The following is a 56,643-nucleotide window of genomic DNA, read 5'->3' as shown; positions in this document are numbered from 1 at the left end:
GCCTGGAACAGTTCGCGGTCCCGCACTTGGTCGAAGCTGATCACGCTGGCCGACCGCTGCAGCGCCGTCGCCGTCTTCCCGACCCCCTTGGCGCCGTAGATGTGGGTGGCCGCCAACCTTGGCTGGAATTCGTCCAGCTCGTCGTCGATCACCCGCCGTTGATAATCCCGCACCCCGCGATTTTACCGTTTCGCAAGGCCCAACATGACCATTTCGCAGGCTCCTACTTGACTGTTACGTAAAGGCGCGGCGGGGGCGAAAACCGGCCAAACGGCATCGGGCAGGCCGCTCTTAGGTCTTGGACCAGGTACGATGCCGTGCCGCCAAGCCCGTTTCAGCGCCCAGACCCGCTACCCGAAGTTACGGACTATCCACTGCCCCTCGTAGCCATGGGTTGGCACCCCCGAGGCGGCGAGGCGCTCGAGCAGGCCCTTGTCGCGGACGTTGATCCGCAGGCGGGCGTGGCACTGGCACGCCTGGACGAGCGCTCGCGACACCCCGGCGGCGCTGGTTGTGACATTGCAGACCAGCATCCCCAGGTCGCGCAGCCGCCACGCCAACGTGGCGAAGATGTGGTCGCCGGAGGCGATGACCACGCTGTCGAATCTCTCGGCCACGTGCTGCGGGTCGACCGAGTCGATGATGGCGTTATCGGCGCCGTCGGGGCCCCGGCCAACCCGCAACCGCACGCGGTTGACCGGCAGCGACCCCATGAAGTTCTTGGCCCCGAAGTCCGACAGGCCGAGGAGCACATTGTCCTCCGGGGTGACCGCCAACGCGCTGGTCAGCGCCTCCCACACAGCCCAGGACACGACCGCCGGGGCGTCCGGGCCGCCGCACAGATTCTCGTGATCGTCCAGCACCAGCATCCGGCCGCGCAGCAGGCGCGGCACCGTCACCGGACTGGCCGGGGCCGGCAGGACGGCGGGCAACATGGGGTCTCCTGAACGTTTCGGCTCGAGGATGCTGGGTAATCTGCGACCAGTCTCCCAAATCGCAGTCACGGCCGCATCCGACAGGCGGGTCACCGACCAGACCAAGCCAAGACCCTGGGCCTGCGGGACTCCTTTCCTGCCGTTGGCGTGGACCAATTATCATTGAAGGCGGGCGGGGTAACGGCCATTAACGTGCGATGGCCGAAGAAAACCAGGCTAGTCTTACATGATTCTCTCCCTTGCCCCGAGGAGTTGACGTGTCACGGTTGACTGAGCTATCGATGCGGAACCGCGCCGTTGTGGCGCTCGTTTCGCTTGCGATCCTGCTCGGCGGCATCCTCTCCATCAGGAGCCTCAAGCAGGAGATGATCCCGTCCGTGGAGTTGCCCATGGCGCTGATCACGGCGACCAAGGAGGCGACCTCGGCCGACTTGGTGGAACAACAGCTGGCGGACCCGATCGAAGGCGCCATCGAATCGGTGCCGGGCGTCGAATCCGTGGTCACAACATCGGTCAACTCGGCGCTCTACGCCACGGTCGAATTCAGTTACGGCACTAACATCGACGCGGTCACCGAAAAGCTGTCAACCGCCATGACGCGGGTCAACCGGCTGCTCCCCGACGGGGTGGACGTGACCGTGATGACCGGCTCCATGGAGGACCTGCCGGTGGTCAACCTGGCGGTCAAAGCGGGCGACCGCGCCACCCTTGAGCACATGGTGGAAGAGGTTTTGGAGCCTCGGCTGTCGCGCCTCGAAAACGTTCGCACCGTCACCGTGGTGGGAATGGCCCAAGACGAGGTTGTGATCACACCCCGAACTGACGACCTGATCGGCAAGGGGGTCCCCCTCGACAAGGTCAAGTCAATCCTGGTCGACAACGGTTTGGCCGCCTCGGCCGGCGAAGTGGTCCAGGGACCCCTCTCGATGACCGTGCAGACCGGCCAGTCCATCGCCAGCGTCGAGGAGTTGAGGCAACTGCCGTTGGCGAAGCTGCCGGATGGCGAAACCCTCACCTTGGCGGACGTGGCGGACGTGGAACTCGCCACCGCGCAAATGGACTCGCTGTCGCGGCTGAACGGCCAGACCGCCGTCTCTGTGCTGGTGACGAAGACGCCTCAGGGAAACACCGTGGATGTTTCGCGGGCGGTCCACGAAACCCTGGCGGAGCTTTCCGGGGTGTTCGAGGAAGAGGGCATTGAGACCGAGGCCGTCTTCGACCAGGCGCCGTTCATCGAGGATTCGATCAACGGCTTGGTCGACGAGGGCATCTTGGGTTTGGTTTTCGCGGTGGTCGTGATCCTCCTGTTCCTGCGGTCGGTCAGGGCGACTTTGGTGTCCGCCGTCTCGATCCCGTTGTCGCTGCTGATGGCGTTCATCGGGCTGCGTTGGACGGGCGAAACTCTGAACGTGTTGACGCTGGCCGCCATCACTCTGGCGATCGGCCGGGTGGTGGATGACTCGATCGTCGTGATCGAAAACATCAAACGGCACCTGGGCTACGGCGAGGAGAAGCGAAAAGCGATTGTCGGCGCGGTCAGGGAGGTCGCCGGCGCGGTCGCCAGTTCGACTTTCTGCACGGCGGCCGTGTTCGCGCCGATGGTCTTCATCGGGGGGATGGTGGGCGAGCTTTTCCGGCCGTTCGGCCCCACGGTGGCGATCGCCTTGGGCGCGTCGCTGCTGGTGGCGTTGACCATAGTGCCGGTGCTGGCCTACTGGTTCGTCAAGGCGCCCGTCTCGATCGACGCCGAGGACCAGGCCGTCCAGCGGCGGGAGGCCGAGGAGCGCGAGCGAAAGGGCTTCTGGCAGCGCCTCTACATTCCGTCCTTGCGAACTGTCTTGCGTCATCCGGTGATCACGCTTGGAGCGGCCGTCGCGGTGCTTGGCGGCACGGTGGCGTTGGTCCCCACATTGGAGACCAACTTCTTGGGCGACATCGGCGGCAACACGATCACCGTCAACCAGACGTTCCACGCCGGCACCTCGCTGGCCACGGAGGACGCGCAGGCCCGCCTGACCGAGGACGCGCTCGCCCAGGTCGACGGGGTGGGGTCCGTCATGGTCCGGGTGGGCGGCGGCGCGGTGCGCGCCATCAGTTTCACCGCCCAGCCGCAGGCCGTTTATTACGTCACCGTGGAGCCCGATGCCGTCACCTCGGCCGTGGTGGAGCGCGTCCGCCGGGCGCTTGCGGACTCCTCCGGGGATTCGGTTGGGCAGACCTCGGTCAGTTCCAGCGAGTCGTCAATGTTGATCTCCACCACCGTCGACCTGATTGTCCGGGCGACCAGCACCGAGACCCTGCTGGAGGCGGCGGATCAGGTCGAGCGGGCCGCGAAAGACACGCCCGGCGCGATCGACGTGGTCAACAATCTGGCCGACAAGCGGCCACGGGTGCGGGTGGCGGTGGACCGGGCCAAGGCGCTGGATCACGGTTTGACGGAAACCCAGGCGCAGGCCCTGATGCACGGGCTAATGGTGCCGACCCAGATCGGAAACCTGGAGACCGAGGGGCAGGACGAGGTGCCGGTGCTGGTGTCGCTGGGCGAGGCGGCCGCAGACGTGGACGAGTTGCGCCGGCTGCCGCTGTTCACCGGCCCCGAAGGCGATGTGACTGTGGAGGACATCGCGGCGGTCGAGGTGGGCGACCGGCCTGTGTCGCTCAGCCGGATGGACGGGGAAAGGTCGGCGACCATCTCCGTCACCCCTCAAAGCGACGACCTGGGTTTGCTGACGGGCGGCCTGGCTTCCGCTCTTGATGGTTTGGACCTTCCCGAGGGCGCCACGGTGGAAGTCGGCGGCGTGGCGGCGGAGATGAACCAAGCCTTCGCCGACCTGGCGGCCGTGCTGATGGTCGCGATCTTGATCGTGTTCATCATCATGGTGGCGACCTTCGGGTCCCTGGTTCAGCCTTTCATCTTGTTGATCGCGATCCCGTTCGCCGCGACGGGCGCGCTGTTGGCGCTGGTGTTGACCGGCACGCCGTTGGGCGTGCCGGCGTTCATCGGATTGCTGTTGCTGGTCGGGATAGTGGTTTCGAACGCGATTGTGTTGATCGACCTCATCAATCAATACCGCCGGGCGGGACGGCCTTTGGACGAATCGATCGAGGAGGGGACGCGCAAGCGGTGCCGACCGGTGCTTATGACCGCCGCCGCGACGGTGTTCGCGCTGATTCCGATGGCGTTGGGGGTCACGGGCGGCGGCGGCTCGTTCATCTCGAAGCCGTTGGCGCTGGTCGTCATAGGCGGCCTGGTCACTTCGACGGCTTTGACCCTGTTGGTGGTGCCGGTCCTCTACCGGTTTGAGGCGCGCGCGCATGACCGGCGCGAGGCGCGCCGCGCGGCGCGCCTGGAGGCGCGCCGCCAAGACCGCCTGCGCGCCCGCGAGGCCGCGCTGGCCCACCAAGCCCCACCGCCCGCGGCCGAGGCCGACCCGGAAACGGGGACGGAAACGGGGACGGTACCTATTTCCCTGGAGGGGCCTTTCCCGCCGGAAACGGGGACGGTACCTATTTACTTGGAAGGGCCTTTCCCGCCGGGCGCGGTTGACGCCGCCGCGGAAACTGGTACCGTCCCCGTTTTCGCCGAGGAGCCGCCCGCGCATTTCGCCGTTGATTCGGCGGCCGAAAACGGTACCGTCCCCGTTTCCGCGGAGGAGTTCGACGACGCGGACTGGCCGGCTGATGCTGACGTGGCGGCGGAGCCGGAGCTGCCAACTTTCTCGACCGCGCCGGTGTTGGCCACAACGCCGACCACTTCCTTCACCCCCGAAACGGTTCTCGCGCACAGTGACGCCGGCCCGGTCACCTGCCACGCCGCGCCTCCCGACCAACCCAAGGATGAATGGGACGAGATCTACGAGCGGCTCGGCCTGACGCGCCTGGTCATCCGGCCGCACCTCTGATCCCGGCCGGATGGCCCATCCGCCGCAATCGGCGCGCGAACGCGGACCCCCAGAGCTGAGCCGTCAGCGCCCGCTTTGGCGGGCGCGGCGGCGGGCTGCTAACAATGAGGCCCCAGCCAGGAGGGCAATCGCGGCCAGACCCGTCATCCAGCCCAGTTCGCTGGCCCCCGTGCGAGGCAGACCCCCGCCCTGCTTTGGCGGTTGACCGTCACCTGTTCCCGGCTGGTTCCCGGACGGGTTCGCTCCTTGGCCCGGCGGCGAGCCCGAATCGGTTGGAGGCGTGCTGGCCGAACCCGTGGGCGGACCGGATGAGGAACTCGGCGCGGGCCCTGTCGGGGGCGGGGAGGCAGGCGCAGAAGTCGGCGGCTGGGTCGTCGGGGGCTGGGTCGTCGGTGGCCCCGTCGTTGGGGGCTGCGTTGTCGGCGGCCCCGTCGTTGGGGGCTGGGTCGTTGGGGGCTGCGTTGTCGGCGGCTGGGTCGTCGGCGGCTGAGTGGCTGGCGGCGGGCCACCCGGAACCGTGTCGGACGCGCAGACGTCGGCGGTGGCGGCATCGTTCGCCGCGCCGACGCAGGCCTCGTTGACCAAATCTTTGGTGACGTCCAGCGCCGCTGTCACCTCAACGGTGACGGTCACCCGGTACCGCCCCGCGGGCAGAGACGGATTGGTCAGGCGCAGGTCGTTGCCGCTGGTCAAGTCCGTCCAACCGGAGCCCTCAGCGCTAACCGAGACTATGCGCAGACCTGGCGGCACGGCATCGGAGACAACGACGGACTGGGCGGCCGCGGCGCCGTCGCTGGTGACGTCCAAGTGGTAGTCGAACCGAGAACCGGCGCCGGGAACCGACTTGGGGGTCAGCGAATCGCTCTTGGCTATGCCGACCTGCGCCACAGCGCGGTTGTTGAACGTGCAAGTGGCGCTGCCGCCCATGCCGACCGCCAGTTCGGGCGGCGCGGTGAAATGCTGGGTCCGTTCGGTCCCGTCCAGTTCGTCCCAAACGCAGTCGACCGAATCCAGGACGTAGTTCGCGGGGCCGCCAGAGTCTTCGCTCAGCTTGTAGGTCTGGGCCGGCCGCAAGTGAACCGTGCCCCCCGCCGGCTGGGCCGCCAAGGCGGTCAGACCCGCAGGCACCTCCCCCACCGGGGTGACCGTGAAAGTCCAGTCGCCAGGTTGCGCCGAACCACCCCGAACCCGTTTCTCAATGGTCAAGTTGCCGGTGTAGTTGACCGCTATGCAGTGCACATGGCCGCCCCACGGCACGGCCACAGCGCCGCGCAGACCTTCCGAGAGCCAACCGGACGGGTCCTCGAAAATCTCCCCGTCGATCTCCAGGTTGCAGATCCAACTCCCCGTGGCTTGGTCCGGGAACGGCTCGGCCGGGTCCTGCACCGACCATTGGACGTAACGCGGGTCGCCGCCCGACTCGGCGAGAGCGTAGGTCCACCCCGGCGTCACGGGACCGGTCGGCGCGGTCGTGGTGTCGGTTTCGTCATAGTTTCCGCGTGGTCCCGCCAGCGGCGGCCCGCCGGTCTCGGCCGGGTCCGCCAAGGGGATCGCCCGCAGCGTCCATTCGGCGGAGGGCGGCGGCGCGGGCGCGCGCGAATCAACCGTCTTGTAAAGGGAAAGCCGCGTCAGGCAGGCCACCGTGTTGGTGACCTGGAATTCGTTCAGCCCCGCCTCCAAGTCGTATTCGTAGTCGGCCAGGGCCACCGGCGTGATCCCAGTGTCGATCCCGCCCGAACCGTCCGGCTGCCCTGTCACCATGCTGGCGACCACGTTGCAGCCGCTCGGCGCGCGCGCCGCCGGGTCTTCCGTCAGCGACAGCCGCGCCCCTTTAGTCATGCCGGCGTATTCGGCGCCCCAAGTCAGCCCCGTGTAGTTGGCCACGCCAGGGTCTGCCGCCAGCGTCGCGTTAAGCCCCGCCTGGAACTGCCCCGGCTGGCTTCCCTCGTCGAACACCTGGTCCGGGACGCCCGCCAACGGCTGGCGGTCCGCGTCGACTTGGCGCAGCACCCACTTCTTGGACACCCTGATGGACGCCGGCGGGGTCGCCTGATGCTGGTTGTAGACGGTGCAGGAGATCACGTCTTCCGCGTCCGCCGCGACCGAGAAAGAGGCTTCGCCCTCGTCCCGCACCGCCAGCGGCTCAGGGGTCCCGCCGCCCAGTTTCACGCATTCGGCGTTGTGGTCGATGCCGTCCGCCCCTTTGACGGGATAGAAGTCGTAGTCGTCGCCGACGTTTTCGGCCACTATGAGGCGCCCTGGGCCGTCAAGTTGATCCAACGTGAACTCCGTCGAGTCCGCGCCGGTGCCCAGAGCCGTGGTCAACCCGGTCTTGGCCGGCGTCAGGCCGGCGCCAGTCACGGAGAACTCCCAACCCGCCGCCGGCTGCGAACCGGTCACATCGCCGTCCGAGTTGAGCTGGGGCACAATCTGCTTCACCACGCTCAAAGACCCGGCGCAGCCGGCCTGCGCCACGGATGCGATGACCTGGGCGGCTTGGTCCCAACCCGTTTGGAAATAGTCGTTGCGGAGGGGATCCTGGTCCCCGGTGATGGAGCCGGAGATCGCCGCGAAGTTGTCGCCGGGGATGCCGGTCGCCCCGTCGCCCACGCCAATGGCCACAATCCGCGCGCTCTTGACGGATTTGACTGCGTTCGCGGAAAACACAGCGTTCTCCATTTCGATGAACCGGGTCAGGATCCCGGTCCCAAGGCCGCCCGTCCCGTACCGGGTCGGGTTGCCGTCCGTCACGACCACCACCACGTCGAACTGGTCGGAGGTCTCCGCGACCTGCATAAGGCCGCGGTCCCAGTTGGTGGCCTCATGCGGAACCGGCACCGAAATCCCGTCAATCCAGTTCTTGACTTTCCCGGCGCCCTCCACCGTGGAGACCGGGGTCAACGGACGGTTGATGTTGTTCTCCCCCCGCGCCGGAGCCCGCGAGCCGAACGTGAACAACGCCACCTGGGAAGGCGTCTCCGTGAGCGCGTCGACCAGCGCGGTCGCCGCCCCTTTCAAGGTGCCTTCGGCGTTCGAGTCCGCCACAGAACCGGACAAGTCCAGCACCAAAGCCACGTTCAATCCGCAACGGTCCGGGAAAGGCGGATTCTCCAATGAGTCCAACCAAAGGCCGCTGGAAACCCGCACGCCAGGGGCATTCACCATGAAATCCGCGGCCGAAGAGTAAGCCTGCCCGCCGCGCAGCCCCACACCCGTCTGGAATTCGTAAGGGGTGTCCTGAAAAGTCGCCCCGTCGGCGCTGGTCACGATCTCCGAATCGGCGTAATACCCGTCCGGTGCCTTGACCTGGCCAATCCAGAAACGGCGATCGCGATTGGCGCCGCCCACACCCGTGTCGGGAATGGTGAAGGAGCAGTCTCCATCCGCGTCCGCTGTGCAGGTGGCCCACGGCTCGTTCAATGCGGCTCCCGACCCGGCCGCCGAGTCGCCTTCGTAAAGCTGAAGCTGCGCGCCGGCGGGCGGCGGCTGAACCAGCTTGGTTTTCGGGTCCCGCACCCCGCCCATCTTGACCGTGACAACCGCCTCATCCGGACCCGGCGCCGGGACCTTGCCGACCGCCTGATCCGGGCTGGCGGGAGGCGCCACCACCGCAACCGCCGCGATCAACCCGCTCGCCGCCACGGCGATTCGCCGCCGTTTGGTCCCCCTCGTCCCATTGCCGCCAATTGCCATGTCATCCCCCGAATTCATCTGCTCGCGCTGTGGCTTGAATCAGCTACGGCCCAAAGACCACTAGCTGGTGTGGCAGGCTACCCGGCCGCCGGAAGAAACCCGACGGGACCACGCTGGGTGCCCAACCAGCGGACGGACGCGGGCGGACGGCATCGTGCGCCGGGGCTCTGGTCCGTGCCCGTCAGATCGGCTCGCGAACGATCCGTCCAAACCGAGCCACGTCCCGCTGGGGTCAAGACTTGAGGACGCCTGTGCGCTGCACCGCGCTCACGACAGCACTTGCGATGTCATCTCGCCTTCCGTCGGCTTGGTAGCGGCATATGGCTCGTCAGCCGTTGTTCGGGTTCGGGCGGCAATTTGTTTCATGTAGTCCCAGGCGTCGCTCGCGCGCCGAGGCTGGTAGTGGAGGTCGAGCACGCGCCGCTTCTTGTCCTGGAAGACGCGGGGTAAGTTCGACAGCTCCAATAGGAGCGCCCCGGCGGCGTTGCCCCCCCGATCGCAGCGACCAGGTTGCTGGGGAGGTTTTGGTCAAGGGCCACCCGGAAGGTCACGCCGCCAACCGCAACTCATATTCGAGGGCTTCCGCCACCTCTGTCACTGGCAAGTTGTACAGTCGCGCGATGCCGTCAGCCTGGTACCCGTCGCCGGCCAGGGCCGCCAATGTCAGAGTGCCGATCCGCGTCCCGGTCAGGTGCGGCTCGCCGGTCAGACGTGACGGGGATATTCGGATGTGTTCCGAAGGCGCCACCAGGCCAGGACTGCCGCCGATCGCGGCCATCAAGTTGACCTTATCCCCATAGTCCCGGGCCCCTTGCCCGTAAGCGTCGGTTCGGCTATCCTCCTCGCGGTCTACGAATATGCGGCCGTCCCGGTCCACCGAGATGCGGGAACCGAGACCGGCCCAGGGATCATCACCGGATCGCACCAACTCCTCCAGAACCCGGCGCACCTGCTCCATCGGGCTGGCGGGAATCGCTTCGGTCTCCTTGCGCATGCGTAGCCAGTGCACGGCTCGCAAGGCCAACAAATCTTGGTAGGACCACAGTTTTTCTCTTGTCGGGGAGACCGACGGCACAACCAACCCATTGCGCGCCCATTCATAGACGGTGCCCTTGGGAACGCCGGACAACGCGGCCGCACGCGAAGCCGCATAAGAACCACGCCCTGAAGCCTCGAAGTTCGCCCAGCCGTCCCGCATGCGGTCAATTACGGCAGGCACCACCCGCCGTTCAGGGGAGGCTGCTCTAGTGCGCTGGAGCCACCTATCGGACTCGAACCGATGACCGGGTCGATCGCGTCGCGGATCACCCCCCACCGCCACATCGCCGTCCGGTCGGCCCGCTCGGACCTCGAAATCGTCTCCGCCATGCTCTGATCCCCCTCCCCGGGGGCGTCGGGCCCGCGTCACGGGCCCGACGCCGAGCCTGCCCCCGCCAACCACGCCGGCGTAGGGGCCAGCTCGTGTGGCGCCCCGCCCGCCCACCACGAAGCCTGCAACAGCCGGCACCGGCACGCCGCCGCGCCCGCCCACACCCACGGCGGAGCCGGGCGCCGCCAACGCCCGCCCGCCGCGGCCGCCAACGCGGCCAACACCCCCACCAGATCCCCCAACGGAGACCTGATGCTTGCCACCCGTCGACACTCAGTGAATTGAACCGGTCGGTGTCACGTTATTGAGCCACCGCCGTTCACGGGAGTCGGGAGGCTGAGGAGGAGGTCATCGGCGCCGCAGGTGGCTCAAGTCGGTGACGCGCGTTCGGCTCAATAACGTGACGTGCCCCGGCTCAATAACGTGACCGTCGGTGCGCCGTGCAAGCGGCGCGCTGTATTCCCACCGTAGGTGGGAGGGATTCGGGGAAGTGTCCCTGGGTTTGATGGCTCACTGGAGGCCGAAAGGCCGGAAAGGAAAACAGCATGCCAGATAAACCTGCGGCCGGGCCCAGATGCCTGGGGCGGCGCGCCGGGGAGACCCGCGTGGCAGGGCGAAGGCCGCACTGCTTGAACCCCGGTCTCCAGCGATGAAGGCGCGTCGTCCGCCGGAAAGGCATCTGTGACCGGCGCCAGCGCCTGGGCGGCCCCGGTGGACGGGGGCCGCTCATTCCCCGGGCGCTGGGCAGCGCCCAGCGAGGGCGCGCAAGGAGACGGACGGGGCGCCTAAACCACGCTAGACACGTACAGCGCGCACGAACACGGGATCGCCTAAGGGACGCGGTGTCCTATGGCGACGGAGGGCCGGTAGTAGTCGCCGGAGCAACGCCCGGCCAGAGAGCCTGGGAAAGCCAGGCGCAGGGCGAAGCGGCCCAGATTGGAGGTAAACGAACATGCGGGTCGGGAGGTATGCGGAATACAAGACGCCGAAACGGTTCTGACTGTTCTACGTGAGCGGGGCAGGCGTGGCCTGCCGGTGGAACGGCTCTACAGGCAGTTGTTCAACCCGGGGCTGTACCTGGTCGCCTACGGGAGGGTGTACGCCAACCACGGCGCCATGGCTCCCGTGGTGGGCGGGGAGACGGCCGACGGGATGTCAATGGCCAAGATCAACCAGATCATCGGCGATATGCGCGCCGAGAGGTACCGGTTTCAACCGGTCCGCAGGGTGCGGATACCGAAGAAGTCGGGCGGGACGAGGCCGTTGGGCATACCGCCGTGGCGGGACAAGATCACCGGGGAGGTGGTGCGTCTGCTGCTGGAGGCGTACTACGAGCCGGGGTTCTCGGACCGGTCGCACGGGTTCAGGCCGGGCAGGGGGTGCCACACCGCGCTGCGCGAGATACAGCGCGTGTGGACCGGCGCCGCCTGGTTCGTCGAGACGGACATCAAGGACTGCTTCGGCAGCCTCGACCACGAGGTGCTCCTGGGCATCTTGGCGGAACGCGTCCACGACCAGCGGTTCCTCAGGCTGGTCAAAGGGATGCTGGAGGCCGGGTACCTGGAGGACTTCACCTGGGGGGCGACCCTTTCCGGGGCGCCCCAGGGGTCTGGCGTCTCGCCGGTCCTGTCGAACATCTACCTGGACAAGCTCGACAAGCACGTCGAGAACGAGCTGATACCGAGGCACACCCGAGGCGGGAGGCGCAGGCTGAACCCGGCCTACGCCCGAGCCAAAGAGGCGAGGCGGCGAGCCCGGCAGAGGGGGGGACAGGCGGAAAGCCGCGGACGCGTTGGCGTCGATGCGGCTGATGCCCTCCCATCAGCCGGACGACCCCGCCTACCGGAGGCTGCGGTACTGCCGCTATGCCGACGACAGCCTCTTCGGGTTCGCCGGCCCGAAGGCCGAAGCCGAGCAGATCAAGGCCGAACTGGAGCGTTTCCTGCGCGACGAGCTCAAACTGGAAATTTCCCCTGAGAAGACCCTGATCACGCACGCCGCCACCCGGGCGGCTAGGTTTCTCGGCTACGAGATCACCGTCCCGATAGGTGAAAAGATCACCACCGGCAGACGCGCGACGACCCGCCGGGTCCGGCTGCGCCTGCCAAGGGACAAGATCACCGCCAAAGCCCGCGAGTACATGTCGAAAGGCAAACCGGCCCACCGCGCCGAGCTGGTCAACGAAACCGATCACCAGATCGTCGCCGCCTACGGGGCCGAATACCGCGGGTTCGTCCAGTACTACCTGCTGGCGGGAGACGTGTTCCGGCCGCACCGGCTGCGCAACACAATGGAACTGTCCATGCTGCGCACCCTCGCCGCCAAACACCACTCCACCGTGAAGGCGATGAGGCGGAAACACAAAACCGTTATCGACACGCCCCACGGCAAACGCACCGCCTTCGAAGCCCGGATCGGGCGGCAGGGCAGGGAACCACTGGTCGCAAGGTTCGGGGGCATCCCCCTCAAACGGGACAAATCGGCCCACCTGGCCGACTACATCCCCCGCGAGGGACCATGGAAACGCCGCGAACTCGTCGCCCGGCTCCAAGCCGGGAGATGCGAGCTATGCGGCGCGAGAGGACGGGAGGTCGAGGCCCACCAGGTCCGAAGCCTCAAAGCCCTCAACGCCCCCGACCCGCCACCCTGGGCCCGGCAAATGGCACGCATGCGGCGCAAAACGCTCATCGTCTGCGCACCATGCCATGCCACCATCCACGCTGACCGGCCCGCCACGTCCAAACCACCAATTGGAAAGCCGGATGACAGGAAACCGTCACGTCCGGTTTGGGGGGAGGCCACGCGGAAACGGACCCAGCAACCGGCACCGCGCCGCGTGGCCGACCCTACACACCACCGGATGTCGCACCGGCGAGGTCCTCGCCATCCGCTGGGAAGACGTGGACTTGGAGGCCGGCACCGTCGCCATCACCGGCAAGATCATCCGTCACAAGGGCACTCGACTGGTCAGGGAGCAAACCAAAGGACGCAAACGCTCCCGCAAGCCGCTCGCCTCGTGGGCACTCGGAATGCTCACCGCGCGGCGCGTCAACGCCCTGCCCGGCGGCCAATGGGACCTGGTGTTCCCCACCCTGACCGAGCGCCCCCGCGAGGTCACTACAATGACCGGCAATTCCGCAACTTCTGCGAACGCCACCCGGAATGGGCTTGGGTGGTGCCCAAGACCTTTCGCAAGACAGCCGCCACACTGGTCGGCGAGGAATTCGGGCTGGATGTCGCCCGCGCCCAACTCGACCACTCGTCATCGGCCACCACCGCCAAGCACTACACCGCGCCGCCCGACCTCGGCCCCGACACCCGCTCCGTATTCGCGGAGTTCGAGATTCGAAGTTGAGAGCCGCGACTGCCGCAAAGGTCCTAGAATGCCCACCCCGCAGTCAACCGCGCCCTCGATTGCCTGGCGGCGTCACGGGCACACACGCTTCGCAACCCCGATGCCGACCCCGCCTCACATGGTCATAATCGCGGCCCGCGCCTTGCTACACGGAAGAACAAGCAGCGATGCGTCTCCAAGAGGGATCGCGGCCTCCGACGGAATCGGCGGCCCTCCTAGAGAATCAAGGAGAGCGAATCCAGCCGCTTGGGCGAGAGGGGGCGGCACGCTGTTCCCTACTTGGCGATGACCGTGCCAGTTTGTCGTGTGGAAACGGAACCAGTCGGGGTATCCGTGAAGCCGAGCCGCCTCCCGCACGGTAATGACACGATCCTCCACGGGATGAATTGGACGAGGAGACGTATGCGAGCCACGCTCAGGTCCTGTACCCGCTCGTAGCGTCCGGGCTGGGCCAGACAACGGAAGTCGGTACAGACGACTCTTGGGCTCCACCGTGCCCGGCGGAGTCGCGGCGAACCGCCCGACAGTGGCGTCGGTGTGCTTGGTCCGGCGGGAACCCGTCAAGCGCGATGGCTCCCACATGCGAGGCCTGGACCTGTCTCCCGGGATCTGATCGATTCCGGCAAGGCCCCTGGCGTAGGGACTAGCGGTCGCGAAGCGACGCTCGATGTCGTCAGGCAACAAGCTGACCTCATCAGAGGCAGACAACTCTGCATACCTAACCGGCGAGGGAAGACCATCAAGCGCATCTTCAACCGAGGTCCTCGAGACGACGGGAAGCGGGAGTGAAGGGGCATCACTTCCGAACGCACCGAGGACAACGACGCGCCGACGCGACTGGGGCACTCCGAAGTCGAGGCTATTGACTGGCGTGTCCGTTCCAGACATGGCGTATCCAGCGTGAGCGAGCCTCTCGAACACTTCCTGACGTGCATCGTCGAACCTCTCACTCAACAGGCCGGCAACGTTCTCCAAGCAGAACGTCCGGGGTTTGAGTTCCTCGACCAACCTGACGAACTGCAACAACAAGCGATTGCGGGGGTCTCCCTGTTCTTGCCTGCCTCCGATCGAGAAGCCTTGGCAAGGCGGCCCACCGATGATGGCGTCGACTTGTCCGTCCCACGCAGCGCCTGGACGAGTCTTCTCGAGCGCTGTCTTGATCGTCTTGCGCAAGTCATCGGCCGATAGCTCCAAGACATCTCGACACAACACCTGGCTTTGCGGGAAGTTGAACGCATGGGTGGCCGCATGCACCGGGTCGCACTCCACCGCTGTAACCACGTCAAACCCAGCCTGCTCAAACCCGAGGCTCAACCCGCCTGCGCCCGCGAAGAGGTCGACGGCCACCGGCCTGTTCGGGGGCACACGAACAGGGGAAGCTGGCACACATAGATCATCCCACCTCGCGTCCCCCGGCTTATGCAGGCCAGCCATCGTGTCTGCACCACGAGGTAGCACTGATCTGCGATCATGGACGCATGACGGCTCCCGACACCAGCAAGATGATCGATGCTGGCGCTGAGAAGCGCTTCTTCATAGAGATGCTGACCAAAGACATTGAGTTGCTACCTGCCATCGTTGACCTCGTAGACAACAGCGTCGACGGCGCTAGGAGTCTGCACCCTGATGGCGACCTGTCCGGTCAGTGGGTTCGAATCGCATTCGACGACGCCGGCGTCAAGATTTCGGACAACTCGGGTGGTATCTCCAGTGACATCGCCAGGCACTACGCATTCCGCTTCGGTCGATCCAAGGACTTCGCGGGCGTCAAGCGGTCGGTCGGGCAGTTCGGCGTCGGCATGAAGCGAGCCATATTCAAACTTGGGCGTGCCTTTCGCGTCGAATCTGTATACCGTGATCACGGCGGCACTGGCCATGACTCCAGCTTCGATCTGTGCGTCGATGTCGAAGAGTGGGCCGCCCGTGGTGACGACTGGACATTCGAGTTCAGCCGCGTCGATGATGGCATTCACCTGCCGGACAATGTGGAAGCGGGCACGACTATTTCGGTTACGAGCCTCCATCCGAGCGTTCAAGATGACTTGGACGACCCAACGGTCATGCGGGCACTACGCGCTGAACTGCGCGTTCGGCACCAGGAATCAATCCAGAGCGGCCTCCAGATCTACGTCAATGATGGTCAGCCCCTGGTGGCTTCGCGGCCGTCGCTGCAAGCCTCCGAAGTAGTGAAACCAGTCGTCAAGAGTTTCCAAGTCGACGCAAGAAACGGTGAGCTAGTCGATGTCAAGCTCTACGCTGGCACTGTGGCACCGCCACAACGGGGAAAGGACGCAGAAGCTGAAGACGACGGCCGTGCGGAGAGTTTTCAAGATCCTGGAGACGCAGGATGGTATCTTTTCTGCAACGACCGATTGCTCTTGGCCGCAGATCGGACCCAACTCACCGGATGGGGCAACCCTGGAGCCGCCTACCATCCCCAATACCGACTGTTCCGGGGCTTCGTGTACCTCTCAGCAGATGACGCCCGTCTCCTTCCTTGGAACACGACCAAGACCGCCGTCGACCGCGATTCGCATGTGTTCCGCCAGGTGCAGTCCGAAATGAAGACGGCTCTCGTTGCTGTGCAATCCGTGATCAACCAAGCGAAGGCTGTCCGGGCGCGTGTACAAGGCGGTGACCCGAAGCCCGCACTGCTCGATGCCCTGGATAGGGCACCAGACCAGCCGATCAGCGAGCTTTCGACTTCGCCGCGCATGGTCACGCCGCCTCCACCGCCCCCCAAGCCAAAGGATCCGCCAACATCGAGGATCCAACGTATCCAATATCAGGTGGATTCTGATCGGTACGCAGAGGTCGCAGCGGCACTCGGAGCGACCAGCGGCTCAGAAGTAGGGCGGCTCACCTTCGACTACTTCTACGATCAAGAAGTCGGCTGATGGCGCGGCTATACGAGTTCCGGCCCGCAAAGGCCGCTCAACGAACGATGATCGTCGACGCTTGCCGACGCCTGACAGCCATCGCGCCTCTAGAAGACTACCAATACGTGGGATTCGGCGGACTGGAGTTCGTCGACTTCGTGGAGTTTCACCGCGGACTCGGCGTCGCATTGATGACCAGCATCGAACGGGACACCAACATTCAACATCGCCTAGATTTCAACAGGCCATACAAGAGCATCCAGATTCTGATGGGCGAGGCGCGTGACCAGCTCCCGCAAGTTGACTGGGGGAGACTCGCAATCGTCTGGCTGGACTACACCGACATGCTGACAACCGACATACTCCGCGACGTCGATTACGTTGTGCGGTCATGCCTTCCTGGCAGCGTCGTCATCGTTACGGTGAATGGCGCAGCCACCGGTGTTCCATTGCGTGAACGCCTAGCCAACCTGCGCGACAATCTTGGCGATCTCGTCGAGGACGGGCTCAATAACGATGACATGAGAGCATGGGGACCAGCACAAGTTGAGCGACGTGTCCTTGAAGCGACGGCGCATGCCGCAGGAAGATCTGCACACGGTTCGCCTTTTCGTCAGCTGTTCAACTTTCATTACCAAGACGACGCAAAGATGCTCACATGGGGTGGTATTGTCACGAGTCCTTCCCTCGACCGTACCATCGAAACCTGCCGCTTCGACGACCTCGGCTTCACCCGCACAAGGGAAGGTGCATTCGAGGTCAGGGTGCCCGTCCTCACCGAGAAAGAGATCGCCTACCTGGAGTCCGGGCTGGTCGGCGCTAAGGATCTACCGAGCATCAAGGGAGTCAACCCGAAAGACGTCAGGGCGTTGGCTCAGGTATACCGCTGGCGTTCCGGAAGCCGCTGATGGTGCCCTCGAGTTCGTCCGGAGGTTAGCAGGTCAGGTCGGTCATGACGGCGTGACCTTGGCCACCTGGCCTCTCGCCCGTTTCTCGTTCGACCCGTTGGTTGGTCCTTCCAAGTCAAGTGCCGCACAGCCAAGCGAGTCTTGGCCCGAATGCCAGAGCGATGCGCGCTGGGTTCGAAATCCAAAGTGGAGGGTAAATGGAGGGTTGGAACTGATGTAGGGCTAATGAGCCACACCGGCAAGTCTCTGGCCAGTGCGTTTGAGCCACCTATCGGACTCGAACCGATGACCGTCCGCTTACAAGGCGGGAGCTCTACCAACTGAGCTAAGGTGGCGCGGGCCTTCCGGCCCTTGCTGGAGGAGCGGGAAAGCTCTCCCAAGGTTACTCGGCGTCTGGCTTCTTGCCGTCCTTGACGTTGGCGATGGCCTTGTCCAAGTCGCCGGGCACATAGCCCGACTCGCCCGCTTCGTTGGTGGCCTCCAGCAGCCAATTGTTCCAAACCTCCGGTTGGGAGCCGGCGAAGTGCATCAGCACCGTTGGGGTTCCCCCGGCCAGAGTCAAGCCTTGGTCTGACGACCAACGCCCCCACTCCTCCACAGGCGACGCGGTCAACCGGTCGATTGTGGCCTGGCTGACGCCCGCGCCCGCGGCCAAATCCGCGATCGCCTCGTCAGTCAGGTCGCCGCTGGTTTGCGATTCTTCCGGCTGATTCTCCCAGAGCGCCTCATGGAAGGCCCAGAACTTGTCCGGCTCCAGGGCCGCTACCGTGTCCACCGCCAACATGGCCCGCCAGGAGTAGTTGTCGTTCAGCGCCGACAGGTTGGAGTTGTTGACCGGATGGATGATCAGGCGGATTTCGCCCGCCTGGGCCTTGGCCGCGAGCGCCTGGCCGTGCGCCTGCTCCAACAGCCCGCACCACGGACACACGAAATCGCTGATCACCTCGACCGTCACGGCCTGGTCAGCCGCCGGGGCCGGGCCTCCCGGCACCAGGTCTTGCCCAATCAGGATGCCGCCGGACGCCTGGGCCCCCGGCGGTTGGGTCGCGTCCGCGTCGCCCGTCGCCTGCTGCGTCCCGCTGGCGCCGGTCGGCGGCTGCCCCGGCGGAGCGGAAGACGGCCGGGTCATGATCACGGCCACGGCCACGGCTACGGCCACCAGGACCAGCACCACCGCGCCGATCACCAGTGCCCGTTGCCGGGTCTGCCGCGCCCGCTGCCGCATCAGCTCTTCGATGGTCAGGCCTTTGGCCGGCCCAGCCGGCCGCTTTGCCGCGCCCTGGGGCTTCTTGTCGCTCATGATCGCGCCTTCAGGGTGTCAGTCCGGGCTGTCGCCAGCCAGGACCCGTGCGATCGCGTCATCCAGGTTGACCGCGTTGGCGTTCTTGACTTGGGTCAGCTTGCCGTCCGACTTGCCGATCCACATGGACGGCGTGCCTCCCACGCCGTCAGATACAGCCTGCTGCGTGGTGTACTCAAGCCAGGCCGCGAACTCCCTGTCCGCAAACTTGGCGGTGACGTCTTCGGGGACGCCAACCCCTTGGGCCACTTCGACCAGTTGCTCGTCGGTCAGACCCTCGGTGCCTTCGGACGGCTGGGTGCCGGTTTCGAACAGCTTGGCGTGGAACGCCAAGAAGCTCTCCGGCGCGTACTTGGCCACGGTCATGGCGGCGTTGGTGGCACGGGTCGAATACTCGGAGCCTTGCGATTGGTAGTCCAGGAACACCACGGGCTGGACCTCAAGCTTGATCTTGCCGGACGCCGCCAGTTCCTCCAGCTTTCCGCTCAGCCGTCTCTCCAAGGACCCGCAGGCCGGGCAAATGTAGTCGGAATAGATCCGCACCACGACGACCTCTTTACCTTCAGCCGGCTGGCCCCCAGGGACCAGATCCTGCCCTATCACGATCGATCCGGCCTCGATCGCCCCGGGCGGGCGCGCCCCGATTTCGTCAAAGCTCGATTTGCTGGCCTGCCGGAGCACAAGGACAACCGCGACTGCGACCACCATGACGACCACCACGCCCGCAATGATGGCGATCAGCTTGGTGCGCCTCTCCTTGGCGGCTTGGGCCGCTTTCAGCCGTTCGGCCTCTGCCCGCGCGCGAGCGGCGTCGCGGTTCCGCTGGGCCGCCTGGCCTTTGCCCGCCTTCTTGTTATCTGCCATCTTCTTCCTTCGGTTTCACCGCTCGGCCCCGGCGTCTGGTCCCGCCGTTTCGTCCGAGTCGCCTGCCGTTTGGTCCCCGCCCCCGCTGACGTCTTCGCCGCCCTCCTGGCCGTCGCCGCTGTCCCCGTCGTCTTCGCCGTCGTCCTCGTCTTCGTCGAGTTCGCCGATGTCGATGAGTTCCGCCGCCAACCCGCCGCCCGGATTCAGCCCGAACAAGTTGTCGAGCGAGGCGACCGACCGGGGCCAAATGGCCAAGAACGCCGTCATGGCCAGGAACCCGGCATCCCGCAGAATCTCCACGCCGTATTTCGCCTGCTCGCCGGCGGCGAGTTCGGTCCCGATCGCAAAGCACCCGCAGTTAATGTTCAGCCCCCGCGCCCACGCGGAAATGATCCCCGCGATGAACGCCACCAGCATCAGCCCGAAAACCACCGAGGCATACCGGCTCAGCAGGCCCGTCAGGAACAACACCGCCAAGGTCAGCTCGATGATCGGGAGCGCGACCCCGATGAATTGGTTGATTTGCGTCGGGAAAATCCTATACAACCCCACGGACAAGCCGCTGCCGCGCAGGTCGCGCAGCTTGGGAATGGCCGCCAGCAGCGTCACCGCCGCCAGGCCCAGCCGCACGGCCAGTGAAAGCCACGGTTGCAGCCGCGACCAACGGGCCGCCGGGGGCTCAAGGTCGACGCTCAACTCGGGGGGCGTTGTCACTCGGCCTACTGTACCGCCCGCGCCAGACAATCGCCTCGCCAGTCACACATTCGTCACCTTTGCGGGGCTCCCGGCGCCGCTCTTGCCGCCGATGCCGTCCCCCAGGCCCCGCTTATCCAGCCCGGCGGCGGCGCAAGCGCGTCCCCAGGTTTGAGCGATATCGCGTCACCAGTTTGAGCGATCGGGACAGACGTGGGCCCCGTGGGGAACGGTCAGGAGTTGGCCAGCAGTTGTTTCAACAGGGCGATGTGGCGCAGGATGGCCTGTTCGCCGCCCACTTGGTCTTCCAGTTCGGCCAGGATCTCCAGTTCGGCCAACTGGTCCGCGCGCTGGGCGGCGGCCCGGCCGACGGGACCGGGGCGGTCGGCCAATTGCAGCAGGGCGACCAACTCGGCCGCCAGAGCGTCCTGGCCCGCCGCCAGATTGGCGTATTCCACGGAGCGGCGGATTTGCACGGCCACTTTCACCGGATCCTCCGGCCGCCGGACCTGGCGGTTCGGCCCGCGCCCGGCGGCGTTTGGCGGACCCGCCCGAAGCGTCCCCTGGGCGGCGGTGGCTTGGGCAGCGTTGCCTTGGGCAGCGCCCCGCACCCTGGCGTCTCGATGCGCCGAAGCGCCCGAACCGTGTGCGCGTTGCGCGGACGCCCCGCCAGACGGGCCGCCCGCCGGGCAGGCGTTGGCGCCCGCCGGGAGGCCGCCGGCCCCCGCGAAGATCGCCGCCAAGTCGAGTTCGTCTGGTCCGGAGTCGGCCGGGTCCGGCGCGCCTGCGGGGAGTGCGGTCAAATAGTTGTCGGACCGGGCCTGTTCGGCGGTGTAACGGTAGACGGGTCGCCCGAAGTACTGGTAGACGGGCTGGGCCTGCGGCCCGGCCACCCCGACTATGCCGACCTGATAGGCGTCCGAAAAGCGCTGGAGCACGCTTGTCCACGTGGCCGGGTCGGCGGCCTGCCCGCCGTGGGCCAGGTTCACAACCACCAAGTCGATCGCGGACGGATCAAGCTGGTCAAAGGAGTCGCCCAATGAGCCGACGGTCAGGTCGGCCCCGGTCGCGCCGGCTAATCGCCGCACCGCCTCCAAAGTCTCCTGCGGCTGGCCTGCCAACGGGCGGTCGTCCAGGTACAGCAGGCCGCAAGGCCGACCGGGCCGCGTCTGCGACTGATAGTCCGCGAACTTCGCCATCAGCGCGACGGCCGTCACAGTGGTTCCCGTCCCGCTCGCCAGCTGGAGCAGAATCCTGCGCTGATCCCGGCTGATCGCGCCCAGCGCGCGGTTGACGGCCGCGGTCTGGTAGTAGCGAAGCTCGACGGGCTGGCCGGAGGCGGACAGGATCGCGGTGTCAAGAGGCTGCGCCACCATTTGGGCCCCCGCCCGGCGCAGATGGTGCAGCCGCAGGTAGGAACGCCACGCGCGGAGCGGCGACGCCAACTCCTCGACCTGGCGGGTCTGGCCCGAGGCGATGAAATGCTCCACGACGACTTTGCCGTTGGTGGCGTAGGCCAAGGGCGCGTCGAGCTTCGTGGCCTGCCGGATGGCGCGCGGCAGCCCCGTTGTGGGGCTGTGCTGGGACCCGACTGTCGCGATCACGGCGGTGGGCGTGCCAGGGCGGGCGTTCAGCACATAGGCGACTTGGTCCTCGCGCGAACCGTGGTGCTGGCGCCGCGACACGGACGGGGCCACGACGGCCGGCCTGAGCTGATATTCGCGCTGGACCTGATCCGGCTCCCAACCGGCCTGGTCAAGGAGCCGAAGGACGCGGAAATGGCGGGATCCGGCGCGGGCGCGCGGCCGGCCGGGCCAACGCCAGCGTGAAACCAGCGCGGCTGCGGAAGGCTCGGTTGAGGCTCGCTGACGCGAGGGCTGGGGCGACGCGTTTGATCCGGGCGGTTGGTTCGTATGATTCGCCGAAGCACCTGCCGGCGCTTCGGCCTTGCTCGACCGGTTGGAGGCCCCGGCTGGGCTGGTCTTGGTCGCAGCTGTCATGGTCCCAACTTAGGTTCGACGGCAAACTGTGACGCAGGCCACTAACAACGGGCCAGCATATGGACGGCAAGCGGAGTCCCGCCCAAACGCCAGGCGGGCGGGCGGCTGAGCCGCCGCGCGGCTAACGTTGCAGGTCGCCCCGGATGAACGCCTCGACCATTTCGCGGCCTTCGCGGTCCTCGTGCTGGACCGGGGGCGACTTGAAGAAGTAGGTCGACGGGCTGGTCACGGCACCGCCAATCCCCCGGTCTTTGGCTATCTTGGCCGCCCTGAGGGCGTCGATGATGATGCCGGCGGAGTTCGGCGAGTCCCACACTTCCAGCTTGTACTCAAGGTTCAACGGCACTTCGCCGAAGGCCCGCCCTTCAAGGCGCACAAACGCCCATTTCCTGTCGTCCAGCCAGGCCACGTAGTCAGACGGCCCAATGTGGATGTCGCGCTCCGGCAACTGATGGGAGACGTTGGAGGTGACCGCCTGCGTCTTGGAGATCTTCTTTGACTCCAGCCGCTCACGCTCAAGCATGTTCTTGAAGTCCATGTTGCCGCCAACGTTGAGTTGGTAGGTCCGGTCCATCACCACGCCGCGGTCCTCGAACAGCCGGGCCAGCACCCGGTGGGTGATCGTGGCGCCGACCTGCGATTTGATGTCGTCTCCCACGATCGGCACGCCCGCGGCCTCAAACTTGGCCGCCCAGACGGGATCCGAGGCGATGAACACCGGCAAGGCGTTGACAAAGGCGACCCCGGCGTCGATGGCGCACTGGGCGTAGTACTTGTCGGCCGCCTCGCTGCCCACGGGCAGGTAGCTGACCAGCACGTCAACCTGCTTGTCCCGCAATTCTTGGACCACGTCGACCGGTTCGGCGCCCGATTCGTCGATCGTCAGCCGGTAGTACTTGCCCAGGCCGTCAAAGGTCGGCCCGCGCTTGACCTCGACGCCCTTGAACGGCACGTCCGCGATCTTGATGGTGTTGTTCTGGCTCGCGCCGATCGCCTGGGACAGGTCCAGGCCGACTTTGGCCGCGTCCACGTCGAAAGCGGTGACGAACTCGACGTCGCGGATGTGGTACGGGCCGAACTGGACGTGCATCAGACCGGGCACGGTCGAATCCGGATCTGCGTCCCTGTAGAACTCGACGCCCTGGACCAGCGATGCGGCACAGTTTCCGACGCCGGCGATGGCGACCCGGATGGGGCTCATTAGTGCTCCTTCTTTGTTGGTTTGTCACTAGCGGTGGGGCCAATGCCGACAGTCACGGCGGCATCGGCGGATGAAAAAACGCGGGTCTGGGCGCGACGGGCGCCGCGCTCCTGGTCAATCAGGTCCTCGAGCCAGCGCACCTCGCGTTCGACCTGCTCAAGCGTGTGGCGCTGCAACTCGTTGGTGTACGAGTCGGCTGGCCTTCCCCGCTTGATGGCGGTGGTGATGCCGTCAAGGCGTTCCGCCATCCGCGCGCGGCGGCCCTCTAGAATTCGGAGCCTGGTGTCCACGTCGGTCTGGGCGAACAGAGCGAAGCGGACGTCGAAGTTCTCGTCCTCCCAGGAGGCGGGACCGGCTTCCCCCAGGAGCGACTCCAGTTGCGCCGCGCCCGCCTGGGTTAGCTGATAAACGATCCGCCCGCGCCGCGAGGCTCCGACAGCGGAGGCGTCCGAGTCCTCATCCGAGGAGTTGATCAGTCCTTTCGCGGCCAGCCCCTTGAGGCACGGATAGAGGCTCCCGTAGGAGAAGGGGCGCAGCAGCCCAAGCATCTCGTTGAGGCGCTTCCGCAGTTGGTAGCCGTGCATCGGCGCGGAATGCAGCAAGCCCAGGATGGCGAGTTCCAGAACTCGCGACCGGTTGCGCACGGACTACACCTCGATTCGGACGGACTTGGGGGCCAACAGAAGGGCGATACATCGATTCGATACATCTCAAGATTAGGTCGAATCAATGTCTTGGTCAAACCTATCGGAAAACCGGCGCGCCCCCACAGGCCCCGGGGCCCGTTCCATCATCCGGGCGCCAGCCCCGCCCGCCGCGCGGGGACGACCGCGCGGGTGGCCCGCCCGGCACCCACCGCCCGGCCCATTCCCGGCCCATTCCCGGCCCCTTCCCGGCCCCTTCCCGGCCGGCCCCCGCTCACTGGTGCGGGGCTGGGTGCGCGCGGACGGCATCGGCGGCCGGCGGGCCTTGGGTACGCTCTATGGCTATGGCGAAAAACCCGACGACTTACGTTGCCCGCCCTTTGGCCGGCTTGCCGCTCGAAGCCGAACTGGTGGCCATGCGGGAGATCCTGCCCGCCGCTGTGGCCACCGCCACGTTGGCCGAATCCCAGGGGGGCGGACCGGTCCACTTCGTCACCCTGGCGCCCGGCATGGCGCGCGGGTACAAGCGGGCGGACGGCGTCCCGGTGGTGGCGCTGCAGCCGTCGCATCCCTCCGACGACGTGGCCCAGGACCTTGGCAACGCGTTAGTCGCGGCGCTCGCGGCGGAGCCGAAGACGGCCGCCAAACCCGCGCCGTTGGGCGACCCGGGTCCGCGGCTGCCGGACCTGCTGGACCCGGCCGGACCGGTCAGCTTCGAGTTGAAAGACTCATTCGAGTACTGGACCGAACTCGACCCGGAGGACAAGACCCTGGCCGACACGGCCGTCCGGCTCGCGGAGGAGATCACTCCGACCGAGGCGGTCGGCGAAGTCGCGGGCGCCTACTGGGCGCAGCTCAACGGCCGCGAGTATTTGCGCTGGTCGCTGGGGCTCGAAGAGGAGCAACTGCTGGACGCCCTGGCGAGGCTCCAAGCCAAACGGGAGGCGGGCGTGATCGACGGCGCCAAGTACACCGGCGCTTTCAGGACAATGGGCGTGGTCATCCCCGTGTGGGAGTTGCCGCGCGGCGTCAAGGCCGCAGAGTTGGCCGAGCCGTTGGCCCAGTTCAAAGAACGCCTCGATCAGGCGGTCGCGGCCGACCAGCCCCTCGACGCGGCCGAGCGCCGGTCCCGCGCCGGACTGGTGGCGCGGTTCCTGACTCTGCGCTGACCTTTGCGCTGACCGCGAACGGCCAAGCGGCGGGACGGGCGTCACCGACGCCGCTACCAAACCTTTAAGCTCTCAGGGATAATATTTGGCGATGATGTTGCCCTCGGGAGTTCTAAAGTGGTCGGAGTGAGCGGACCGTTGTCCCCCCTTGAACCAGTCGCCGCAGCGCAGCGAGTCGCTGTCGTCATCCCCGCCAAGAACGAGTCCGGCCGCATCGCGGCGACGGTCACCAGCGCGAAGACCATTCCCAGAGTCGACTTGGTCCTGGTGGTGGACGACGGCTCGCAGGACCAGACCAGGCGCAAGGCCCAAGACGCCGGAGCCGTGGTGGTCAGGCATTCGCACAACCGGGGCAAGGCGGCCGCCATGGAGACGGGAGCGGCCATTGTCGCCATGCGGGACGTGGAGGGCGACCCGCCCCGGCTGCTCCTGTTCCTTGACGCGGACTTGGGCGACACGGCGGCGGGCGCGGCGCCCCTGATCCGGCCCGTGGCGGACGGCGAAGTCGACTTCACCGTCGCCGTGCTGCCCCCGCAGGTCGGGGCGGCGGGATTCGGCGCGGTGGTCCGACTGGCCCGCAAAGGCATTGCCAAGGCGACCGGCTTCACCGCCCGCGCCCCGCTCAGCGGCCAACGCTGCCTGACACGGGAGGCCTATGAGGAGGCGACCCCGTTGGCGCACGGCTGGGGCGTTGAGACGGCCATGACGATCGACCTGCTCCGCAAGGGTTTCAGCGTCGAAGAGGTGGAGTGCGACCTGCGGCACCGCCCCTCGGGGCGCACGGTCCGCGGCGCCGGCCACCGAGCCGCCCAATACCGGGACGTGATGCTGGCGCTGGCTGCCCGCGGGGTCAAGATCGCGTTCTGGTCGGCGGGGCATGGCCTCAAGCGGATGACCCGCCGGGGGCGTCCGCCCGTGCGTCCGCCCGGCCACGAGGAGGCTGCGGACTCGCGCTAGAAGGCACCGGTCATCGCCTACCGCTCTTCAAGTGCCGATATCTCGAACTTTTGTTCCGCAATAGCCGGGGCGGGTCTCCCAATCCGGCGCTCAGCAGCGGGCCGGCCACGGCCAGCCCGGTCACCGCAACCACCAGCCCCGAATCGTTGACCAGCGAGCCGAGCGCCCAGGCGGTGACCAACCCGGCCACGGTCGGCCGGAGCAGCGCCGCGCCAGTCCAGGTCTTGGTCCTGAGCGCGTCGAAAGCCCCGCGTCGCCCCAAGTAGACGCAAAGCAGGAGGCCGACAGCCAACCCGGCCGCCGGTCCTACCGACAGCCGCAGCCAGGTCAGCCCCTTGCGCGCCAGCACCTCGCCCAGGCCGCCGGTCGTCAAAGTCTCCACGAACCCGCCCAGGTGCGTCCACCGACCCGGCCCGCGCAGATAGTCCAGCCACGCCGCTGCGCCCGCCGCCGCGAGGCCCGCCGCAGCCGCGGCCGTCACCCATTTCCAGTTCACCCGCACGTCCGCCGCCAGCACCGCCATGACCACAAACGCGCCGACGATGCCGACCGCGCCGCCCAGGTCAGCCCCCCAGTTCGGGTTCGCGTCGAGGAGCAGCACAATCAATCCGACCGCTCCTATCGGCATGGCCGCGCCCAGCCGCTTCCCTTTGGCCCAAGCCGGGGCGGCCAGCAGCGCGCAGGCCAGGAGCGCGCCCGTCACCAAGACCGCGAAAAGCGTGTTCGAGTAGCCGTAAAGCCGGCCGGCCAGCAAAGTCGAATAACCGAGGGGGGCGTCCCTGGTGAAAATGCGCCCCACGAACGGATCAGCCATCACCACCCCGGCCGAGGCCAGCCCAATGATCGCCGGCGCAAACAGCGGCGAGGCACGCCCGGCGCCCGGCCAGTGCCGTTGCACGGCGGCTGTCACCACGGCCACTCCAAGCGCGATCAGGGCCGCGATTGCCGCCCACGCCAACAAGGGGAGGCCGGCCCGCCACCAGGGCGCCGCATTCGCCGCGAGCCCGGCCGCCGGAAAAGCCCCGGCCGCAAGGGCCGACGCCCGAATCAGGGCCTGTCCCCGCCGAGCCGCGCGCCGTCCCGGCCGCCGAGCCGCGTTGACCATGGGGCCGAACAGGCCGAAGGCCGCCACCACCATGGTCACCGTCCAGGCGGCCGGACCCCAGCGGCGCGCCATGACCGCGTGCCGGTCCAGGTCCGCCAAGCGCGCGCCGACCTGGGCCGCGTCCGGCAACGCGGGTCCGGCTCGCCAGGGGTCGACCGGGCCGATCGGCGCCGGCGCCAGCGACGCCTCCAGCACTTGCGTCAAGTCCGTGACCAGCGCGAGTCCCGCAGTCTTGGTGGCGTTCGATTCGACCAGGCGCGGCCCGGCGGAATCCGAGCCGGGTTGGCCCGGCCGCCAGTCGAGGGCCACCCCCAGGGCGGGATTGGCCCAGTCGGCCAGCGACGCGACCACGATCCGGGCCGATCCGGCCGCGCCTGCGGCGGCTTCGGCGGCCTCTACGGCCGCGCCGATCCGGGCGTCGAGTTGGTCGGGGCCCATCGTCTTGGCGCGCGAGCCCACATCCACCACCAGCAACCCGGCCCCGTCCGCCAGCGCTTGGCTGACTGCGGCCCGCAACCCGGAAACCGAGGCGGGCGCCGATTGGTAGGCGGCCTCGACCTGGCCGGCACCGTCCGCCAGCGCCAAAGCCGCGCCGGGGCCGATCGCGCTGGCGGAGATGTCCGCCTCCGCCAACCAGGCGGCCAGGCGGCCAATCTGGTCGACGGTGCCCGCCGCACGGGCGGCCTCGGTCAGGTCCTCCCAAGCGGGGATGGCCCCCCGGACCGGTTCGGCCAACTCCCGGCAGCCCGATCCGTCCACCCCTTTGAGGTCGGACAGAACGCCCGGCGCGACCTCCCCGATCCGACTGCCCGCCCCGACCGCGAGCCAGCCCTCGACCGGGCAGGCGCCGACGCGAACGGAACGGTTCAGGAGCCCCGCCGCTCCGGCCCCGTCCTCAAGCCGCCCCCAAATCGCGGGTGTCGCCGCAGGCGAAACGTCTTCCCAGCTCAGACCAGTCGTACCGATCAGAACCACAGGCCCGGCGCCGTCCGCGCCCTCCCACGGCTCGGCGGCGGCGGCCCCCGGTGCCAGCCCCCAGCTCAAAGCCCCGACCAAACCGAGCCCCAAAGCCAACGCGGGGCCGGAGACGCGGCCGCCCGGACGGCATCGCCCAAAAACGGGGACGGTACCTTTTTCCGCGCACTGTTCGGGAACGAGGGCTTGGCCGGCGCCGCCCGCGCTCGGGCGCGAAATGGGCGCCATCCCCACGGCGCGGCGGCGGACGAGTCTCACGCGACTCACCCTAACGACTATGCTGCCTGCGACGATCCAACATCCGGGAGCCCTCCATGACTGTGCCAGATTCCGCGCCGCGCTACGCCTACCTCGGGCCGGCGGGGACGTTCACCGAGGAGGCGCTGCACCGCGTGGCGAGCGCCGAATCCGCGCACCTGCTGCCGCAGATCGACGTGATCAGCGCGATTGACCGGGTGCGCGAAGGCGCGGCGGACTACGCGGTGGTGGCGATCGAAAACTCGGTGGAGGGCGGCGTCACGGCGGTGCTGGACGCCCTGGCGGAAGGCGAGCCGCTAGTCATCACCAAGGAAATCTTGGTGCCGGTGTCCTTCACGCTGGCCGCGCTTCCGGGGACTGGGATTGACCAGGTCAAACGCATCGCGGCGCACCCGCACGCCTGGGCGCAGTGCCGGCAGTGGGCGCACCGGCGGCTGCCGGGGGCGACCCATGTGGTGGCCACCTCCAACACTTCGGGGGCGGCTTTGCTGGCCAGGGTGGGGGCCGGGGAGGTGGCGCCGGACCTGTTGGACTTCGACGCCGCGTTGGTGCCGCCCGCCGCCGTTGAGCACTACAACTTGGCGGTGCTGGCCAGCGGCGTGGCGGACAATCCGAGCGCGGTGACCCGGTTCGTCCTGGTGCAGCGGCCGGGCCGGGTGCCGGAGCCCACCGGCGCGGACAAGACCACGTTGACGGTGGCTCTGCCGGACGAACGCGCCGGGGCCCTGCTGGAACTGTTGGAGCAGTTCTCCACTCGCGGCATCAACCTGACCCGGATCGAGTCCCGCCCGTCCGGCGACGCGCTGGGCCGCTACCTGTTCTCCATCGACGCCGAGGCCCACGTCGCCGAGCCCCGGATGGCGGAGGCCCTGGTCGGCTTGCACCGTTTCTCCCCCCGCGTCCGCTACCTGGGCTCCTACCCCAAAGCCGACTTTGTGCCCACCCGCCTGCGCCCCGGCACCGAAGCCGCCGATTACGCCAGCGCCCGAGACTGGGTCCACGCCGTCCAGTCCGGCAATTCAGTCTGACGGCCCTTACCCGGGCTCGGCGCCAGACCGTCCGTACCGCTGACTTGGGACGATGCCGTGTGGCGAGGCGGCGGCATCGGGCAGCGTTGCACGGGGCGCGGCCGTGGTCAGTTGGCGACTCGGACGCACAGGGCGAGGTGCTCCACCCAGGCGTGCAGGCCGGCGGCGCGTCCGACCAACTCTCCGTCGATCTGGATTAACTGGTCGGACTCGCAGGCCACGCGGAACGACTGCGCCTGGCGGTAGACCATGCGGCCGGACGCCCACGCGGGCGTGAAGCGGATGCCGACCGAGTGCAGCACCACTTGAAAGGCGAGGGCGGCCCAGCCGACCAGGCCGTGCCGGGTCTCCGCCATGGCGAGATCCAGTTTCCCGTCCGCGATGTCCGCGTCCGGGACCAGATTGAGGCGGGCGGGCAGCAGACCGCAGTTGCCAAACATGACCGAGCGGGCCAAGACCGGGCGGATGCCGTGGTCGCCGTGGAGGCGCACGCGGACCGGTTTGTCGGCCAGGTGGTTGAAGCCGGAGATGAAGTACGCGGACCAGCCAAGCCGCCGCTTGAGGCCCGAATCGGCGCCGGAGACCAAAGCGGCGTCGAAGCCGAGCCCGGAGATGACAAGGAAAACCTCGTGGTCAATCACCACCTCGCCGTCGGCTTTCCAAGCGGACAACCGGCCCACGTCGATTTGGCGCCGCAAACCTGTCAACGCCACCTCCAGCGCCTCACGACTGGAGATGAGCGGCAATTTGAGGTTGCGGGCCAGCAGATTCGCGGTGCCCAACGGCACAATTCCCATCGGCACGGCCGTGCCGGCGAGCCCTTGGGCCACCGCGCGCACGGTGCCGTCCCCCCCGGCCGCCACAACCGTGCGCACGCCCGGCTCCCTCGCCGCCGCCGCGGCCTGTGCCGTGCCCGGCGACTCGATGGTGGTTTCCAGCCAAAGGGGTTCGCCCAGGCCCAACTCCTCGCACATCGCGTAGGCCGCGGCTTTGAAGTCGGCGTAGCCGTTCTTTGACGGATTGGCGACAATGGCGACCCGCTCCAACTGACCGGAGTCGCGCCTTAGTTGCGTGGTCCTCGCCAGGGTCCGCTGGATCCGGCGCAGCCGGACGTAGGCGACCAGCGCGGCGATCCCGCCGGCCAGGCCGACCACCCCGCCCAGGACCGCCAGCCATTCGTACCACGACACCCCCCAATTGTGCCGTCCCTGGGCAACCCCGTCACCTTGGCCGCTGGCGGCCTCGAGGGCGCGGGCCGGCGAGCATCTGGGGACGGCCGGGCGACCGTCCGGCGACTGTCCGGGCCAGGCATGAACGGTAGGCTCAATAGAGTGATTGACCTCAAGGCCTTGCGCCAGGACCCTGATGTGGCGCGGGCATCGCAGCGGGCGAGGGGCGCCGATCCGGCGCTGGTGGACGCCATCCTCGAAGCCGACCAAGCCCACCGGGAGGCGCTGGTGCGGTTTGAGACCGCGCGCGCGGAGCAGAAAGCCCTCGGCAAACTGGTCGCCAAAGCGGCCGGGGCGGACAAGAAGGCCATGGTGGCCCAGGCGCAGGCCATGGCGTCTCAGGTCAAACAAGCGAGCGCGGAGTTGGAAGCCGCCGAGTCAAACCTCAGCCAGACAGCCCTCATGCTCCCGAACCTGGTCGAAGAAGGCGCGCCAGCGGGCGGCGAGGACAAGTTCGTGGTGATCCGCGAATCGGGCACCAGGCCGGACTTCGACAAGGCCGGTTTCACCCCCAAACCGCATGACGAACTGGGCGAGTCTCTCGGGATAATCGACACCGCCCGGGGCGCGAAAGTGGCCGGGTCCAGGTTCTATTACCTCAAAGGCGCTGGGGCGCGGCTGGAGCTCGCCCTTCTGGGACGGGCCTTGGACCTGGCGGTGGAGTTGGGCTTCACCCCGATGATCACCCCCACGCTGGTCCGCCCAGACGTCATGGAGGGCACCGGTTTCCTGGGCGAACACGCCGATGAGGTCTACTTCCTCCCGGCTGACGACTTGTACCTGACCGGCACCTCCGAGGTCGCGTTGGCGGGTTACCACAAGGACGAGATCCTGGATTTGAGCGCCGGGCCGCTCCGCTACGCGGGCTGGTCGGCTTGCTACCGCCGCGAGGCCGGCTCCTACGGGAAGGACACCAAGGGCATTTTCCGGGTCCACCAATTCCACAAGGTGGAGATGTTCGCGTACGTCCGGCCCGAGGACGCCTCAGCCGAGCACCAGCGTTTGCTCCAGTTCGAGGAGCGCATGTTGTCCGATGCCGCCATCCCCTACCGTGTGATCGACGTACCGGCAGGTGATTTGGGCACGTCCGCAGCCCGCAAGTTCGACTGCGAGGCCTGGATTCCCAGCCAGGGGCGGTACCGGGAGATGACCTCGACCTCCAACTGCACCACGTTCCAGGCGCGCCGCCTGAACATCCGCGAGCGGACCGAGGAGGGCTCCACCCGGCCGGTCGCCACGCTCAACGGCACCTTCGCCACCACGCGCTGGCTGGTCGCGATCCTGGAGAACCACCAGCAGGCGGACGGCTCGGTCGTGATCCCGGAGAAACTGCGGCCGGGCATGGGCGGCCTCTCGGTCATCGAACCGGGCGGGGGGACCGCTTGAGCTCAGCCACCCGGACCATGGCTCCCGAAATCCTGTTGGCCGTCGACATCGACGGCACTTTGCTGACCTGGGACGGCGAGCTGTTCGCGTCTACCGAGAGGGCCATCAAGCGCGCCCTGGCCGCGCCCGCAATCGAATTCGTCCTGGCTACAGGCCGCTCGGTTCATTCGACGGTCGGGATCGCCCGCCGAATCGGCGTTGAGAGCGGCTTGGCGGTCTGCTGCAATGGATCGGTCACCATCCGGTTCGATCCGCGCCTGCCGGGCGGCTGGGAGTTGGTCCATGTGGTGACGTTCGACCCGGCGCCGGCCATCGCCGCGATCAGGCGGCGCCTTCCCCACGCCCGCATGGCCGTTGAAGACCTGGGGCGTGGTTTCAAGGTCACGGCCCATTTCCCAGCCGGGGAGTTGGACGGCGAGGTCCGCGTGGTCAGCGACCAGGCGCTCTCCGACGGTCCGGTCACCCGCGTGATCTTGCGGGACACGGAGTTATCGCTCGAAGAACTTCACGCGGTGGTCGAAGAGACCAAGCTGCCGGATGTCACCTATGCGGTCGGCTGGACCGGGTGGGTCGACCTCAACCCGCCGGGGGTGTCCAAAGCCTCCGCGTTGGAGGCCATCAGGGCCGAACTGGGAATTGAGCCGCGCCGTACCGTGGCGATCGGCGACGGCGGCAACGACATCACCATGTTGCAGTGGGCGGGGCGCGGCGTGGCCATGGGAGGGTCGCGCTGGGATGTGGTGGCCGCCGCCGACGAAGAAACCGGCCGCATCGACCAAGATGGGCTGGCCAGCGTGATCGATTCGCTCCTTTAGAACAACGATTGGATGAATGACCCATGCGACTGGCGACTTTGAGGACGGGGGCAGCGGGCGAGCAGACCACCGCCGCGCGGATCGAAGACGATGAGGCGGTCTTGTTGGATCAGTTCGCGGACGTGGGCGCAGTCTTGGCGGCGGGGGCGCTGGACGCCGTGGCCACCGCGCCGGGTCAGCGCGTCAAATTGGGCCAAGCCCGGTTCGCCCCCGTTGTTCCCCAGCCGGGCAAGATCCTGTGCGTCGGCATGAACTACCGGGCCCATGTCCGCGAGATGGGCCGCGCCGCGCCGCCCCATCCAGCGCTTTTCGCCAAATGGAAGGAGGCGCTGATCGGAGCGGGCGAGCCGATCCTGCTCCCGCCCGAATCCAAACAGGTCGATTGGGAGGGAGAGTTGGCCGTCGTGGTGGGCAAGCGCCTGCGGCGGGCCGATCTGTTGGAGGCGGCGGACGGGATTGGCGGATACACGCTCATGTGCGACACCTCAATGCGGGACTGGCAATACCGAAGTTCCCAATGGACGCAGGGTAAGACCTGGGAAAAGTCCACGCCGTTGGGGCCGTGGTTGGCCACCCCGGACGAACTCGCCGCCAACGCGGAATTGACGACCAAAGTCGACGGTTTGGAAGTCCAGCGCGCCAGGATCGCGGACTTGGTGGTCGGTCCGGCGGGGTTGCTCGCGTACATTTCCACCTTCATCACGTTGGAGCCGGGCGACGTGGTCGGCACCGGCACACCGGCCGGCGTGGGCCACGCCAAGCAGCCGCCGGTTTACCTCAAACCGGGCCAGGAGATCGAAATAGCGGTCACTGGTTTAGGCGTATTGCGCTCTTCTGTCGCCAACGAGACCATTCCTGGTCCATGATTGTCAGATGGTCCAATTAGGGTCAGGTCAAGTGAACGCCAGCGCCCCCGCACTTGACCAGAGCTTGTCGGCGGCAGAGCTCACCGAACTCGCCGCCGACAGCCCCGACCTTCAGGTGCGCGTGGCGTGGCATCGCAACGTCGATTTGCCCCTGCTCGAATGGTTGCGGGACAACGGCGGGGCCCCGGCCGCGCGGGTCGCTCGCGTGCGTTTGGCCGCCCGCGCCATCAATTCGGCGCGGGACGCGGAAGAGTCTGCCGACTCCGCCGCGACGCTGACCGCGACCAGCGACGGCGAAAGCCGCCCGGCAAGCGGCATCAGCCCCGTTGAAGCGTCCGAGGCCGCCGGGGAGCCCCCCGTCAGCCTGACGCCGGTGCCCGGCCCCGTCGAACCAGTCTCAACCAGGCCCGGCGCCCCGGCACCCGCCCGCCGGCCGCCTTTGGGCACCGGCCCGGCAAGGCCCGGCGCCCCGGCGCCTGTCGCCAAACCGCCCGCCGATGCCGCAAAGGTCGCCCCGGCCGAACCCGTCACGTCGCCACCCGCCCGCAAGCCGCCCGCCGACGCCGCGCCCGCAAGGCTCCGCGTCCCAGCGCCCGCCCGCAAGCCGCCCGCCGATGCCGCAGGTGCCGCCCCGGAAGAACCCGCCGGTTCGCCGACCGCCGACGCCGCGCCCGCAAGGCTCCGCGTCCCGCCGCCTATCCGCAAGCCGCCCGCCGATGCGACCCTTGCCGTCACCGCCGCACCTGGCGTGCCCGCCGTCGGCGGGGATCGCGCCTCTGCCAAACCGGGCGGCCCAGGCTCATCAGCTGAGGCGCCGCTCGACCAGGAGCGTGCCGCCGCGAAAGCCGCGGACTCGGTGGCCACCCCGCCATCCGGCCTGCTGAGCCCAATCAGGTCGGTGCTCAGCGGTGAGCCGCTGCCCAGGCGCCGTAAGGCCGCCCGCCCGCGCGCATCCGATGCCCGGTCGCTGGCGGACCGCATCCCGCACGCCGTGGCGCCCGCCCGTTCCCAGCCGTCCACGGACGCCGATGAGGCCACCGCCGCACGGCAGACCACGCGGCCCGCGCCGTCGCGCCGGCCCGCGGCCCTGGGCACTCAGGCGGTAAGCGCCGCCGCGCAAGAGCAGGCCGCCCCCGCGCCGACTGCGGCGCCCGAAGCCTCGCCACAGGCCACGGATCCGCAGACTCGGTCGCCGCGCGCCGTGCAAGACGACCCAGGCGCCGCGACAGCGGCTGGTCCCGAATCTCGTTTGGCCGCGGCGCCCCGCCACGCCGCCAAGGAACCCTCCGAGCCTGCCCCGTTGCCTCGGATCATTCGTTCGGCCGAGCCCGCGGTCCGGATGGACATCGATCCCGTCCTGGGCGACGTGCGCACGCCGTGGCCTCCCCCCTCGCTGCTTGAGCCCGCAACTCCGGCCTCGCCGCCGGTCGAACCGGCACGGCGAGCGCCAGAACCCGAAACCCGCGCAAGGGCCATGCCCGCTTCGGCCGCGCCCGCGCGGACAGCGCCTGGCCGCGCGGCCCCGGCGCGCGTTGACGCCACAAGGGCCGCACCCGTGCAGCCAAAACCCGGCCCGAAGGCCCGCGAGGACGTTCCGGCCAAACGATCCGCGCCAGCGCGAGCCACGTCTGATCCTGATTCCTTGGACAAGACCGACCCCGTGGGGATCGCGCCAATCCGGGCGGAGCTCGTGGGGCAACCCGTGCCGGCGCTCCGGGCCCCCGGCGGTGCCCCGGAGCAGGTCGGCAAGCCCGCGCGGACAACCGTGTCCAGGCCCTCCCCGGCCGCCGTCGCCAAGCCCGCGCCCGCGAGGCCGCGCCAAGGCGTGGACGACCCGACGGGACCGGGCAGGGACCAGCTTGATCGGCCCGCCCCACCGCGTTTTGGCCCGGCGTTGACCACCCTGTTGATCTTGGCGGTGGCTCTGCTGGTGGCTTGCGTTGTGGTGGGCGCTTTGATGGTGGGAGGCGCCATTTCCACGGCGGTCGGCGTTGGCGGCGGGGCGGCGCCGACCTGGGCCGCGACCGGCGCGCTGTTGACCTGACTCTTCCGCAGCCGCCTTCAGACGGCGACGTGTCCCGCAGGCGTTGGCGGAGCCGACTCCGGCCGGTTGACCTGACTGGTCCACAGCTGCCTCCAGACGGCGAAACGCGTCCCGCTGGCGGGGCGGACGTCAGCGGATGCGCTCCAGCCCGGTCGTCAGAGCAGCCGTCCGGCGGCTGGGTTGATCAAGTGAGGGCCGTTGTTGCGGACCGACCCGACGGCGCGGCTCACCTCGCGGGGAATCAACTCGGGATCTGGGATGGATTCGATCAGCGCGTTGACCGCTGCGGGCGCGTTCAGGTCGGGGCTCAGCCACGCCTCCCACAGCTCCGGCGGCACCACCAGCGGCATCCGGTCGTGGATCCCGCCCAGCGAGTCGGTGGCCGCGCGGGTCACCACTGTGAAGGTGACCAGCGGTTCCGGGCGAACGCTTGGGTCTTCGGATTGGACCAGCGGGTCGGATGGCGGCAGCCACCATTCATAGAGCCCCGCCATGGCGATGATCCCCTCATCCTCGGGGTGAAGAAAGAACGGCGTCTTGCCGCCGTGTCCGGAGGCCTGCCACTCGAAGTATCCGGCGGCCGGGATCAAAGCCCTCCGCGACTTGGCCGCGCTCCTGAAGGACGGCTTGACCGTGATCGTTTCGGAGCGGGCGTTGATCAGCCGGGACCCGATTGACGGGTCTTTGGCCCATGAGGGCACCAGGCCCCAACGGGCGCCGCGAAGCTCACGCGGATGGGATGGACCGGGGTCCTGGCGGCCCAGCCGGCCGGCGCGCGCCTCGGAGCCGTCCTCGCCGAGCCCGCTCAGGGTTTCGGCCGCCGGACCGGAATCCGGCGCGGTCGCCTGGGCCAATTCGCGGACCATGGGCACCTGGTTGGTCGGCGCGACATTCCAAGACGGAGCCGGCAATTCGGTGATCCGGTCGGCGTCGAACACGCCCGCAAGTTCGGCGGGATCAAAGTAGCTGACAAACCTTCCGCACATGCCCGTCAAGGGTAGCGACGGCGGCGCACGGGCGAACTCCCGGAGAGGCATTCGGCGCTTCCGTGGTGCCCGACGACGGTCACAACTCAGCCCCTTCGGCGTCCCGGCAGGACCGCGAGCGCCCCGGCGGCGAACCCTCAGGCCGCACGGCCCGGCCGCGTTTGCGCTGGTCAACCGGATTTCAATGGAGCGGGCGACGGGAATCGAACCCGCACTGGCAGCTTGGGAAGCTGCTGTTCTGCCATTGAACTACGCCCGCGCAGCCCTACGAGCATACCGAATCCGTCCGCCCGCCCCGTGCCAGCATGCGGCCTTCGACTTCCGGGCGCTTTGTGCCCCGACGCCCGTCTGAGGTGGGTAAGCTCCATACTGGAGCGGCGCCGAAGGTGCCAACCGACAACTCGCACATAGGAGTGACAATGCACGTGCCAGATCATTTCTTGAACGACCCGACTTCCGCCGTGACCGGCGCGCTGGCCGTTGGAGCGCTCGCCCTTGCGGTGCGCAACTCGCGCCGGGCGTCCGCGGCCTGGACCGATCCGGCCGACCGGGGCGAAAGCCCCGCCCTGATGTCCGTCAAGGACCGGGGCGGCGCGCCCGCCTTCGCGGCCACCTCTGCGTTGGTGTTCGGTCTGCAGATGCTGAATTTCCCCGTCGCCTCCGGCACCAGCGGGCACCTGTTGGGAGGTGCGCTCGCGGCGGCCCTGTTGGGGCCGGCGCGCGGGATCCTGGCGGTCAGCGCGGTGCTGGTGGTGCAGGCGTTGGCGTTCGCGGACGGCGGGTTGAGCGCGCTTGGGACCAACATCCTGTTGATGGCGGTGGTCGCGACCTTGACGGGTTGGGCCATGGAACGGGCGCGGCCGCGCAACGCGGCCGGGATTGGCGCGGTGGCCGCCCTGGGCGGAGCCGTCAGCGTGCCCGTCACCGCCGCCGTGTTCACTTTGCTGTACGCGGTGGGCGGGACGGTCGCCGTGCCGTTTGCCTCGCTGGCTGGATCAATGCTCGGCGTGCACGCGCTGGTGGGCTTGGGCGAGGGCTTGATCACCGGCTTGGTGGTCGGCCTTGTGGCGTCCTGGGCACCCGGTTTCGCGGCCATTGACGCGCGTCCGGCCGCCGGGCGTCCGGCCGTTTTCGCTCTGGGCGGGCTCGCCGTGGCGGCTGCCGCCCTGCTTTCGCCGCTGGCCTCCTCCGCCCCCGATGGCCTTGAGTCCGCCGCCGCAACGGTTGGATTCGCCGATGCCGCCCGGTCGCACGCCTTTGACGCCAGCCCGCTGGCCGACTACGGCTCGGCCACAGGCCTGAGCGTGGGACTGGTCGGCTTGATCGGCCTGGTTGTCTGCGCCGCGTTGGCCTTGGCCGCTGCGCCCCTGCTGCGCCCCAGCCGACTCGTCGCCGCGTAAACGGACTCCGCCCGGTCCACGGGCCCACAGGTGCCCCGGGCGTCCGGCGCGTCCCGCGTCAGACTTGCCGCAGGCGGCCGCTCGGCCCGCGCCCGCCCGGCGCTCGACAGACCGCTGGTTCGCCAAGCCGAAGGGCGAGCTCAGTTTCGACATGCCGGCGAGACGCGAGTGGGACAAAGGTCCGGCCGGGGGGCGATTTTGTGTAGACTTTGCGAGGGCGCAGCAACGGTGCCGTTGAGTGATCGATGCCCGTCGTTGCCGCCCGGGCCCTGATTCCCCGGCAGATCCTTTGAGAGGCATTCGCGTGGCATACAAACTCGATGGATGGCAAGACCCCACTCTGGGCGAAAACCTCGCACGGGCTGGGATTTCAAGACGCGATTTCCTCGCCTACTGCGGGGTTCTGGCGGGCATCTTCGCAGTCGGCGCGGGCGCCAAGCCGGCCAGGGCCGAAGAGATCGCAGACGCTCTGGCGGCGGTGCGCAAGCCGAACGTGGTCTGGCTGCAGCTGCAGGAATGCACGGGCTGCATGGAGTCCACGCTCAGGTCCGGGGGCACCACGGTCGAAGAAGTGGTCCTCAACCTGTTGTCCGTGAACTACAACGAACTGGTGATGGCAGCGGCGGGAGACGCCGCCAACAAGGCCCTCGCGGACACCAACGCGGAAGACCACATTTTGGTGGTGAACGGCTCCATTCCGACCAAAGACGGCGGCATTTACTGCACCATTGGCGGCGAGTCGGCCGAAGAGGTCCTGCGCAAATCCGCGGAGAAAGCCACCGCGATCCTCGCGGTTGGCGCTTGCGCCGTGTGGGGCTCGGTCCAGGCCTCTCGTCCCAACCCGACCGGAGCGGTCGGCGTGGATGAGATCATCCGCGACAAGCCGGTCATCAACGTGGCCGGATGCCCGCCAATCGGCGAGGTCATCACCGCGACCGTCAGCTACATCCTGACCCATGACGCGCTGCCGAAGACAGACGCCGAAGGGCGGCCGCTGTTCGCCTACGAGCAGCGCATCCACGATTCCTGCCCCCGGCGCGCCCACTACGACGCGGGCCAGTACGTGCGCTCCTTTGACGACGAGGGCGCCCGCGCCGGCTGGTGCCTCTACGAGGTCGGCTGCAAAGGGCCGTCCACTTTCAGCCCGTGCCCAATCTTCCAGTGGAACCTTCACACATCCTGGCCAATCGGGGCCGGCCATCCGTGCATCGGCTGCACGGAGAAGGACTTTTTCGACCGGTACACGCCCTTCTACCAGGCTCTGCCGGACGTGCGCGGCCTGGGCGTGGAGGCGACCGCAACCAAGATCGGCTGGGGCCTGGTGGGCGCCACAGTCGCGGGAGTCGGCGTCCACGCGGGCCTGACGGCGCTCCGGCGCTCGGCCAGCCGCAAGGCGGACGCCGCCGAGCCCCTGGCCGCGTTCGGCGACCCAGGGGCGGGCCGCCAGGGCGGCTGCGGGTGCGCCGGGGGCCAAGACGGGAATGGCGGCCGGGACGGGAAAGACGGCGGATGCGGGTGCAAAGGCGAGCCGCCGCCCGGCGGGGGGCTTGGAGCGGTAGGCGACCGGGCGGCATCGGCGGCGGGCGGTGTGGACGCCACCCGGCGGAACCCGACCGGCGGAGAGGGGCTTTAAACCATGGCAGAACGGCTTGTGATCGACCCGATCACACGTATTGAAGGCCACCTCCGCATCGAACTGGAGTCGGATGGGGGCAAAATCACCAAGGCCTGGAGCGAGACCACCCAGTTCCGCGGGCTGGAGGAGATTGTCCAGGGCCGCGACCCAAGGGACGTCTGGGCGTTTGTCCAGCGCATCTGCGGCGTGTGCACCTCCGTGCACGCGATCGCCTCGATCGTGGCGGTGGAGAACGCGATCGGCGCCAACCCGCCGGAGCAGGCGCGGCTCATCAGGGACATGGTGCTCGGCTCGCAAGAGGTCCAAGACCACGTCATCCACTTCTACCACCTGCACGCGTTGGACTTTGTGAACGTGGCCTCGGCGGCCCAGGGCGACCCGCAGGCGGCGGTCGACTTCGCCAGGGCGATCGGCTCCACCTGGAAGGGCAACACGCTGGAGCGGATGACCGAGGTGCGGGACACGGTCCAGAGCATTTTGGACTCAGGGCAACTCAGCATCTTCACGGGCGGCTATTGGGGCCACCCCGACTACCGGCTGCCGCCGGAGGCCAACCTCATGGCGGTGGCCCACTACCTGGACGCGCTGGAGTTCCAGCGCTCCATGATCCGGATCGGCACCGTCTTCGGCGGCAAGAACCCGCACCCGAACTTCCTGGTGGGCGGCATGGCCTGTTCAATCGACCCCAACCACACCGAATCCGTCAACCAGGTCCAAGTGGACCAGATCGGCGTGTGGGTGGCGGAGTCGCTGGAGTTCGTCAAGTCCTGCTACGTGCCGGACGCGCTCGCCATCGCCGGGGTCTACAAGGACTATTTCGACATTGGCGCGGCGCAGGACAACTACCTGGCCGTGGGGATGGCGGGGGCGACCTTCGCCGGCGACCCGGCCACGAACGAGTGGCCAACAGCGCACACCGCCATCAAACCGGGCGTGATCTTCGATGGCGACCTGAAAACCGTGCACCCCTTCGACCCGGAAAAGATCGAAGAATGGGTCCATTCGGCCTGGTACTCCTACAAGGGCGGGGACATCGGCTTGAAGCCCAGCGAGGGTGAGACCACCGTGGCGTACACCGGGCCCAAGCCCCCGTACGAATGGCTGGGCGACAGCGACGAATACACCTGGTGCAAAGCGCCCCGGTATGACGGCCGCGCCGTGCAGGTGGGGCCGCTGGCCCGCGTGGTCTTGGCGTACGCGCAGGGCCACCCGCGCACGGTGGAGATCGTGAACGGCGCCATGGAGCAGTTGGGGATCACGGCGGCCCAGCTGAACTCGACCGGGGGCCGCATCCTCGCGCGCGCGGTCGAATGCCTGACTTCCGCTGAAATCCTGGCTGAGACCACCTTCCCGACCTTCGTCAAGAACTTGAAGGGCGGCGACATCGACGTGTTCGACCCGACCCGCTGGGAGCCGGACTCCTGGCCTTCGGAGGCCTCCGGCATGTCGTTTGTGGAGGTGGCGCGCGGGAATCTGAGCCACTGGGTGACCATCAAAGACGGCAAGGTCTCCCACTACCAGGCGGTGGTCCCCACCACCTGGCTGGCCGGCGGCAGGGACAAGGACGGCCAGCAAGGACCCTACGAGGAGTCGCTGGCCGGCAACGGGCAGCACCCGCTGACGGACCCGGCCCAACCGCTGGAACCGCTGCGGACCATCCACTCCTTCGACCCGTGCATGTCCTGCGCCGTCCACGTTCTCGATCCGAACGGCCATGAATTGCAGGCGGTGGAGTCGTGAACGCCTCCGCCCCCGCCGCCATCTCGGTGCCGCCCGAGGTGAAAGTGGGCGGCACGTTCACCCTGGGCCGGCTCAGCGAGGGCGTGGTCCTGGGCCTGGCGGCGGTGACCTGCGCGGACAGCACCGACCCGGTTGACCGGGCGCTGGCGCTGGCGTTGGCGGACGACCGCCCCGACCTGGAAAAGCCTCCAGTTGACCCGGACGACGTGGACCCGGCCACGCCGGAGCAGCGCTACTCCCTGACCATGGTGCGGTACTTCCCGCTGCAAGACGACGAGCGGTCGGACGTCGTGGTGATGCGCGGTTCTTTGGAGGCGGTGCTGGCGAAGGCCAGCATCTCCCGCAAGGACAAGACGCTCATCCGCCGCAACGCGGCCTGGGCGCTGGCCCGCGGCTGGCGCGCGCTGGCCGTGGCGACGGCGCGGGTCGCCGGACGCGACCAGGTGGGCCCGTTCGAGGTCCAGGGATTCGTCTACGTCGGCACGGGCGCCTCCAGGCCCCTGCCGAATTCGGGCCCGTCCAACTGGACCTGGGTGCAGGTTTGGTCCGCGTCTCTGCGGGTCCAGCACTGGACCAACGTGGCGGCCATCTTCACGCTCAGTTGCACCGGCTACATAATCATGGACCCCTTCTTTGGGCCCGCCGGCGGGCAAAGCGCCGAGGTTGGGTTCCAGATGGGCTGGGTGCGCCTGATGCACTTCTCGGTCGGATTCTTGTGGATCGTGTTGGGCCTGACCCGCGTGGTGGCCGCCTTCACGTCCCGGGACCGCCACCTGCGCTGGAACGAGTGGTGGCCGCTGAAGTCGAAAAAAGACGTGCAACACCTGGGCGGCGTGCTGGGCCACTACGCGCTGGTCAAGCACGAGGCGCCCTTGTTCCTGGCGCACAATCCCCTGCAGCAGTTGACCTACACCGCCGTGTACATCGCCTGCGGCGTGCAGATGCTGACCGGCTTGAGCCTGTTCGGGTTGTACCACCAGACCAACTGGTTCTGGGAGCTCATGGCCGTGCCAAGCCACTGGGTGGGCATCCCATTCCTGAGGCTTTTCCACACCATGATGATGTTCTTCCTGTGGGCCTTCGTGATTGTGCACGTCTACCTGGCGGTTCGCGCCGATTCCCTGGAGCGCCACGGCGGCATCTCCTCCATGATCAACGGCGGCGTCTGGCTGCGCCGCGGCGCCAAGCCCGTGGACGCCCCGGAAATCGGATGACCGGTCCGGTTCCGCTCTCACCCGCGTCCAAACCAGGCCTCTCTGCCGCCGCGGCGCGTGCCACCGTGCTGGCGGTCGGCAACACGATCATGTCCGACGACGGGATTGGCCCGGAGTTGTTGGCCAGCTTGCGCGAAGCGCGGCCGGAAGCCGCTGTCGAGTACGTGGACGGCGGCATCGGCGGCTTGGACCTGCTGCCGGTCGTGGAGGACGCCGAACGGCTGCTGATCTTGGACGCCGTGGCCGGGGAGGTCCCCGGCCAGGTGGTGCGGCTTGACGGCGACCAGTTGCCCCGGCTGCTGGCCGCCAAACTGTCGCCGCATCAAATCGGGCTGCTGGACGTGTTCAGCGCGGCCCGCCTGCTGGGCCGCGAGCCGAAGGAGATCGTGGTGATTGGGGTTGTGCCTGGGCGGGTGGACCTCGCGGTGGGTCTGACCCCGGCGGTCCAGGCCGCCATCCCGGCGGCCACGGCCCAGGCGGCCGCAGTCCTGGACAGCTGGCTTTGACCGCTCCGCTTCCGCCCATATCCTTGGGACTGGTCGGTCCAGTCGTTAGGGCTGATCAGGACCAAGTCCGTTCCGCCCGGAGCCCTCGGTAACTCCCGCCTTTCGAGAGGAGAACCCCCATCGATGTGCAGAGCACAGTCCGCGCCCAATCAACATTTCCGGTTAGATGCGATCGGCTGGTAGCCGCGAGCGCGGGCGGGTCCGAGTGGCGGGGGCGCTTCTCGCCTTGGGGCTCGCATTGGCGGGCTGCACGAACGGGCGGACGGCCACGCCGCCGACTGAGTCCCCGCTTTCGGGCGGGGACGTGGCCGAGCCAATAGGCTCGCCTCCGACCGGCCGGGCCTGCTCGGGGCCGTTGGCCGAAGAGGCGTCCGTCTGTCTGACCACCGGGGACGCCGGGGCCGTGCCGGAAGGGCTGTTGCAGGCCGCGTACACACTCGTCCCCTCCCCGACCGCTGCCCCTGACGCCACCCAGGGCGGCCCGAACCTGTCGACTCTGGGGGCGGACGGCTCGCTGTTCGGCTCATGGTCGCCTTTCCCTCAGCCGGGCGGCCCGCTGCTGACCGATCCGTTGAGCATTGGCTTGTACGGCCCTGACGGCGAGCGCTCCACGCTGATCGAGGAGTCGAATCCGGGACTGCCGGCCCGTCAGGCCATATCCTTCTCAGTCGCGGGCGACCTGGCCGCTTGGGTTGAGACCACGAGCACCAGCCTTTATGAGACAGACTGGTGGATTGTGGCCTATGAGGACGGGCGGGAGTGGATCGCCGCCGAATCTGCGGAACTCGGGGTTGGCTCGGTCCTGCCGCTGGTCCAGGGTGACATCAACGTCAGCCTGGCCGGACGGACGGCGTTCTGGAACAGCCCGGTGCCCGGCCACGCCCAGGACCAGTGGGCCACGGCTCTGCTGTCCCGCGACGTGGACGGCGGCGGTCCCATCGAGACGACGGCGGACAATGTGTGGCTCCACACCTCAGACGGCGCGGGATCGGTGTTGTTTGTGCAGATGAGCGCCGACCTGACGGAGCGGATCCTGTCGCTGCGGCCGGGCAGCGAACCGCAAGTGGTGGTTGAGCGGCCCGGCGGCGCCAGCGCGGACTTCGCGGTCACGGCGCTCGGCGCGGACGCGGACACGGTCGCCTGGTCGGTGTGGCAGGGGGCGGACCCTGACAGCTACCTTCAATCCGACCGATCATGGGTTTACGTGCAAGAAGTCGCCACCGGAAGGCTCACCGAGATCGAATTGAACTCCACGGGAACCGACGCCGCCTTCGTATCGGCTGGCTGGGCGGCATGGGGCAACGGCTCCGGAACCGGAGACGCGGGCGAGTATCTGCTCGACATCCGCGACTCAGTCCTGTATCGGATAGCGGAGCACGAGGGCTACTCGAACCCGGTGGTCAACTACCCGGCCGTCGCCTGGGCCGTCCCGAACACCTCGCCTGAATCAACCTTGGTGTCCCTCAAGGTGGCATTTCTGACCCGCGAGGCGGGAGCGACGAGCGGTTAGCGGGCCACCACCGTCCTCCTTGTCACCGCGACGGGTACGGCATCATCATGCGGGTCCGTGCGGAAGGCCAGTTTGGAACGGCCCAGTCCGGGGTCCGGGCGGCGCCGACTTGACCTCAAACGGGCCCCGCGACCCGTTCCGGGTCAATCCGGCACCAGGCCCGCCCCGTCCGCCTGTCGGGGCACGTGGTGAGGGTGGTACACCACTCATGGTCCACCGGTTCGGTGGTACACTTCGGCCATGCCGACAGTTCGTCCGCGCACTCAGATCACGCATGTTCCGCGCGTGCAACGCATCATTGACGCTGGCCGGCAGTGGTACCCGGACGCGACCCCGGCGGCCATTCTGGTTAACTTGGCCGAGGAGCGCGTCAACGAGCGCCGGCCCGGCCCGGCCGCCGGGCCGAAGAAGCGCAACGGGTTGACGGTCGCCGAGGGGAGTGGGGTGCTGACCTCCCAGATGGTCGCGGACATTCTCAATGAGGACTGACCTACCGGACGTCAATGTTCTGGTGGCGCTGTTCATGGCGGCCCACGAGCACCATGACGCGGCCCACCGGTGGCTGGCTGGCGCGGCCAGGTTCGCCACGACCCCGTTCACGGAGGCGGGCCTCCTCCGGGTGTTGATGACCCGCACGCCGGTCGGCGATCCGCTCACCGGTGCCCAAGCCCTCGACCGTTTGCGGGAACTGCGTGAGCTACCGGGCGCGGTCTTCTGGCCCGACGACACCTCCCTGGCGGACCTCCGGGCCGTCACAGCACACCTATACGGCCCTGGGCAGATCACTGGCACGCACCTGCTCAACCTCGCAATCGCCCGGGGCGGCCGTCTCGCCACGTTCGACAAGGGCATCGCCGCGCCGCTGAGCCCCAAACACCGCCGGAACGTGCTCGAACTGGGCTGAGCCGATGACGCGCCGGGCGGGAGCGGCGGGCGGCTAACTCGCGTCGGCGAAGGCGACCTCGAATTCACGGCCTCGGACCAGGTTGCCGCAGGGCGCGCCGCAGGCCGGGCATCTGAGCGCGTAGAACTGGTCCACAGGCTGCTCCGAACCGCAGGCGTCGCACCAGATGGCGGCGCCCAACTCCTCGACTTCCAGGATGGCGCCCGCGAGCCGGGTGCCCGCAGTCGCGATGGGCCATGCCCCCGCCAGTGCCTCCGGGACCGCGCCGGACAACTCGCCCACACGCAACCCGACACGCTCCACCGAGCCCGCCCCGGCCTTGACCGCGGCGGCGTCCACCGCCCGCACCACGGACCTGAGCAGACCCAATTCATGCACCGGACTATGGTGGCACAGTGACTTTGCGACTGATCGTCGACCAGCCGGTGAACGGCGTGGGCGCCAACGCGGCGGTGGAGCGCTCCACGGCCGGAGCTGTCCTGGACGCCCGCCTCGACCTGTCGATCCTGCCCCGGTTGGACCACCCGGCCGGGTCCGCGAACACCCGCCTTGGAACAGTTCTATTGGCAAACAACCGGGTTGGGGACGGGCGCTCCGGAAGTCGACAAGGGCTAAGCTGGTGCCGCACAGATGCCGTACAGATTGAGGGGGATCGCGATGGGCGCCAAGACTCGAAGGCTTGAGGCGCGCGTGGACGAGGAGACTATGCGGACGTTGGCTTCGGCGGCCGAGGTGTTGGGGGAGTCGGTCTCCGCTTTCGTGGTCGGCGCGGCCATGGACCAAGCGAACCTGGTGTTGAGCCGGGCAGACCGCACGCTGATGCCGGCCGATCAATTCGCGTCCCTGGTCGCCGCGCTCGACCGCGCCCCTGAGCCGATTCCGGAATTGGCGCGCCACGCAGGGCGCGAGACGCCGTTCGAGCGCGGATGAAGCGGTTCCTGTCGGAAGAGTTGAGGCAAGACCACGGGGTTTCCGATTTCTCTTGCGGCAATCTGGTTCTCGACGATTGGCTGCGCCGATTGGCTTGGCGCGCGCAGGCGCAGGGCACGGCGCGCACCGTCGTTTGGGTGGAGGACGCGCGCGTCATGGCCTATTACTCGATCGCCCCAACCTTGGTCTCCGCAGAGGGGCTAAACCGTCGAACGGCGGGCGGTGTCACTTCTGTTCCGGGGTTCCTTCTTGGCAGGCTGGCCCTGGACCGATCCGCCCAGGGGCGAGGATTCGGAACGCACCTGTTGCTTGACGCCTTGGACTCAATCTGCCGGGCGGCGGCGATCAGCAGCGGGCGGGTGATAGTGGTTGACCCGATCAACGATGAGGCCGCCTCCTTCTATGCCCACCACGGCTTCGAGGCCATCAAGAACTCGCCCCGCATGGTGATGCTCGCAAGCCGCGCCCGCGAATCCCTGCGCTGAACCGGAGCCCTTCGCCCATGACGCGAGCGCGCCCGCCGGCACCCGGCTAGCGGGCGGTCGCGACGGGCCAGGCTCCCGCCAGCGCCTCCGGGACCGCGCCGGACAGTTCGCCCACCCGCAACCCGACCCGCTCCACCGCGCCCGCACCGGCCTTGGCGGCGGCGGCGTCCACCGCCCGCACCACGGACCTGAGCAGACCCAATTCATGCACCGGACTATGGTGGCACAGTGACCTTGCGACTGATCGTCGACCAGCCGGTGGACGGCGTGGGCGCCAACGTGGTGGTGGAGTTCTCCCCGGCCGGAGCCGTCCTGGACGCCCGCCTCGACCTGTCGATCCTGCCCCGGTTGGAGCCGCTGCTGCTAGGCCGCCCCGTCGAACAGGTCCCACCGCTGGTGGAGCGCCTCTGCGGCGTCTGCCCCGCCGCGCACCACCTGGCCGGCGTGGCCGCGCTGGAGGCATTGCACGGGATTGGCCCGATCCCCGCCGAAGCCCGCCGCATCCGCCGCCTGCTGCACTACGGCTCGGTCCTCACAATGCACGCGACCAGTTTCTTCGCCGCCGGCCGCGAGGACGGGCTGGCGTTGCGAAAGCTCGGCAAGCTAGCCCAGGCCGCCGCCGGCTCGCCCGGCCACTTCCCCGCCAGCGCGGTGGTTGGCGGGGTGTCCGGCGCCTTGGTGCCCGATGCCGCCCAAGCTTGCGTTGACGCCGCCCCCGCCGCCCTGACAGTGGCGCGGGACTTGTTCGGCTGGGCCCTGAACGTCGGCCCGGGTGGCGGCTCGTCAGGCGAGGCCACGCGAGGCGCCGGCGCTGACCATCGCGGCCGCGGCGAAGCAGGCGCGGGCTCTGAGCCCCGCGCAGACCGGATCGAGCAAGGCACCGACCTTGGCGGACGGGCGGACGGGTGGGACGGAGCGGACGGCATCGGGCAGGGTGCCCGCTCGGGTGGTGACACGGGACGGACGGGAAGGCGGGACGGCGCGGACGGCATCGGGCAACAGGGGTTCCTCGGGGCGGACGTGGCGTTGGTGGACGCGGACGGGCGGTTGGATCCTCTGGGGGCGCGCCTGCGGGCGGTCGGCCCGGACGGCGCGGTGGTAGTGGACGGCGCGACGGCCGACGAATGGGACGAACTGGTGGCGGAGGAGCGGCCGGGGGAGGCGGCATCGCGACCGTATTTGCTGGCGGGCGGCCCGGAACTGGGCCGCTACCGGGTCGGGCCCGTCGCGCAACTGCGGGTCGGGGAACCGGCCACGCCGGTGGCGGCCGCGTTGCGTGGCGACTGGCTGGCGCGCGGCGGCGGAACGCTGGCGGCGCGGGCGGTCTTGGCGGTCAACTGCGTGGAGGCCATCGCCGAACTCGCGGGCGGCGCCGGCGGGCGGGGGGCCCTGCGGGCCGAGGCCGCTGAAGGCCTGCCGCCCCAGGCCCAGGGCCGGGTCGGCGTGGGCTGGGTGGACGGCGCGCGGGGGCTGCTGGCGCACCGCTACCGGACCGACCAAGAAGGCGCGGTTGATCAGGCGCTGATTCTGACGCCCACCGCGCAGAACGAATACTGGCTGTCGCGGCTGTTGGTCCAGGCGTTCGCGGCGGAAGCGGGAGAATTGGCTCTGGAGAACGCGATCCGGGAGGCGGATCCGTGCTTGCCGTGCGTGGCCGCCCCGGCCGGACACATGGGCGTGGCGGTCAAGACCGTGGTTGTCGAGGATTGAGGTGAGGGCGGATGTGCGTGGCAGTGCCGACCAGGATCGTTGAGATCCAGCCGGGCCCGCTGCCCATGGCGCGCCTGGAGCCGGGCGCCCAGCCCGCCACCTGCTGCCTGGCCTATGTGCCGGAGGCCCAGGTGGGCGACTACGTGCTGGTGCAGCAGGGCTTCGCCGTCGAGTTGCTGGACCCCGAATCTGCGGCGCTGTCTCTGGCCGCCTTCGCGGAACTCGGGTTCATCCCCACGCCACCCACTTCCGCGGGGCCTCCGGGCGAGTAGCCGCGCAGGCCGCCGGCCCCGGCCGCCACGAGCGAGCTGGGCGCCGCGCACGGCCGGCGGCACCAGGCAGCGGCCGCAACCAGCGCAAACTGCGGGCTGCGCGTGACTCGGCGGACGGCATCGGGAACCCGTGCGAACTCCGGCTTTGGCGTTACCGCGCCCCGTTGCCAAGCTGCGGGAAGGCGGCCGCACGGGGACGGCGTCGGGGACGACGCCGTGGACTGCGGCGCTCAGTCGTCGGCGGCGCGTTTGGCGGCGCGGCGCTCGTGGAGGTAGGCGACCAGGGCCGCCAGGTAGTAGAGGGCCAGCATGCCCAGGGCCTGGATGATCATGGGCACGGGGCTGGGGATCGGGTTGATGACCGCCGCGAACGTGAAGGCGGCGATCACGGCCACGCGCCACGCCTTGACCAGCGAGCGCGCTTTCACCAAGCCCGCGAAGTTGGCCGCCACCAGCAACTCCGGGACCAGGAAAGACAGTCCGAACGCCACCACCAGATAGGTGTAGAAGCTGACATAGGAGGCGGCCGAGATCAACGCCGCCCCGTCCTCCGGGACAAAAGACACCAGGATCTGAACCGCGCGGGGCGCCACGATCACCCCGGAAAAGGCGCCCGCCGCGAACAAGACCAGCCCCACCAGGCCAAACACGACCGTGTGCAGTTTCTCGCGGCGGTTCAAGCCCGGGCCAATGAACGCGGCGGCCTGGAAGATCCACCACGGGCTGGCCACCAGCAGGCCCAGCCAGCACGCGACCTTCAGTTTCAAGTCCAAGGCCGCTGAGATGGTCTGGAAGTTCAGTTGCGCGTTGGTGTCGTCGATTTGGACCAGCGGCTCGGAGATGAACGCCACCGCGGGTTCGTACAGGAACCATCCCGCCACGCTGGCCAAACCCACGCCCACCAGCGCCAAGACCAGGCGCTTGCGCAGTTCCCGGAAATGCGCGGCCACCCGCATGGTCTTGGCGTCCGGGCGATCAGGTCCGGTCATGTGCCGGGCGGGTCCTCCGTGGCCGGAGCCGATCCGCTAGGCGCCTCAGCGGGCGGGACCGCGCCCGGCCCGGCGGCGGGCGGCGGAGCCGCCGGCGGCTCCTCGTTCAACTCGCGCACTTCCTTCTTGAACACTTTCAGCGACTGGCCGATCGACTTGGCGAGGTCCGGCAGCTTGTTCGCGCCGAACACCAGCAACAGCACAACAACCAGGACAACAATGTGCCAGGGTCTCATGACATTCCTTCCGTCTGGGATGCCGCGACCGCCCGACCGGTCGAGTCTGTCGCGATGGTTGAGTGGGTGGCGTTGGCGTCCGGCGCCCGGGCGCCGGCCGGGGCTGCGCAACCGGCGGCGACCCCAGGGTTGGCGGGGCTGGGGCTGGTTGGGACGGCATCGGCGGTGGCTTCGTCCTTGGCGGCCGCGCCGGGCGGGCGGGGGATGGCCCGGCTGGCCACGCCCTGGCCGGCCGGCGGCGACGAGTCCGCCTGCCGCGCCCACGCCTCCATCTCTTCCTTCACGGTTTGGCGCACCAACGCGCGCGGGTCGTATTGGCTCAGGTCCAAGCCGCCGGGGCCCAAGTTAAGGTCTGCGGCCAGGTCGCCCAGGCTGGTTTCGCGCCGCAGCCGGGCGTTCCATTCCCGGAAGGAGGCCAACCCCTTCTTGAGCAGGGCCAGCGCCTGAACCGCGCCTTTCGGCCCGGCCACCAGGACGGCCAGAATCACCAAGACCAGGAATTCTGATCCACTGATTCCGAACAATTCCACGGCGTGCCTTCCAACGGGGCCTTGACCGGCTCAGTTTACCAATTCGCCTTCCAGCCATTCGATCCACTGCCGAACGCCTTCGCCGGTCAAAGCGTTGGTCTCGATCAGCACCGCGGTCGGGTTGACCTGCCGAAGGTTGGCCAGGAACGCCTCCGCGTCAAACGGCACGTACGGGAGCAAGTCCACTTTGTTGAGAACCACCGCGTCCACCGTGCGGAACATGACCGGGTATTTCAGCGGTTTGTCCTCGCCTTCCGTGACGGAGAAAACCATCGCCTTGCGGTGCGCCCCCACGTCGAATTCCGCGGGGCAAACCAGGTTGCCCACGTTCTCGATCAGCAGCAGGTCCAGGCTTTCCAGGTCCAAGCCGCCCAGCGCGTGCGCCACCATCGGGGCGTCGAGGTGGCATTCGCCGCCGAATCCCGCCCCGGTGTTGACCAGCGCGATTTGGGCGCCGCGGCCGCGCAGTTTGTCGGCGTCCAGCGACGTTTCGATGTCGCCCTCCACCACGCCGCAGCGCACCCTCCCCGCCAGGGCGTCCAGCGTCTGCGCCAACAAGGTGGTCTTGCCCGCCCCCGGCGAGGACATCACGTTGACGGCCCGCACGCCGGCGGCGTCAAGCTTGGCCCGGTTGGCCGCCGCCGCCGCGTCGTTCTCGTCGAAGATGCGCTCCAGCACCTGGATCCGCTCCGGCCCCGTCTGGTAGCCCGAGTGGTCGCCGATGTCCTCGGCGTGGTCGCCCCCATGCCCGATGCCGTCGTGGCCGCCGGGCGCGTCATGGTGCGCGTGGCCGTGGCCGGTGGGGTCGCCTGGCCCGTGCGTGTGTGTAGGGCCTTCGCCCTCGTCAGGGCCGTGCGTGTGCGCGTGGGACTCGGCGCCATCAGGGCCGTGCTCGTCATGGTGCGTGTGCTGGTGGTCGCCGGCACCGCCGTCAGGGCCGTGCGTGTGCGCGTGGCCAGCGCCTTCCTCTGGCCCGTGCGAGTGAACCGTGCCGTCATCGTGCCTGTGGAACCGTCCCATTTCGGTCGCCCTTCCCTGATTCGCCTATGCCGACAGTCGCGGCGCCGGGTCACGGGGCCGGGTCGCCCGCGACGTCGATGGATCGCACCAGGAATTCCTCACCGGTTTCGATCCGCAGCGCCCGCCCGCCGCAGGCGCCGCAAACCATTTTGAGCGCGGGGCCAAGCGTCAGGCTCGCCCCACAATCTTGGCACACCGCCCGCGCGGGGATGTGGTTGACCGCCAGGGCGGCGCCCTCCAACGGCGTGGACGCGATCACCACGTCCCAACAGCGGGCAAGGGTCTCCGGGACCACCTGCCGCAACTGGCCCACATCGAGTTCCACCTGGGTGACACGCCTGCCGCCGGCCGCGCGCGCCGTGATCGCGTAAATGGATCGGCACAGCGACAGTTCATGCACAAGCCCCAACACTAGGCGCTGCGCGCCGGACCGGCCGCCTGGCCCGGGCCCCCGGCAAATGGGGACGGTACGCATCCGCGTCTGCCGTGGCTGGTGGTCGAGGTCCGGCACCCCGCAAACGGGGACGGTACCTATTCTCGCCTGGTCTCCCCAGCCGGGACTCAGGTGAACGGGTTGAAGACCTTGGCCCCCGTGGGGGCGAAGCCGGCAACATTGCGGGTGACGATGGTCAGGCCGTGCACCAAGGCCGTGGCCGCGATGAACGCGTCTCGATAGTCGCGCGGGTCGGGGACGTGAAGAAGGCCGGCCCGCACGGCTATTCCTGTGTCCACCGGCAGTATGCGGGGACCGAACAACTCAAGCACCCGGCCATGGAACCACTGTTCTATGAGCGGCCCCTGCGCGGCGTCTCTGCGTTTGACCAGAGCCACCCAGGTCGCCAATTCCGACACGGTGATGGCTGAAAGAAACGCCGCCGACAGGTCCGTCTCTCGCTCCCACGCTTTGACTCCCCGGTTGCGCAGGCACTCGCGTTTGCGCATTTCCGACAGCATGTTGGCGTCAAGGAGCAGGGTCACTGGTCCGACCCGGGGGGCTCTTGCGGAATCCGCGGCGCGGTCCGAACTCGGGGCGGCTCGCCCCATGACGCTGTGTCGACGTCGACTTCCAACAGATTGGACAACGACCGGGCCGCAGTAGGACTCAGCACGCCTGCGGCGCGGGCGGCGGACGCGTCCATCACCAACAGAGATTCCTGACCCCTGTGCGTCACGGTCACGTGCCCAAACCGGTGTGCGGCTCGAGCCACCGCGCCGGGAAACCGATTGAATTCGCGCGCGCTGTATTGGCGCCGCAGTTCCGCGGTCACAGGCCCTCCGATTGTCGGTATATAACGACAACCATGCTACACCACCAAATTGGGACGCATTCGGATGGTTGTTGCGGGCGACAGCCCGCCAACTCGCCCCGCCGTAGACTGTCGCTCGTGTTGGTCAGGCGCCATTGGACGTTGCGGGGGGTTGTCCAGGGCGTCGGGTTCAGGCCGCATGTGGCGCGGGTCGCCCAAGAACACGGCGTGACCGGCCTGGTGGGGAACGACGAGGCGGCCGTGTTCATCGAAGCCCAGGGCACGCCCGGGCAGACCGCCCGCTTCATCGAAGCGGTGATCGGCGGCCTGCCGCCCTTGGCGCACGTGGTCAGCGCCACCGAAACGCCCGGCGCGGTCCTGGCCGGCGAAGACCAGTTTCGGATTGTGCCCTCTCGGCGCCGGCCGGGCGCGCGCACGCTCATCCCGCCGGACATGGCGCCCTGCCAAGACTGCCTGGCCGAAATGCGGGACCCCGAAGACCGGCGGCACCGCTACCCGTTCATCACCTGCACCAACTGCGGGCCCCGACTTTCGATCATCCGGGACCTGCCCTACGACCGGCCCAACACCACCATGGCCGGCTTCCCCATGTGCCCCGCCTGCGCGGCCGAATACCAGGACCCCGCCAACCGGCGCTACCACGCGCAGCCGATCTCCTGCTTCGACTGCGGCCCCCGGCTCTGGCTGGCGGACGCGGACGGGAGGGAGATCGGGGCGTGGGAGGACGGCATCGGGCAGGCGAGAAAGCTGCTGGCCGAAGGGGGGACCGTCGCGGTCAAGGGGATTGGCGGGTTCACGCTGTTCTGCGACGCGCGACAGGCGGGCGCGGTGGCGCGGCTGCGGCGGCGCAAACGGCGGCCGGGCAAACCGTTCGCGGTCATGGCGGCGAGCGCAGTCGGCGCCGCGCGGTTCGCGGACTTCTCCGAGGCCCAGCGGCGCGAACTCGTCAGCCCGCAGCGCCCCATCGTGTTGGCGCCCATGGGCACCGGCTACGACCTGGCCGAAGAGGTCGCGCCCGGCCTTGGGGACGTGGGCGTGATGCTGCCCTCGGCGCCCTTGCACCACTTGTTGGTGCGCGGCGACGAGGTCTACGTCGCCACCAGCGGAAACGTCTCCGGCGAGCCGCTCCGGTACCGCAACGAGGACGCCGTGGCGGACTTGGGCGCGGTGGTGGACGCCTTCTTGACCCACGACCGCCCCATCCACGTCCCGGTGGAGGATTCGGTCTTGATGTCCGATGCCGCCGTCACAGTCCCGATCCGCCGCTCGCGTGGGTACGCGCCGCTGCCGATAGCCCTTGGCGACGCCGATGCCGCCGTGTTGGCCGTGGGGGGCGAGCTCAAGAACACGTTCGCGGTCACCAGGGACGGGCTGGCGTTCTTGTCGGCGCACATCGGGGATATGGGCTCGCCGGCGGCGCAGCGGGCGTTCACCCGTTCCGTGGAGCAGATGGCGGCCATGCACGGGCGCGCGTTTGACCTGGTGGTGGCCGATTTGCACCCCGACTACGCCACCACGCGGTGGGCGGAACGGTACTGCTTAGAGCGGGGGGCTCCTTTGGTCCAGGTGCAGCACCACCACGCGCACGCGCTCAGCTTGCTGGCGGAGCACGGCGTGGGGCCGGACGCGCGCGCGGTGGTGGCCGCCTTCGACGGCGTGGGCTACGGCTTGGACGGGCACAGCTGGGGCGGGGAGGTGCTGGCGCTGGGCGGAACGGCCGACCCGCTCGACTTCGAGCGGGCTTGGCACCTGGACGAATACTGGCTTCCGGGCGGGGACGCCGCGCAGGCCTCGCCGTGGAAGTGCGCCGTGGCGCTGATGGACCAACTGGGGTTGGACGGGTCGGGGTTACCGCCGCTGGAGGCGGCCGCGCCTGCGGAGTTGGCGTTGCTGCGCGGCCTACCCACCGCCGCGGCGGCCGGCCTGCCTGGCCTGATCCACCTGACCACTTCGGCGGGGCGGCTGTTCGACGCGGTCGCGTCGATCCTGGGGGTCCGCCAGCATGTCACCTATGAGGCGCAGGCGGCCATGGAACTGGAGCGCCTGGCCCGCGCCTGCGATCACGCCGCGTGCGCGGCGTGGGCTCCGGAGTTGGGCGGCGGCGTTTTGGGCGGATCCAGCCAGCATCCGGGAGGCCGGGAGCCGAACGCCCCTGGCTCGCTTCCCGGCGCCCGTGAGCCGAACTCCCCGGTAGGACGCATCGGCGTAGATGCCGTCCAGGCCCACGTCAACGTCGCGGGCACCCGCGGTGACGATCCGGCCGGCCGGGCCAGCGCCCTCGGCGCGGGGGGCGAGGGTTTGACCGCCGCATTGCTGGTCCACACGGTGCGCGGCGCGCGTGACGGGCTGGAACGCGCCTGCCTGGCGCGGCGCTTCCACGCGGGCCTGGCCTGGATCACGGCCGCCGCCTTGAGCCGGGCCGCCGAACAGGCGGATGCCGAAGTGATAGGCCTGACCGGCGGCGTTTTCCAGAACCGGCTCCTGACCCGCTCGACGCTCGCGCTATTGTCAGCGGCAGATCGCCCAGTCCTAACCCACCGCCTGGTCCCGGCAGGCGACGGCGGCCTGGCCTTGGGCCAGGCGCGGGCCGGCCACGCCCTGCTGACCTGGGCAAACCCCTAATCGCCGGATCCGCCCGGAAACCCCGATCAGAGCCGGGCGACTGTGCTTGGGGCACTCCCCCGGTTCGACACCTCGCCAGGCTGTTGGACATCGGGCGACTGCGCGCGCGAGAACCCCCCGACCTGAGACTCTCAGCGATACGGCATTTGCGCTAGCCGCCCTTGCCTTCCAGGCGCCCGGTCGTTAGCGTTTCCAAATGCCGCGTCCGCGGACGTGTCGCGACGTGGTCAGGTTCTCGCGCGGACAAGGTTGAACGCTGCTCCGGGAAGGCAAGGGATCGCACCAACTCTGGGGCGACCCGGCCAGCAGAGCACGCCTCCGCATTCCCGCCCATCGGGAAGTCAGCGCCGGGATCATAGGCCAGATCATCAGCGAGTTCCCGGAAGCGCCAAGAGAGTGGAGGTGACCGATGGCCGGAGACTATGACGTGGTCGCATACCCTGACGGCAGATGGTGGACGTTCGAGATTTCTGCGCTCAGCGCGCCGTCCCCACGGGGCGGTGACCGGCGAATCGTGGCCATGGGCCAAGCCCCGACCGCCGCGCAAGTGCCTGCCGAGGCTCGCGCTTTGGCGGCGTTGTGGACCGAAGATCCGGACGTCAGAGTCCGCGTGTCGTATCGGGTCCCCGAAACAATCCGCCAAGCTATCGAACAGGCGGCCGCCCGCGAGCAGGCGGGAAGGGAGGCGCTCAACGAGGCTGCAACTCTTCGCCGTCAGGCCGCCAAACAACTCACCTCCAAGGGCATGACGCAGGCTGACGCAGCCGCCGTACTCGGGGTCTCACGCCAACGCGTCCAGCAGTTGGTGGCCTAGCGACCATCACGCACTGAGGCTCTTCACGTGCGCGAATGACGCTGCGGGGCCTTTAGCCCTCTCAAACGGCGCGGCGGTCTCCCTGAGAGACGAGCCGGCGGCATCGGCGGCACCCGTGATCGACACCACCCGAACGGTGGTGTCGACGCGCGGTGTCCCGCTCCCGGCCCCCGAAATTGTCTGCTGCGAGCAGACCCGCCCGCGCCGCCCCCAGCGGTACGTTTTCCTACAGCACGGCAAACCTGGTTGACGGAGTGGAAGGAAGAGCCATGACTACGGTCGAGTCTCGCGGGGCG

The 56,643-nt window shown here is 68.4% G+C and carries 46 protein-coding genes, 2 tRNA genes and 3 pseudogenes; 28 read left to right on the top strand and 23 right to left on the bottom strand.

The window, feature by feature from the left end; translation table 11 throughout:
- Positions 1 to 350 precede the first annotated feature (350 nt).
- Complete coding sequence (locus LBC97_10460; GenBank protein MDR2566451.1) at positions 351 to 935, bottom strand: hypothetical protein; 585 nt, start codon at positions 933 to 935, stop codon at positions 351 to 353.
- A gap of 257 nt (positions 936 to 1,192) precedes the next feature.
- Here LBC97_10460 and LBC97_10455 point away from each other — a divergent pair, with 257 nt between their 5' ends.
- Positions 1,193 to 4,837 (top strand): efflux RND transporter permease subunit, encoded by a 3,645-nt coding sequence (locus LBC97_10455; GenBank protein MDR2566450.1) that lies wholly within the window; start codon positions 1,193 to 1,195, stop codon positions 4,835 to 4,837.
- A gap of 63 nt (positions 4,838 to 4,900) precedes the next feature.
- On the opposite strand, the gene LBC97_10450 is transcribed toward LBC97_10455, so the two are convergent.
- Both LBC97_10450 and LBC97_10445 read right to left on the bottom strand, forming a co-directional pair.
- Positions 4,901 to 8,548 carry a DUF11 domain-containing protein gene (locus LBC97_10450; protein ID MDR2566449.1) on the bottom strand — a complete coding sequence of 1,216 codons (3,648 nt, stop codon included), beginning with the start codon at positions 8,546 to 8,548 and terminating at the stop codon, positions 4,901 to 4,903.
- A 529-nt stretch (positions 8,549 to 9,077) separates the two neighbouring features.
- On the bottom strand, positions 9,078 to 9,749 hold the full coding sequence (locus tag LBC97_10445; protein ID MDR2566448.1) for a DUF433 domain-containing protein: 672 nt from the start codon (positions 9,747 to 9,749) through the stop codon (positions 9,078 to 9,080).
- 1,338 nt (positions 9,750 to 11,087) lie between these two features.
- On the opposite strand from LBC97_10445, the gene LBC97_10440 reads away from it, so the two are divergent.
- From LBC97_10440 to LBC97_10430, 3 genes and pseudogenes are all read left to right on the top strand, one after another.
- A complete protein-coding gene (locus LBC97_10440; protein MDR2566447.1) occupies positions 11,088 to 11,876 on the top strand; it encodes a reverse transcriptase/maturase family protein in 789 nt (262 codons plus the stop codon).
- Positions 11,803 to 12,261: pseudogene (locus LBC97_10435) on the top strand (hypothetical protein). Before LBC97_10440 ends, LBC97_10435 begins: the two are co-directional and overlap by 74 nt.
- Before the next feature lie 400 nt (positions 12,262 to 12,661).
- Positions 12,662 to 12,982: pseudogene (locus LBC97_10430) on the top strand (tyrosine-type recombinase/integrase).
- Positions 12,983 to 13,368: 386 nt separating this feature from the next.
- Here the strand turns inward: LBC97_10430 and LBC97_10425 are convergent.
- Entirely contained in the window at positions 13,369 to 14,688 is a 1,320-nt protein-coding gene (locus LBC97_10425; protein MDR2566446.1) for a DNA cytosine methyltransferase, read from the bottom strand.
- A gap of 44 nt (positions 14,689 to 14,732) precedes the next feature.
- Here LBC97_10425 and LBC97_10420 point away from each other — a divergent pair, with 44 nt between their 5' ends.
- Both LBC97_10420 and LBC97_10415 read left to right on the top strand, forming a co-directional pair.
- A complete protein-coding gene (locus LBC97_10420; protein ID MDR2566445.1) occupies positions 14,733 to 16,151 on the top strand; it encodes an ATP-binding protein in 1,419 nt (472 codons plus the stop codon).
- Positions 16,151 to 17,041 (top strand): hypothetical protein, encoded by an 891-nt coding sequence (locus LBC97_10415; protein ID MDR2566444.1) that lies wholly within the window; start codon positions 16,151 to 16,153, stop codon positions 17,039 to 17,041. Before LBC97_10420 ends, LBC97_10415 begins: the two co-directional genes overlap by 1 nt.
- 262 nt (positions 17,042 to 17,303) lie before the next feature.
- Here the strand turns inward: LBC97_10415 and LBC97_10410 are convergent.
- The 7 genes and pseudogenes from LBC97_10410 to LBC97_10380 all read right to left on the bottom strand — a co-directional run bounded on the left by LBC97_10410 (position 17,304) and on the right by LBC97_10380 (position 23,743).
- Positions 17,304 to 17,376, bottom strand: a tRNA-Thr gene (locus LBC97_10410).
- 47 nt (positions 17,377 to 17,423) lie between these two features.
- Entirely contained in the window at positions 17,424 to 18,341 is a 918-nt protein-coding gene (locus LBC97_10405; GenBank protein MDR2566443.1) for a thioredoxin domain-containing protein, read from the bottom strand.
- Positions 18,342 to 18,359: 18 nt separating this feature from the next.
- Positions 18,360 to 19,205 carry a DsbA family protein gene (locus LBC97_10400; protein ID MDR2566442.1) on the bottom strand — a complete coding sequence of 282 codons (846 nt, stop codon included), beginning with the start codon at positions 19,203 to 19,205 and terminating at the stop codon, positions 18,360 to 18,362.
- 15 nt (positions 19,206 to 19,220) lie between these two features.
- Entirely contained in the window at positions 19,221 to 19,919 is a 699-nt protein-coding gene (locus LBC97_10395) for a hypothetical protein (protein ID MDR2566441.1), read from the bottom strand.
- 212 nt (positions 19,920 to 20,131) lie between these two features.
- Positions 20,132 to 21,898: a DEAD/DEAH box helicase family protein gene (locus LBC97_10390; GenBank protein ID MDR2566440.1), complete on the bottom strand. Its 1,767-nt coding sequence runs from the start codon at positions 21,896 to 21,898 to the stop codon at positions 20,132 to 20,134.
- Between the two features lie 127 nt (positions 21,899 to 22,025).
- Positions 22,026 to 23,099 (bottom strand): annotated as a pseudogene (locus LBC97_10385) (inositol-3-phosphate synthase).
- On the bottom strand, positions 23,099 to 23,743 hold the full coding sequence (locus LBC97_10380; protein ID MDR2566439.1) for a PadR family transcriptional regulator: 645 nt from the start codon (positions 23,741 to 23,743) through the stop codon (positions 23,099 to 23,101). The pseudogene LBC97_10385 and the gene LBC97_10380 overlap by 1 nt, the downstream one beginning before the upstream one ends.
- Before the next feature lie 344 nt (positions 23,744 to 24,087).
- Between LBC97_10380 and LBC97_10375 the strand changes: the two genes are divergently transcribed.
- A complete protein-coding gene (locus LBC97_10375) occupies positions 24,088 to 24,912 on the top strand; it encodes a DUF5926 family protein (GenBank protein ID MDR2566438.1) in 825 nt (274 codons plus the stop codon).
- 126 nt (positions 24,913 to 25,038) lie between these two features.
- The gene (locus LBC97_10370) at positions 25,039 to 25,869 is read left to right on the top strand and encodes a glycosyltransferase family 2 protein (protein MDR2566437.1); all 831 of its coding nucleotides are present in this window, start codon (positions 25,039 to 25,041) and stop codon (positions 25,867 to 25,869) included.
- Positions 25,870 to 25,879: 10 nt separating this feature from the next.
- On the opposite strand, the gene LBC97_10365 is transcribed toward LBC97_10370, so the two are convergent.
- Positions 25,880 to 28,207 carry a hypothetical protein gene (locus LBC97_10365; GenBank protein ID MDR2566436.1) on the bottom strand — a complete coding sequence of 776 codons (2,328 nt, stop codon included), beginning with the start codon at positions 28,205 to 28,207 and terminating at the stop codon, positions 25,880 to 25,882.
- Between the two features lie 56 nt (positions 28,208 to 28,263).
- Between LBC97_10365 and pheA the strand changes: the two genes are divergently transcribed.
- The gene (gene pheA / locus LBC97_10360; GenBank protein MDR2566435.1) at positions 28,264 to 29,235 is read left to right on the top strand and encodes a prephenate dehydratase; all 972 of its coding nucleotides are present in this window, start codon (positions 28,264 to 28,266) and stop codon (positions 29,233 to 29,235) included.
- A 107-nt stretch (positions 29,236 to 29,342) separates the two neighbouring features.
- Here pheA and LBC97_10355 read toward each other — a convergent pair whose 3' ends face one another.
- Positions 29,343 to 30,425: a hypothetical protein gene (locus LBC97_10355; protein ID MDR2566434.1), complete on the bottom strand. Its 1,083-nt coding sequence runs from the start codon at positions 30,423 to 30,425 to the stop codon at positions 29,343 to 29,345.
- A 141-nt stretch (positions 30,426 to 30,566) separates the two neighbouring features.
- Here LBC97_10355 and serS point away from each other — a divergent pair, with 141 nt between their 5' ends.
- The 4 genes from serS to LBC97_10335 are packed head-to-tail and all read left to right on the top strand — an operon-like array spanning position 30,567 to position 35,575.
- Positions 30,567 to 31,850, top strand: coding sequence for a serine--tRNA ligase (gene serS / locus LBC97_10350; GenBank protein ID MDR2566433.1), 1,284 nt, complete (start codon positions 30,567 to 30,569; stop codon positions 31,848 to 31,850).
- Between the two features lie 17 nt (positions 31,851 to 31,867).
- Positions 31,868 to 32,665, top strand: a complete 798-nt coding sequence (locus tag LBC97_10345; protein MDR2566432.1) for a Cof-type HAD-IIB family hydrolase — start codon at positions 31,868 to 31,870, stop codon at positions 32,663 to 32,665.
- Positions 32,666 to 32,688: 23 nt separating this feature from the next.
- Positions 32,689 to 33,531 (top strand): fumarylacetoacetate hydrolase family protein, encoded by an 843-nt coding sequence (locus LBC97_10340; GenBank protein ID MDR2566431.1) that lies wholly within the window; start codon positions 32,689 to 32,691, stop codon positions 33,529 to 33,531.
- Positions 33,532 to 33,562: 31 nt separating this feature from the next.
- A complete protein-coding gene (locus tag LBC97_10335) occupies positions 33,563 to 35,575 on the top strand; it encodes a hypothetical protein (GenBank protein MDR2566430.1) in 2,013 nt (670 codons plus the stop codon).
- A 155-nt stretch (positions 35,576 to 35,730) separates the two neighbouring features.
- Here the strand turns inward: LBC97_10335 and LBC97_10330 are convergent, their stop codons facing one another.
- Positions 35,731 to 36,561: an SOS response-associated peptidase gene (locus tag LBC97_10330; GenBank protein MDR2566429.1), complete on the bottom strand. Its 831-nt coding sequence runs from the start codon at positions 36,559 to 36,561 to the stop codon at positions 35,731 to 35,733.
- Positions 36,562 to 36,746: 185 nt separating this feature from the next.
- Positions 36,747 to 36,820: transfer RNA gene (locus LBC97_10325), tRNA-Gly, on the bottom strand.
- Between the two features lie 160 nt (positions 36,821 to 36,980).
- Between LBC97_10325 and LBC97_10320 the strand changes: the two genes are divergently transcribed.
- The 8 genes from LBC97_10320 (at position 36,981) to LBC97_10285 (ending at position 45,471) form a co-directional block, all read left to right on the top strand.
- Positions 36,981 to 37,961 (top strand): energy-coupling factor ABC transporter permease, encoded by a 981-nt coding sequence (locus tag LBC97_10320; GenBank protein ID MDR2566428.1) that lies wholly within the window; start codon positions 36,981 to 36,983, stop codon positions 37,959 to 37,961.
- Between the two features lie 304 nt (positions 37,962 to 38,265).
- Positions 38,266 to 39,594, top strand: a complete 1,329-nt coding sequence (locus LBC97_10315) for a hydrogenase small subunit (GenBank protein MDR2566427.1) — start codon at positions 38,266 to 38,268, stop codon at positions 39,592 to 39,594.
- A gap of 3 nt (positions 39,595 to 39,597) precedes the next feature.
- Positions 39,598 to 41,337 carry a nickel-dependent hydrogenase large subunit gene (locus LBC97_10310; protein MDR2566426.1) on the top strand — a complete coding sequence of 580 codons (1,740 nt, stop codon included), beginning with the start codon at positions 39,598 to 39,600 and terminating at the stop codon, positions 41,335 to 41,337.
- Positions 41,334 to 42,551 carry a Ni/Fe-hydrogenase, b-type cytochrome subunit gene (gene cybH / locus LBC97_10305; GenBank protein MDR2566425.1) on the top strand — a complete coding sequence of 406 codons (1,218 nt, stop codon included), beginning with the start codon at positions 41,334 to 41,336 and terminating at the stop codon, positions 42,549 to 42,551. Before LBC97_10310 ends, cybH begins: the two co-directional genes overlap by 4 nt.
- The gene (locus LBC97_10300; GenBank protein ID MDR2566424.1) at positions 42,548 to 43,057 is read left to right on the top strand and encodes a hydrogenase maturation protease; all 510 of its coding nucleotides are present in this window, start codon (positions 42,548 to 42,550) and stop codon (positions 43,055 to 43,057) included. The genes cybH and LBC97_10300 overlap by 4 nt, the downstream gene beginning before the upstream one ends.
- 166 nt (positions 43,058 to 43,223) lie before the next feature.
- Positions 43,224 to 44,567, top strand: a complete 1,344-nt coding sequence (locus LBC97_10295) for a hypothetical protein (GenBank protein ID MDR2566423.1) — start codon at positions 43,224 to 43,226, stop codon at positions 44,565 to 44,567.
- Between the two features lie 240 nt (positions 44,568 to 44,807).
- A complete protein-coding gene (locus LBC97_10290; protein MDR2566422.1) occupies positions 44,808 to 45,056 on the top strand; it encodes a hypothetical protein in 249 nt (82 codons plus the stop codon).
- Positions 45,046 to 45,471: a PIN domain-containing protein gene (locus tag LBC97_10285; GenBank protein MDR2566421.1), complete on the top strand. Its 426-nt coding sequence runs from the start codon at positions 45,046 to 45,048 to the stop codon at positions 45,469 to 45,471. The genes LBC97_10290 and LBC97_10285 overlap by 11 nt, the downstream gene beginning before the upstream one ends.
- Before the next feature lie 33 nt (positions 45,472 to 45,504).
- Here LBC97_10285 and LBC97_10280 read toward each other — a convergent pair whose 3' ends face one another.
- A complete protein-coding gene (locus LBC97_10280) occupies positions 45,505 to 45,849 on the bottom strand; it encodes a hydrogenase maturation nickel metallochaperone HypA (GenBank protein ID MDR2566420.1) in 345 nt (114 codons plus the stop codon).
- 17 nt (positions 45,850 to 45,866) lie between these two features.
- On the opposite strand from LBC97_10280, the gene LBC97_10275 reads away from it, so the two are divergent.
- From LBC97_10275 to LBC97_10265, 3 genes are read left to right on the top strand one after another with little or no spacing between them, the layout of a single operon-like run.
- Positions 45,867 to 46,154, top strand: coding sequence for a hypothetical protein (locus tag LBC97_10275; protein ID MDR2566419.1), 288 nt, complete (start codon positions 45,867 to 45,869; stop codon positions 46,152 to 46,154).
- On the top strand, positions 46,129 to 46,401 hold the full coding sequence (locus LBC97_10270; GenBank protein MDR2566418.1) for a DUF1778 domain-containing protein: 273 nt from the start codon (positions 46,129 to 46,131) through the stop codon (positions 46,399 to 46,401). The genes LBC97_10275 and LBC97_10270 overlap by 26 nt, the downstream gene beginning before the upstream one ends.
- Positions 46,398 to 46,886 carry a GNAT family N-acetyltransferase gene (locus LBC97_10265; GenBank protein ID MDR2566417.1) on the top strand — a complete coding sequence of 163 codons (489 nt, stop codon included), beginning with the start codon at positions 46,398 to 46,400 and terminating at the stop codon, positions 46,884 to 46,886. The genes LBC97_10270 and LBC97_10265 overlap by 4 nt, the downstream gene beginning before the upstream one ends.
- 46 nt (positions 46,887 to 46,932) lie before the next feature.
- On the opposite strand, the gene LBC97_10260 is transcribed toward LBC97_10265, so the two are convergent.
- Positions 46,933 to 47,097 carry a hydrogenase maturation nickel metallochaperone HypA gene (locus LBC97_10260; GenBank protein MDR2566416.1) on the bottom strand — a complete coding sequence of 55 codons (165 nt, stop codon included), beginning with the start codon at positions 47,095 to 47,097 and terminating at the stop codon, positions 46,933 to 46,935.
- A gap of 17 nt (positions 47,098 to 47,114) precedes the next feature.
- On the opposite strand from LBC97_10260, the gene LBC97_10255 reads away from it, so the two are divergent.
- Together LBC97_10255 and LBC97_10250 are read left to right on the top strand one after the other, a co-directional pair.
- Positions 47,115 to 48,596 carry a nickel-dependent hydrogenase large subunit gene (locus tag LBC97_10255; GenBank protein ID MDR2566415.1) on the top strand — a complete coding sequence of 494 codons (1,482 nt, stop codon included), beginning with the start codon at positions 47,115 to 47,117 and terminating at the stop codon, positions 48,594 to 48,596.
- Between the two features lie 11 nt (positions 48,597 to 48,607).
- Positions 48,608 to 48,868, top strand: coding sequence for a HypC/HybG/HupF family hydrogenase formation chaperone (locus LBC97_10250; GenBank protein MDR2566414.1), 261 nt, complete (start codon positions 48,608 to 48,610; stop codon positions 48,866 to 48,868).
- Positions 48,869 to 49,098: 230 nt separating this feature from the next.
- Here LBC97_10250 and LBC97_10245 read toward each other — a convergent pair whose 3' ends face one another.
- The 6 genes from LBC97_10245 to LBC97_10220 all read right to left on the bottom strand — a co-directional run bounded on the left by LBC97_10245 (position 49,099) and on the right by LBC97_10220 (position 52,621).
- Positions 49,099 to 49,857 carry a twin-arginine translocase subunit TatC gene (locus LBC97_10245; protein MDR2566413.1) on the bottom strand — a complete coding sequence of 253 codons (759 nt, stop codon included), beginning with the start codon at positions 49,855 to 49,857 and terminating at the stop codon, positions 49,099 to 49,101.
- A complete protein-coding gene (tatA, locus tag LBC97_10240) occupies positions 49,854 to 50,093 on the bottom strand; it encodes a twin-arginine translocase TatA/TatE family subunit (protein MDR2566412.1) in 240 nt (79 codons plus the stop codon). Before tatA ends, LBC97_10245 begins: the two co-directional genes overlap by 4 nt.
- Positions 50,090 to 50,623, bottom strand: a complete 534-nt coding sequence (locus LBC97_10235) for a hypothetical protein (GenBank protein MDR2566411.1) — start codon at positions 50,621 to 50,623, stop codon at positions 50,090 to 50,092. The genes tatA and LBC97_10235 overlap by 4 nt, the downstream gene beginning before the upstream one ends.
- Before the next feature lie 30 nt (positions 50,624 to 50,653).
- Positions 50,654 to 51,643, bottom strand: a complete 990-nt coding sequence (hypB, locus tag LBC97_10230; protein MDR2566410.1) for a hydrogenase nickel incorporation protein HypB — start codon at positions 51,641 to 51,643, stop codon at positions 50,654 to 50,656.
- Between the two features lie 49 nt (positions 51,644 to 51,692).
- The gene (locus LBC97_10225) at positions 51,693 to 52,043 is read right to left on the bottom strand and encodes a hydrogenase maturation nickel metallochaperone HypA (protein ID MDR2566409.1); all 351 of its coding nucleotides are present in this window, start codon (positions 52,041 to 52,043) and stop codon (positions 51,693 to 51,695) included.
- A gap of 161 nt (positions 52,044 to 52,204) precedes the next feature.
- Positions 52,205 to 52,621, bottom strand: a complete 417-nt coding sequence (locus LBC97_10220; protein MDR2566408.1) for a type II toxin-antitoxin system VapC family toxin — start codon at positions 52,619 to 52,621, stop codon at positions 52,205 to 52,207.
- A 407-nt stretch (positions 52,622 to 53,028) separates the two neighbouring features.
- Here LBC97_10220 and hypF point away from each other — a divergent pair, with 407 nt between their 5' ends.
- Positions 53,029 to 55,533, top strand: coding sequence for a carbamoyltransferase HypF (gene hypF, locus LBC97_10215; protein ID MDR2566407.1), 2,505 nt, complete (start codon positions 53,029 to 53,031; stop codon positions 55,531 to 55,533).
- 409 nt (positions 55,534 to 55,942) lie between these two features.
- Entirely contained in the window at positions 55,943 to 56,347 is a 405-nt protein-coding gene (locus LBC97_10210; protein MDR2566406.1) for a hypothetical protein, read from the top strand.
- Positions 56,348 to 56,643 lie beyond the last annotated feature (296 nt).

This window comes from Bifidobacteriaceae bacterium (assembly GCA_031281585.1).
Classification (GTDB): Bacteria; Actinomycetota; Actinomycetes; order Actinomycetales; family WQXJ01; genus JAIRTF01.
Note: the sequence above shows the minus strand (reverse complement) of the source record. Positions and strands in the feature narration are given on the sequence as shown.

Bases quoted from the DNA above. Each gene is read 5' to 3' on its own strand.
- LBC97_10245 (MDR2566413.1), bottom strand. From the start codon at position 49,857: ATGACCGGACCTGATCGCCCGGACGCCAAGACCATGCGGGTGGCCGCG.
- LBC97_10340 (MDR2566431.1), top strand. From the start codon at position 32,689: ATGCGACTGGCGACTTTGAGGACGGGGGCAGCGGGCGAGCAGACCACC.
- pheA (MDR2566435.1), top strand. From the start codon at position 28,264: ATGACTGTGCCAGATTCCGCGCCGCGCTACGCCTACCTCGGGCCGGCG.
- LBC97_10440 (MDR2566447.1), top strand. From the start codon at position 11,088: ATGCGCGCCGAGAGGTACCGGTTTCAACCGGTCCGCAGGGTGCGGATA.
- LBC97_10400 (MDR2566442.1), bottom strand. From the start codon at position 19,205: ATGGCAGATAACAAGAAGGCGGGCAAAGGCCAGGCGGCCCAGCGGAAC.
- LBC97_10250 (MDR2566414.1), top strand. From the start codon at position 48,608: ATGTGCGTGGCAGTGCCGACCAGGATCGTTGAGATCCAGCCGGGCCCG.
- LBC97_10405 (MDR2566443.1), bottom strand. From the start codon at position 18,341: ATGAGCGACAAGAAGCCCCAGGGCGCGGCAAAGCGGCCGGCTGGGCCG.
- LBC97_10295 (MDR2566423.1), top strand. From the start codon at position 43,224: ATGCGATCGGCTGGTAGCCGCGAGCGCGGGCGGGTCCGAGTGGCGGGG.
- LBC97_10210 (MDR2566406.1), top strand. From the start codon at position 55,943: ATGGCCGGAGACTATGACGTGGTCGCATACCCTGACGGCAGATGGTGG.
- LBC97_10330 (MDR2566429.1), bottom strand. From the start codon at position 36,561: ATGTGCGGAAGGTTTGTCAGCTACTTTGATCCCGCCGAACTTGCGGGC.
- tatA (MDR2566412.1), bottom strand. From the start codon at position 50,093: ATGAGACCCTGGCACATTGTTGTCCTGGTTGTTGTGCTGTTGCTGGTG.
- LBC97_10450 (MDR2566449.1), bottom strand. From the start codon at position 8,548: ATGAATTCGGGGGATGACATGGCAATTGGCGGCAATGGGACGAGGGGG.
- LBC97_10415 (MDR2566444.1), top strand. From the start codon at position 16,151: ATGGCGCGGCTATACGAGTTCCGGCCCGCAAAGGCCGCTCAACGAACG.
- LBC97_10270 (MDR2566418.1), top strand. From the start codon at position 46,129: ATGGGCGCCAAGACTCGAAGGCTTGAGGCGCGCGTGGACGAGGAGACT.
- LBC97_10320 (MDR2566428.1), top strand. From the start codon at position 36,981: ATGCACGTGCCAGATCATTTCTTGAACGACCCGACTTCCGCCGTGACC.
- LBC97_10390 (MDR2566440.1), bottom strand. From the start codon at position 21,898: ATGACAGCTGCGACCAAGACCAGCCCAGCCGGGGCCTCCAACCGGTCG.
- LBC97_10425 (MDR2566446.1), bottom strand. From the start codon at position 14,688: ATGGCTGGCCTGCATAAGCCGGGGGACGCGAGGTGGGATGATCTATGT.
- LBC97_10300 (MDR2566424.1), top strand. From the start codon at position 42,548: ATGACCGGTCCGGTTCCGCTCTCACCCGCGTCCAAACCAGGCCTCTCT.
- LBC97_10460 (MDR2566451.1), bottom strand. From the start codon at position 935: ATGTTGCCCGCCGTCCTGCCGGCCCCGGCCAGTCCGGTGACGGTGCCG.
- LBC97_10265 (MDR2566417.1), top strand. From the start codon at position 46,398: ATGAAGCGGTTCCTGTCGGAAGAGTTGAGGCAAGACCACGGGGTTTCC.
- LBC97_10310 (MDR2566426.1), top strand. From the start codon at position 39,598: ATGGCAGAACGGCTTGTGATCGACCCGATCACACGTATTGAAGGCCAC.
- LBC97_10290 (MDR2566422.1), top strand. From the start codon at position 44,808: ATGCCGACAGTTCGTCCGCGCACTCAGATCACGCATGTTCCGCGCGTG.
- LBC97_10375 (MDR2566438.1), top strand. From the start codon at position 24,088: ATGGCGAAAAACCCGACGACTTACGTTGCCCGCCCTTTGGCCGGCTTG.
- LBC97_10345 (MDR2566432.1), top strand. From the start codon at position 31,868: ATGGCTCCCGAAATCCTGTTGGCCGTCGACATCGACGGCACTTTGCTG.
- LBC97_10420 (MDR2566445.1), top strand. From the start codon at position 14,733: ATGACGGCTCCCGACACCAGCAAGATGATCGATGCTGGCGCTGAGAAG.
- hypB (MDR2566410.1), bottom strand. From the start codon at position 51,643: ATGGGACGGTTCCACAGGCACGATGACGGCACGGTTCACTCGCACGGG.
- LBC97_10285 (MDR2566421.1), top strand. From the start codon at position 45,046: ATGAGGACTGACCTACCGGACGTCAATGTTCTGGTGGCGCTGTTCATG.